The sequence below is a fragment of the Luteibacter sp. SVR4-7G genome (assembly GCF_056755555.1).
In genome coordinates this window covers 1-43,552 of sequence record NZ_JBPGXO010000039.1, presented here as the reverse complement: position 1 = coordinate 43,552, position 43,552 = coordinate 1, and the positions used below count along the sequence as shown (strand labels likewise).

Sequence of the window (43,552 nt, the reverse complement as noted above, 5' to 3'; positions counted from 1 at the left end):
CCAATATCAGCATGGCGCGCAGCAGGTATTCATCCAGCTCAATAAGGATGGCTCGCTCGCGAACTCTGTCATACGTCGCCAATGAGGAGACTCGACATGCGGCCGATGGGAAAACTCGTTCTTCATGGCTCGGCGATTGTCGCAGGCATCCTCGCCACCCCGGTCCTCGCCCAGTCGCTCCACTGTCCTGCCCCTGACGAGGCTGCGGGCGGTCCCGGAAACGCGCATACCCGCTACGTCGAGACGACGCTGCAGCCTCCGGTCATCAAGCGAGGGGATAAGCCCTTCACCCTGGCCGAGCGAATGCGCCACTACGACGTGCCTGGTCTCAGCATCGCCGTGATCCACAACGGCAGGATCGACTGGGCCCGCGGGTGGGGCGTTCGCGATACCGTGAGCTGCGCTCCCGTCACGCCGGATACCGCCTTCCAGGCGGCATCGATCAGTAAGGTTGTAACGGCCGTACTGGCTTTGCGGTTGGCCGAACAGGGAAAGATCTCGCTGGACCGGAATATCAACGACGCACTGCATTCCTGGAAACTGCCCGTGGACCCGAAGCTGGCGCCCCACGGCGTGACGCTTCGCCAGCTACTGAGCCATACCGCCGGGCTCGGCGTTCACGGCTTCAGCGGTTATGCGCCGGATGCGCCGCTACCGACGCCCGCCCAGATCCTGGACGGCGTACCGCCCGCCAATAACCCGCCCGTGCGCAGCGTGCTCCCGGCGGGTGCGCAGTTCGAATACTCCGGCGGCGGTTACGTGCTGACGCAACTGGCCCTCTCCGACGTGAGCGGAATGCCCTTCGGGGAACTCGCCCAGCGCGAAGTCCTGGGCCCCCTCCACATGACGCGAAGCGCCTTCGCGGCGCTCCCGCCGCCGGCGATCCGCGCCAACATGGCCTTCGGTCACGAGCAGGGCGTTCCGATCCCCGGGAACTATCTCGCACTACCGGAACTCGCTCCGGCGGGGTTATGGACAAGCGCCGGCGATCTCGCCCGGCTGCTGATGGACATCCAGGCCTCCGCAGCGGGCAGGCAAGGTCACAGCCTCACGCCGGCGATGACCCGGACGATGCTGACCCCGGTCAAGGACAACTGGGGACTTGGAGTCGCCCTATACACGGATGGCCCTGCGCGATTCGGCCACGATGGCGTGAACAGGGGATTCCAGTCTTTGATGATTGCCTACGCCGGCAAAGGCGAAGGCATCGTGGCCCTGACGAATGGAGGCCAGGGACGGCGGCTCATGGACGAGGTCGTACGCGCCGTCGCAACGGACTACGGCTGGCCGGAGATCGCGGCACCGGCGACCGAGGAGAAAACGCTGTCGCTTGCGGAGCTTTCCAGGGCGAACGGGCGCTTCGTGGGTGGTGGGCTTGATGTGGTCTTCGAAGCGCGTGCGGACGGGTTGTATGCGAACGCCGGTGCTCCAGTTGCCGAACGCCTGATTGCGCTCTCGCCCAAGCGTTTCCGTTCGGAATCGTTGGGTGTCACGGCCGAGTTCGCGACCGATTTCTCGAGCCTTACGTTCATCGAAGGTGGTCCGCCGATGAAGCTGGTGCGCGTGGAGGTAGCGCCGCCTGCGACAGCCGAACCGGCAAAACCACGATGATTCTGAAAAACGCGCTCAACTAGAGACAACAGCGAGGCGGTTTTGGTAGCGTGTATTCGTTGCCTGCGTTTTCCGGTGCAGAACCTCACGCAGGCAACCATCGCTTCACGCGGTGAAGGCGCGGGCCGAGAGTGCTAGGAACACCCTCGACCCGCTAACGACAACCAACCACCAACGTTGATTGACGCTATGCACATCATAAGGCACTCGCTCGCCCGCCGGTTCCCCACCGGCGACACCCTTGCCGGTTACCGGGCCGCCTGGCCCCCTTCCAGACCCGACTGAAGGACGGCGACGCCGTTCTCCCCCAGTTTTTTCTCAGCCGTGCAACCCGGCGCGTTGTCGCTTGCCCGGCCGAGCGGAACTGATGGCGTCGCCGCCTGCTTCTTCATCGAAACGCCCGGCGCCCCGGTCACGGGCAGCTGGCAGACCCGCGAGTCCGTCGTTTCACCGTTCCACCCGCGGTGCGTCGCCTTCGTGGCGACGTGCCGCACCTTACGGCCGCGGGAACCATCAGGAGAAAACCATGAGCGCTTTGATCGACCGTCACTTTCATATCGATCCGGATGCTAGTGCGCACGATCTTTTGAACGCGGCCAGCGAGTGGCTGCAATACACGCGAAGGCTAAACCGGTTGCTGATCGACTTGGTTCGAGAGGCTGGCGGTGTTGAAGGCAAGAGGATGACTTATGCGCTGGAAACCGTCGATGCGCTCATGAGCATCGGGATGCGTTGTGCTGCAGAGGCGCATGGGCGGATGGTGTGGGAACAATCGCGTCTGATGCCAGATAGTCAGAACGGGCTTTAGTTGTGAATCTCCTTTAGATCTTTGCCGAAAATGCATAGAGCTAGGCAGGTCGCGTAAGGCTTCTCCTACATCCCGCGACCTGCTCACAACGTAATCTTTTTGTGGCGTGCATGGAGCGATCCATGCGTCTTGGCAGGCACACTAGGAAGCGATATGGACATTCGATTCATTCAGGGATGGGCGGAAAATCGGCCTGCCCGAGCGTTGGGTCTGGTCGGCGTCGCATGACGATGGCCGCACTGGCAATTTTATTCGCTGGCGCGATGGTGTCGCCGGTGGCGAGTGGCCAAGACGCCTAGCCGTCAAGGCAGCAGCGCACCGTGCGATCGGTGGTTGTGCCTGCGGCCGCGCCAGGCGGCGCCGCCGCCATTGTCGACGTGACCGGCACATGGCACGGCAATCTGCATACGATGGGTGATTCAACCGCGCCCGATTGGGCCAAAAGCGAAGCTTGGCTGCTACTGAGGTATTGCATGAAGGATCTGGGTTGGTCAGCGATTCGAAATGAACGTCGATACCTGGGGTTTCGCATAGGTATAGCAGGCGTAGCGGTCGGCGGAGTGGCGTTCCTCATTGCACTGTGTGGAATCATGTGGCTTGGATGTTCGATTTTCGTACTAGGTTTCGCACTTGCACTTACGGGTTTCTTGATACACATGTCGTACGTCGGGCGCTGATGAGACGGCGGTCTCGAAACGGACCGCGGCGTTAGATCATGTATCGGTTGCTGTTACGCTCATGCGCGGCGACCACGTTACGGAAAAAAGTCCCGGGCGAACGGGGCGTCATCCGGCGACATCTCTCTATCGATGAGCGATCTGGGACTCATGGGACGCAATGGAATACGTCATGGACATGAACAACCTTATAGCTAACTTTAGAAGAATGCCTTGGCCTCTCAGGGTTTTGACACTATTTTCGTTGATGTCAGTACTGTTTGTAGCGGCGACGGTCGTTCCAGGCGGTGCCGTTGTCGGTCAGAAGAAGGTTGGATCAGAAGATTGGTGGATTAACGGCAGCGGACTCGTACTCGCCGTAGCTGTAGGCCTTTTTTTCAGCGCGGGGATCTTGCTACTTAAAGCCCGGCGGCTTGGACGACTAGCCTACATATCAGGCATTGCGGGGTTCTACGTTGCAGGTCATCTTATCGAGCAGATCAACGGCGTGAGTTACTCTCGCGACTACTATTTCTATGATCTTCTCTTTGCGGCCTTGCAAATTGCAGCCGTGAGCGCGTATTTCTTCCTAAGTCGACGGGTGAAGGACTTCCTGGCTGCTTAACAGTGCTATGTAAGCTGAACCGTCCAGTCCGACAATGGGTCCCTTGGTCCAGAGCGACGTCGACGGTGCGGCAATGGCGGGTGACTTTTTTTCTAGGTACTGTTTGGCCGCCTCCATCAGGGCCGTTCGATACTTTATACCCACAGCGCCCTCACTCTTAACCGCACCTGTCTCCCACAGCACCGCATCTATAGTAAGTAGATTGGAAAAACTCGGGTTCCGACATGAAGTGCATCACTCGACCAACCGAGACCTCAATTGGGAAGATGTTGAAACAGGCGATGGTCCGATCGCGATTGCTCACCACATCTCATACCTCCCAATGGAAGAAGATCCGGACGAGGTTACCCCGAAATAGCTCACCGTTGGCGATGTAGCTACCATCCCCGTGAATCGTCTTAATGCAGATGGCCGGCATGTTATGGCTGACTCAACCAAGGCCGATTTCAATCTCCTTGGTTGCGACGAGATTCGCCACTTCTGCGTGGAGATCGACCGCGAGGCCCGAAGCAGAAATTGAAATGATAAGCGAATAGCGAGCCTTGTCTTCCATACGACGCTGACCACTATGGGACTTCCACCAACCGCCGACGGGATAGACCGCGATCGCATCGTGACCGGCCAGGTCGATCGCATGGCCGCGCCAGAGGTCGCAATGAAGAGATCCTGCCTGTATAGCCTTGGATCCGAGCAGCCAGAAGTCCGATTCACCTTCGCTCGGGGATTCATCGCGCTCTTGGGCCGCATTGACGCGTGCCCGAAAAGCGGCGTCCGTTTCGGTACGCTTCTTCATAGCGAATCGCAGGCCGAACGAGCGATAGGTGCTGGGGCGTGTCGCGGCCTTCCCAGTGAGGTTGGGTTCAATAAAGTAGGAGAGCGTCACCTTCATGGTGACTACCTCATTCTCCAGTTGCTCTAAGGTTTGCCTTGGCCAAGGTAAGTCGTAGAAGTGCATTTCGTTGTATACGGCGGAGCGACCATCCGCGCCAATGGCGAATGGTTGAATCTCTGCCTGAGCGATCATGCTCATGTCGTTGCGAGCTGACCACATCGCCCGCTCAATATCGGGGACGCCATAGCCGACTTCACGCAGAATTTTCTGCTTTTGATTCTTAGTTCCCGTTTTCCAATGCGCGCCCTTGCCGATCAATTGTTTGCGAATGGGTTGTGGCCATGCCGCGGCATCTACGGTTAATGCCCGCACAGTTTCCGGCCATAGATCGGGGTGCGCCGCATGCAGGCGACCGATGAAGTGTCCTGCCATACCAGCTGCGGCGCTTGTCGCCCAGAACGGAACGAGGGGCTCGTTAGTCACATCCGAGCCTGGTGCGAGCAGCGAAACAGCCGGGTGCCATGCGCAGAAGCCGGCGTTGTCCGACACCATGTTGCCGGCTTCGAATAAGACTTCCGGCTTAATCGGGGTCAAGTCGTCGGGTAGTGCTTGAGAGCCCCGACTATAGGGGCTGCGATGATTAGCCGGCACCACCGGCTGGTAGGCCGGAGGCGGGGTGGGCGTTTGTTCTTTGCGCGTGAAGCCACCAATGGTCAGAGCATTCCAGCTCTGCGATGGATCCTCGATGGGCTGTGCTGCCATGACGTCAACCAACATGCCGCCACCGACATTTCCCGTAGCAACGAGGAGCAGACGTTTTGGCGATTGCGTCGCCGGGACGTCCTCAATCACGTCACCGGGCATGGAGCCTGCCGCAATCTGATCGAGTGCGCCGCTCCAACTGGATGGCCGGGCAGGCGAAAAGTCGCTGGCGGATGTGGCGAGGCAAAAGGATCGCTTGACGCCCGGTTGCTCGGCCTCCACAAGTGCCACTGCGCCTTGGGTCACGACGCCGTAGCTCGGCGGTTTTGTTGCCGGAAATCCATGAGGCGGGAGCAGCTTCATGGATTCCACCCCATGGCTGAGGATTACAGGTCCTGTCGTGTTCATGTGAGGCTCGAGGTCGCCGTAGAGGGCCAACCCCGCAACCGCTGTTCCGTGGCCACCGCCGGGATGATGGTCATCGGTTCCCCAGGCGACGTCATAGGCCCACGCGCCTCGGAGACCCGGTTGTATGAGAGGGTGAGCGCCTGCTACACCTGTGTCTAGCGCGCATACAACGGGAGCATCGTGAGGCGGCGTCACCACACGCTGAACCAGCTCCGTCATCCAGTCGGTCGGTTCCGTGCCACCGGTTGAATGATCCAGGAAGGGTTCGATACTGCCCGTTGCAGGACGAACCTCGGTGACGGCTCCGGGCAAACGCTCTGCAAACGCGGCAACGTCTCCTGCCGAGGCGTGAATAAAGACCACGGTGGTCTCAGGGAAGACGAGTTGATCGGAGTGAACATCCAAGTTGGCGTCTCGCGCGAGTGTCGCGATGCGCGCCGCGCGATCGGAGCCACTGGGAAGCCAGAGTTCCCACCAGGCGATGGTAGTATCACTGAGATTGAGGGGGCCGACAAACAAAGAGGCGACAGGAGCGGTGGTAATCGTTTCGATGACCTCGAAACGCTCAAGATCGGTCCTGGCAGCCTCTCCGGGGTCATTGCCGTAGGCGACGATGCGCTGCTGAAGAAATTCGCGTGCATCGTCGGGCACGAATAGGACAGCGTTTTCTGAGCCGTCGTCTCGGCGATCCGTACGAAGCACAGAAATCTGTTGGGTGGGGAAGTCCAGGTTCGCCGGGATCTTGACCGCTTTCGACCGAGATCCTGCCGCAGGCGGTAGGGTTGCAAGTTCGACCATCGTGCCTGGTTTTAACCCATCCACATGAAGGCGATGGTCATCCGTGTGTGCGGGGATGTCGCCAAGCGCACGGGTCAGCTGATCAAGTAGCGCGTTGGCGTGAGCGGCGTAATCGTCGCGAAGCGGTCTGCGCCGCATCTGTCGCTTAGGGAACTCGTATTGCGCCCCCTCCCGAAACGCGTTGATGGAAAGGTGCTGGCGATCTCGCGCCCCAAACTCTTCGGGTTCCGTCATGCCAGCCTAATTCCGAACGGCCATGTCCCCTTCACGACGATACCTCCTAGCTGTGTGTATGACGGCGGAACCTATTCTTCAACGTTTGGCGATTTTCAAGCGCTTGCCTGAGGGCGGTGGCCGAGATCTTGGGCGCTCCTTCGAGGATGGCGTCCTTGACCACCGCGTCAGCAGCGCGAACAAGCTCGCCCTGGCTCAGTCCACCGAGGGCGGGCGTGATCGAAGACCAGGAGCGTGTAGTTGGCTTCAACTTGCCTAGCCGACGTTCAATGATCGCAAGTGCCGCAACGCGGTCGGGGAGTTCGTACCCGATCACTTCGTCAAATCTGCGTGCGAGGGCCTCATCCAATATCTCCACGTGGTTCGTGGCCGCAAGAACGAGGCTGTCCGTACTGTTCGGCTCTTCCATGAAGGCGAGAACAGAGTTAAGGACGCGCCGGATCTCGCCAACATCATTCGGGTCACCGCGGCGCGCGCCGATTGCGTCGAATTCGTCAAAGAGATAGACACCGCGCGTCTGCGCTACCTGATCAAAGATCAACCGAAGTTTTCCGGCGGTTTCACCCAGGAACCGACTGAACAGCGATTCGAGTCGAACCGTGAACAACGGTAGGTTCAACTCGCCCGCTAGTGCGGCGGCAGTCATGGTTTTACCGGTGCCTGGGGGACCTACCAGAAGCATATGCGTGGTCGGCTTCTGCCCATGGTCCCGAAGCGTTGCGCGCTGCTTTTGCTGATTGACCGCGCTGGCCAATCGGTCCCGTACCTCATCAGAAAGCACCATGCTCGAAAGGGTAACCTTGGGGTACGCGCTTTCGATCAGTCCCTGCAACTCGCCTCGCGGGCGAGCTAGCGGAATCGGCGTTTGGCCGCCGACCGGACGGCCGGTCCGACGCTGGTCTCGTGCCCTTTGCACCAAACGTTTGAGTTTCTCAGCCTCGTCCACACGCCCCTGGCGTGCCTCTTGGGCGGCCGCTTGGAGGACGATAGATAGGAACTGCTCTTCGTCGCCCTCAATGTGGGAATTCAGGAGCGCAAACAGATGCTTACTAGACATGGCGCCTCCTTCGTTTCTGCGGGTGTGCAAACACCATTTATTGAGGGTGGGGCGAAGCACTCAAAACATTAACCGAACGTCATGATCCTCGCTAGGTCATTTTAACCGGAATGAGGACGGCGGGCAGCGTAGGGGCTGGCCGCGCAGTTTCCCTGGCCTATCATCGTTGGTATGTCCGATAGACCCGCCTTGGCGACCAAGCTATGGCGCTATGGCCGCATGCCTGAGGCTCGCGAAAGTTCCGAGCCACTAGATCGCCCCTCTAAAGGATCGCCACTGCTCGCCGATATCCCGAAGTTACCAACAGGAGGAATCCGCAAATGGTTCACGTGCTGTGTCTGCCGAATCAGACATGGCTCGCTCGTGTGACTCCCGGACAGCTGCGATCGAGTAAATTGATAGGCATCTTCTCGTTGAGTTGGAGTCAGCTACATAGCCATATTCGGCAGGTCGACGGCCTATTACCCTATGAAAGGTCACTTTCTCGTGCGTGATCTGCAAGTCTGGTTCGATGTGTCTGCCGCAGCCGCTACGGTGATTTTTGTTTACCTTGAATTGTGGCCTGGCTGCATGAGCCCTGATGCGTTTGCGAGACGCCTGCGTTGGATGACGATGTGCCGGGGTATCTCCCGCATGACGCTGTTGGCTATCGGTTTCGCAATCCTTATTTTAATGGTGGTGATCGCGAAGATTCAGTGGCCGTATCCCGTTCGCCGGTGGATCCCGGCGGTGGAAAGCGGACTCACTTTTACGTTCCTCGCAGGCAGTATTTTAGCGCGGCTTACTGCGCCTCGGCTCGAACGCAGCGGACGGGTGATCACCCTACAGCGCGACGCCGAGCGGCTCCTTAGTATCCACATGCGACCGGCGGGCATACGTAAAGTGTTTAACCAAACCTATTTGTCCAAGCCGAATCACATCTACCTGGTCACGAGCTTCCTAAGCGAATACCGGGACACTCTACGTGCGCTTGGGTGGCACGACGTTGAGGTTCTATCTCCTGATGTCTCCGCGAAGATGGTTGGCCGCGAGAAATTCGTCCCCCACGTCGCGACGCAGCTTCCGGGCTGGCGGATTGCATTCGTCGGTGCTCGCCGCATGCGACTTATCCGTCGCATGGCCTACCTGACGGCGCAACGCAAGAAAACGTCCGACGGCTGCGAGCGAGGGGTGATCTTGAGCCTGACCTGACTCCTTCATGTGTACAGAACCACCGCCTTCATCTCGGACTTTGACGGAGCCGATCCTTGCTAACAAAAGCCTGTCCGGATGTGATTCAGAGCACTTACTTCGCATTAGATCCTGAAGATTCCAATCGCCCAACAACGGGATCCGTCGACAAACGTTGCATCCTCCCGATTGCGCCCACCCTCATAACTCCCTAAATTGGTGCAAATGCATGCACCGAACCAAGCCGAACTCCTGACGCTCCTGGGCACGGGCGTGGCCCTCCTCGACCGGGATGGTCGCGTGTCATGGCTCAACCCGGCACTTGCCGAAATGCTTGGCGTGGGCCAGCGCACGGCTACGGGCCAAGCACTGACAGGCTTGATGCGGAATGCGGCGCTGGGCGCGCAACTGGAACGGACCCTCGCGGAGCGCGGCGCCTTCAACCTGCGAACGGCCAGCCTCGGCCTTGGACGCGGCCGCGAACTGGTCGCCGATGTCTCGATGCAGCCGATCGACCACGACCGGATCCTGGTCGAAGTCCATCCTCTGGCGCCCGAGCTGTCTTCCGCCGACACGCCGCTATCCGCCACCCTCCGCGGCTTCGCCCACGAGGTAAAGAACCCGCTAGCAGGCCTCCGCGGCGCAGCCCAACTCCTCGAACGCAGGATCGCCGACGAAGACCTCCGCCAGCTGGCCTCCATGGTCATCGCCGAAGCCGACCGCCTGGCCGCGCTTGCCGACGGCCTGTTGCGTCACGGAGGCGCGGCCCGGATTGCGCCGGTCAACGTGCACGAACTCCTCGAGCGTCTGGAGGCCCTGGTCAAGGCGGAGCCGGGCGCTCCCGTTACTCGGCATGATTACGATCCCAGCCTGCCCGACATCCAGGCCGACGCCGATCGCCTCCTCCAGGTCCTGTTGAACCTGACCCGCAATGCGAGCCAGGCGAAGGCGCGCACGATCATCCTGCGCACGCGTGTCGAGCACGGCGTCCGCCTCGGCGATCGCGTCGTCCGCGCGGCCCTGCGCGTGGACGTCGTGGACGACGGACCGGGGGTGCCGGCCGAACTCCGCGATACGCTCTTCCAGCCGCTGGTTTCCGGCCACTCCGAAGGCACCGGTTTGGGTCTGGCTCTCTCCCGCGAGATCGCGATGGAACACGGCGGCGACCTCCGTTACACCAGCTACCCGGGCGAGACCACGTTCTCGCTCTACCTGCCCATGGAGCGCCCATGACCGAGATCTGGGTTGCCGACGACGATCGCGGCGTGCGCTTCGTGCTCGCCGAAGCCCTGCGCGATGCGGGGCACAACGTGCGCGAATTCAGCGCGGGCGACGCGGTGCGCGCAGCGCTGGCGGAGAGTCGGCCGGACCTGCTCGTGACCGACGTGCGCATGCCCGGCGAGGATGGCCTGCACCTGCTGGAATACCTCACCCGCCGCAATATCGGGCCGGTGATCGTGATGAGCGCCTATACGGACGTCGCGACCACGGCCGCGGCGTATCGTGCCGGCGCGGCCGATTACATCGCCAAGCCCTTCGATCTCGACCTCGCCGTACAGGCGGTGGAGCGTGCGCTTGCCGCCGCGCGCGAAGAAGTGGTCGTGCCGGTCATGCGTGCGGAGACCCATGCCCTGCTTGGCGAGAGCGCGGCGATGCGCGAAGTATTCCGCCTCATCGGGCGCGTCGCGTCCACCGAACTTCCCGTGTTGATCGTCGGCGAGACGGGCACCGGCAAGGAACTCGTGGCGCGCGCTTTGCACGACGAGAGCGCACGCGGCGGAAACCCCTACGTGGTGCTCAATACCGCCGCCATTCCCGCGGACATGCTGGAAAGCGAGTTGTTCGGCCATGAGGCCGGAGCGTTCGCGGATGCGCCGCGCCGCCACACAGGGCGCTATGAGCAGGCCGAGGGCGGAACGCTCTTCCTCGACGAGGTCGGCGACATGCCGATGGCCTTGCAGGCGCATCTGCTGCGCGTGCTGGCGGGCGGCGAATACTATCGCGTTGGCGGCCGCGAAGCCTTGCGCGGCAATGTGCGGATCGTCGCCGCCACGCATCAGGATCTCGATGCGCGCGTGGCGGCCGGGCAGTTCCGCGCCGACCTGAAGCACCGCCTCGACGTGGTGCGCATCGAGCTTCCGCCCCTGCGCGACCGCCGCGACGACATCCCCCTGCTGGCGAAGCACTTCCTCACCCAGGCAGCGGCCGAACTGAACTTGCCGTCGAAGCGCTTCTCGCGTGGCGCGATGAGGCTCCTCGAACAGAGGGAGTATCCCGGCAATGTCCGTGAACTGGAAAATCTCTGCCGGCGGCTGGCCGTCATCGCGCCCGGCGTGGAGATCCAGGCGAAGGATCTCGGCGGCCTCTCGACAGGACAGCCGCGCGGCTCCGACTGGACAGAAGCCTTGCGCCTGTGGGCGCAGGACGCGTTGGCTCACGGCGAACCGGACATCCACACCCGTGCGCGCGAGGCGCTGGACAAGACCTTGCTGCAAGTCGCATTGATCGCCAATGATGGCCACCGGCAAAACGCCGCCGCCGCCCTGGGCGTCGGCCGCAATACCCTTACCCGCAAACTCGGCGCGTCGCGCAAGCGGCGGCCTTCGAATGGATAACCTCATGTCACTGGAGATTCGTCGCGCGGCCGAGCAGGATGCCGATGCCATTGCCCGCTGGAACATCGCCATGGCCTGGGAAACGGAGGGTAAGACGCTCGATCCCGAGATCATCGGGCGCGGCGTGCGGGCGGTCTTCGACGAACCACGCCGTGGGTTCTATCTGGTGGCGGAGCTCGACGGCATCGCCGTGGGCTGCCTGCTGGTCACCTACGAATGGAGCGACTGGCGGTGCGGCGACTTCTGGTGGGTGCAGAGCGTGTATGTCGCCCCGGAGGCGCGACGCGCCGGTGTGTTCCGCGGCATGTACGCACATGTAAAGGCGATGGCGGCAGGCGCCGGCGCCGTGGGGCTGCGGCTTTACGTGGAGCTGGAGAACGAACGCGCGCAGGCGACCTACGCCGGCCTAGGCATGGAACGCTGCCACTACTTCATGTACGAAGCACCGTTGTAGGAGCGCGCCTTGCGCGCGACATGTTTTGGGGCCATGAGCAACAGGGCCTGCTGCTCCTCGCGAAAAGATGTCGCGCGCAGGCGCGCTCCTACGGTGGGGGCCTTAGTCTGGGGCGACGGTGGGGTCGCCCATGTCGATCACCGAAATGCGCTGCTCGAAGCCGCGGGCGGTCATCGGTTTGCCGAAGAGGAAGCCCTGCATCTGCGAGCAGCCGGTGGAGCCCAGGAAGGTGGCTTGTTCCACGCTTTCGACGCCTTCGGCCAGCACCTGCTTGTTCATGCCCTTGCCCATCGTGATGATGGCGCTGACGATGGCGGCACTGTCGTTGTCCCAGGCCACGTCGCGGATGAAGGCGCGGTCGATCTTCAGCACGTCGATGGGGAAGTGCTTCAAGTAGGAGAGGCTGCAATAGCCGGTGCCGAAGTCGTCGAGGCTCAGCGCCACCCCCAGCGACTTGATCTTGCGCAGGAGCTCGGCCATGTGGTCGCCGCCTTCCATCACGGTGCGCTCGGTGAGTTCCAGCTCGAGCAGCGTCGGGTGCAGGCCGGTTTCCGCCAGGATGGCGCGAAGCGACTCGTAGAAGCGCGTGTGCTGGAACTGCAGCGCCGAGACGTTCACCGAGACGGATAAGGGCCGGTACAACCGCGTCCACGCTTCGGCCTGACGGCAAGCCTCGCGCAGCGCCCATTCGCCGATGGGCACAATGAGGCCGCAATCCTCGGCCACGGGGACGAACTGCTCGGGTGAGTAAACGTCCTCGCCGTCGACCTGCCAGCGCAGCAAGGCCTCGGCGCCGACGATGCTTCCCAGTTCCACGTCCACCTTGGGCTGGTAGTGCAGGCTCAGTTCGTTGCGGGCGAGGGCCTTGCGCAGTTCCACCTCGATGCGCACGCGCGCGGTGTTGCGCTCGTTCATGTTCGGATTGAAGAAGCGGTAACCGTTGCGGCCCTGCATCTTCGCTTCGTACATGGCAGCGTCCGCGTTGCGCAGCAGCGACTCGGCGTCCTCGGCATCGTCGGGATACACGCTGATGCCGATGCTGAAACTGATGGTGAGCGCCGTGGCGTCCGGGCCAAGACCCACGGCCTGGCTGCACGCGGCAAGCACCTTTTCGCCCACGGCTCGCGCGTCGGCCGGGCCTTCGATGTGCGGAAGCAGAACGACGAACTCGTCGCCGCCGAGGCGGCTCACCGTGTCGTCGGCGCGCACCGCGCCGCGAATGCGGCGGGCCACTTCGTGGAGCAAGGCGTCGCCAGCGGCATGGCCGAGCGAATCGTTGATCTGCTTGAAGTGGTCGACGTCGACGAAGAGCAGGGCCACGCGCTGGTTGCGCCGGGCGGCGGCGGTTACCGCGAACTCCATGCGCGAAGTGAGCAGGGCGCGGTTCGGCAGGCCGGTGAGGGTGTCGTGGTGGGCGAGGTGCGCCATCTTCAGCGCCAGTGCCCGCGTTTCGCTCACGTCGTGGAACACCACGACGCCACCGACGACGTTGCCCGCGTAGTCGTGGATGGGGGCGGCGGAATCTTCGATGGGGCTGTCGAAGCCGTTGCGATGGATCAGGATGGCGTCGGTGGTGAGGCCGACGATGCTGTTCTTGTTCACCGCCATGATCAGCGGGTTCGGAATCGGCTGGCGCGTCAGTGGGTCGCGCAGCTGGAAGATCTCGTCCATCGGGCGGCCGACGGCTTCATGGTGCGACCAGCCGGTCATGGCCTCGGCGATGGGATTGAGCGAGGTGACGTTGAGCTGCGTGTCGGTGGTGATCACCGCGTCGCCGATGGACTTCAAGGTGACTTCGGCCAGTTCGCGCTCGCGGAACAGCGCATCCTCGAAGGCCTTGCGTTCGCTGATGTCCTGCATCTGCGAGATGAAGTACAGCGGCTCGCCGTGTTCGTCGCGCACCAGCGACACGCTGAGCTGCACGTGTACCAGGTGGCCGTCGCGATGCAGGTAGCGCTTCTCCATCTGGTAGGAAAGCTGCTCGCCGGACAACAGGTCCGCCACGAAGCCGAGGTCGGCGGCGAGGTCGTCGGGATGCGTGATCTCCTGGAACGAGGAGGCCATCAATGCCTCCTCGTCGTAGCCCAGCATCGCGCACAGCGCCTTGTTCACCTGCAGCCAACGGCCGTCGGGCAGCACGAGCGCCATGCCGATGGCGGCGTAGCGGAAGGCTTGCGAGAAACGCCGCTCGCTTTCCTTCAACCGCGCTTCGAGCACGCGGCGGCTCGAGATGTCGGCAAGCAGGATGACGAGGCCGCGTACGTTGCCGTCGTCGTCGAGGTCGGGCGAGAAGGTGGCCTGGGCATAGTGGTCGCCGATGCCGTTGCGGATGCTGCGATCCGCCACCATCGCCGTGCCGCCGAGTGCCGCGCGGATGTCCGGCTCGATGCGCGCGTAGAGCATCGGGTCGATCACCTCCGCCATGCGCCGGCCGACCACGTCCGTGTCGCGTACGTTCATCCAGGCGAGGTAGGCCGGACTGGCGTAGCGGTAGCGCATGGCCGTGTCGAGGTACGCGATCATCGCCGGCGCCCGCTCCAGGAGGTAGGCGGACCAGTCGGAGGAGGAGTCGTTCGCGGGAGGAGTGAAGGAGCGCATGCGGCCGCCGGAGTGACGTCGGCTCACTCTAATCGCTCATGCTTCCCGCGTATATCGAACGATTCGTGAAAAACGCCTCAATGCACGACGGGGGCAGGGGCCGACAGCGCGCCCTCGGCGTCGAGCAACACGCGGCCAAGGGCGTGGATTTCCGCGGCCGCACCGTAACGCTCCACCAGTGCGTCGAGGAGCGGAGCCAGGGCATCGGGAGCCAGCGGATAACCGTGGGCCAGGACGCGGGCCTTGCCCGGGGCAGGCTGCGCCACGGTGATCGCGACCATCCCGAGGCCGGCGGCCTCGTGCGCGTACAGCGCAGGGGGCGGCAGGGCCGGATCGGCCGGCGCCAACGGCTCGAGCAGGTAGCCGGCGGTCGCGGCCGGTTTGCCTTCGAGGTGCAGCGGCACGTGGTGGGCAGCCAGCAGGGCGGCGTACTGGCGCAGTTCGAACAGCGTGCCGGCAAACTCGTGGGCGTCGTCGCTGCCCTTGCTTCCCGCCCGGGCAAACCACGCCGCCGGACCCGGAATGCCGACGCGGCCTTCGGCGTAATGCAGCGGCAGGCCGCGCGAACCGAGGGCCGTCTCTTCTTTATAAGGAGTGAGCAGGGCGGCCTCGAGCACGGTCCACAGCGGTGCCAGGTTCACGTGCTCGTACTGGACGCAGGTGAGGGCGATGAGGTCGTCGCGGCTGAGGTAGCGGGCGTGCTCCAGCCGCATGCCCAGGGTACGCATGAGGAAATCCGCGGTGGCCGCGCCGGCTTCGCCGCGCCCCACCAGCTCCGTTTCGATGTGGGTGGCCATGGCTTCGGCCTGGTCGGCCGGTACCAGGAGCATCCACGGCATCAGGCGCATGGGGCCGCCCACGTAGGCCGGATCCGGCACCAGGGGCTGGGCCGGCATGTGGCCTTCATGCGTGCCGAAGGCCACCACGCCGCTGGCGCCGGTCACCCGCGGGATGCGCCGGGCCAGTTCTTCCAGGGTGGCGAATACGGGGAAGCCGGGGCGCAACAGCTCCACGCCGTCGAACATCGCCCCGGCCACGGCCAGGCGCGCGGTCTCGATGCCGGGAAGCAGGGCGCGCAGGTCGTCGGCCATGAGGGCGGCGAGTGTCTGGGCCTCGTCGCGGCTGAGCTCCAGCCGCCCGGGCGATCCGCCCCCGGCCAGTTCCAGCGCCAGGACGGCGGGGCAGGCGATCAGCGACTCGTTCACGGCAGGTTTTTCCGAACGGCAAAGGAACGTAATTCTATCATCCGGCCGGATCGGGCTTTCGCCGGGCGGGGATGCGGGTTAGCCTTGCCGATACGCGTTCGTCGGCGATCGTCGGCGTCCGCGATCCCTTCTTCGCAATGCGGCTGCCCGCGGGCATCCCTCGGCCTGGACAGTTTCTCAAGCATGGAAAAGACGCAAAAGCGTGTGGGTGTGGTCGGCGGCGTCCGCATTCCCTTCTGCCGCAATAACACCGCCTACGCCGATGTCGGCAACTTCGGCATGTCGGTCAAGGTCCTCGGATCGCTGGTGGAGAAGTTCGGCCTGCATGGCGCGGAGCTGGGCGAGGTCGCCATGGGCGCCGTCATCAAGCATTCCTCGGACTGGAACCTCGCCCGCGAGGCCGTGCTGTCGTCTGGGCTGGCACCAAGCACGCCGGGCATTACCACGGCGCGGGCCTGCGGCACCTCGCTGGACAACGCCATCATCATCGCCAACAAGATCGCCACGGGGCAGATCGAGGCCGGCATCGCCGGAGGTTCGGACACCACCAGCGACGTTCCCATCGTGTACGGCCAGAAGCTGCGCAAGCGCCTGCTGGCGATCAACCGCGCGAAGACGATGAAGGAGAAGCTGCAGGTCGCCACACGCGGCTTCTCGCTCAAGGAACTGAAGCCGTCGTTCCCGGGCGTGGCCGAGCCGCGCACGGGCAAGTCGATGGGCGATCACTGCGAGTTGATGGCGAAGGAATGGAAGATCGGCCGCCTGGAGCAGGACCAGCTGGCCCTCGCCAGCCATCTCAAGCTGGCGGCAGCGTACGACGCCGGGTTTTTCAACGACCTGGTGGTGCCATTCCGCGGCCTGAAGCGCGACGGTTTCCTGCGTCCCGATACCACGCTGGAAAAGCTGGCCGCGCTGAAGCCGGCGTTCGACAAGACCTCCGGCCAGGGCACGCTCACCGCGGGCAATTCCACGGGCCTTTCCGACGGCGCCGCCGCCGTGCTGCTGGGCAGCGAGGAGTGGGCGGCCGCGCGTGGGCTTTCGATCCAGGCTTACCTCACCCACGCGCAGGTAGCGGCGGTGGACTTCGTCCACGGGGAAGGCCTGTTGATGGCGCCGACCATCGCCGTGCCGCGCATGTTGAAGCAGGCCGGGCTCACCTTGCAGGACTTCGACTATTACGAGATCCACGAAGCCTTCGCCGCCCAGGTGCTCTGCACGCTGCGCGCGTGGGAAAGCGAAGACTATTGCCGCAACCGCCTCGGCCTCGACGCCCCGCTGGGTTCGATCGACCCGGCGAAGCTCAACGTCAACGGCTCCAGCCTCGCCGCGGGCCATCCGTTCGCGGCCACCGGCGCGCGCATCGTCGCCACGCTGGCGAAGATGCTGGAGCAGAAGGGTTCCGGGCGCGGCCTGATTTCCATCTGCACGGCGGGCGGCATGGGCGTCACGGCGATCCTCGAGCGCCCCTGATCCGATGCTTGCCCTGCGCACCAGCACCTCGCTCAGCGCCCTGGCGCTCCTGGTCGGGATCGCCGGTACCAGTTGGCTGACCGCGCTCACCTATGAGCGCGCCCCGAAGACGCGCGGACTGGCCGAGGTGACCTTGCCGACGGCCGCACCGGCGCTGGTCTCGAAGACGGTATCGACGGTGGCGCCGGCGCCGAAGACGGGATCGCGCGTGGCGCTGCCACCGGCATCAAAGACGGACTCGGGCGTCGCGCTGTCATCGGCGTCAAAGACGGACTCGGGCGTGGCCCTGCCGCTGCCTTCGCCGTCTACGGGCGGTGCCCACCGCCATGGCGGCTCCTACAACCGTGCTTCGGCCGGCGCTATGTCGGCGCATGCCGGGCAAAGGCTGCCGGTGCTCCCGGCGAAGCCGCTTACGGCCACGGCGGAGCTGGTGCCTGTCTACATGCCCTCGCCGCGATATCCCATGTCCGCACTGCGGGCAAAGCGCGAGGGCAGGGTGGTGCTGAGCGTGACGGTGACGCCGGAAGGCGACGTCACCGGCGTCGCCATCGGCCGATCCAGTGGCGACGAATCGCTGGACCGGGCGGCGGAGGAAGCCGTCCGCGAATGGCGCTTCGCAGCCGCCGACGACCGCCCCGAACGCTACACGGCCGACCTCCCGGTAAACTTCCAGCTGACCCCGACGCTGTAGGAGCGCGCCTTGCGCGCGACATCTTTTCGCGAGGAGCAGCAGGCCCTGTTGCTCACGGCCCCAAAACATGTCGCGCGCAGGGCGCGCTCCTACAAGATGCCGGCGGCCGAGCTGCCGAAGGCGGTCATCATGCGGGTGTAGATCAGCTTCAGCGACACGTCGACTTCGGGGAAGTCGCCCACCGGCTCATAGCACTCGAAGAACCTCGGGTCCGACCAGCGCATCGGTATGCAGCCGGGCTTGAGCTCGTAGCTGGTGGCGTACCGGAATGGCCAGAGGTCGAAGAAGGGCAGGCGTTCCGACACGTCGCCGATGAATTCGTTGACCGACGACAGCACCGGGATGGTCTTCTGCCGTGGCGCGATCGTCCAAGCGTTGCCTGGTTCGGTGTCCTGCATGATCGAATCGCGCAGCCGGTCCGCGAAGCGCTTGTCGTAGACGATCACGCCGGCTTCGGTGTTGTAGTGGTCCGAGCGCGGATCGAAGTTATGCGTTCCGACCATCGCGAAGGTGTCGTCCACCACGATGGATTTCGCGTGCAGACCGAAGCGCACGCCGGCGGTCAGCAGCGGGGCGGGCCGGTTGCGGGGGCCGCGACTGCTCCGGCTGCCGATGCCCAGGAAGCTCGAGGACTCGGAAGGCGGCCCGCCATTCTCGATCCCGGCGCCGCGGGCGCCACGCCGTCCGCGCGCGCTTCCGCTGCCGCGCAACGGCTCGGCTACCGGCGGTGTCTCGATGGCCGCGGAGCGCCCTTCGAGCAACTCCGGGTCGCCATTGGCCGGATGCGGCTTCAGTTCGTAGATCTCGAAGCCGTAATCGGTGAGGTAGCGCTTGCGATGCTTGTACGAGAGCGCATACACCGCGAACGCATCGGTGGAGGCCAGCGAGTTCGTGGAAACCACGACCCGTGGCGGATCCGGGCGCAGGCGCAGCGCGCTGAAGAGCTTCTGCGCGGGCTTGCTCATCACGAGGTAAGGCGTCTGCAAGACGATCTCGCTCTTCGCGCCGCGGAGCAGGCCCATGATGTGGCGGGTGAGCGCGCGTACCTCACGGCGTTTTGGCTCGTCGGTCTTGCCGGGTAGGTCGGAAAGGTATTCCACGCGGTTCATGCGCAGGCTGTTGCGTACGAGGTGCTCCTCGATCCAGCCCGCGTCGGTCGCGTTCGCGATCGTCTCGGCGACCCGCTCGGGTTGCTCGTAGTGTGGCGGGTTCCAATGCCGGGGATCGTCCGTATCGGCCAGCAACTCGCGATTCACGTCGCGCAGGTGGGTAAGCGGCGCTGCCCGCTTGTGCCCCCAGAACTGCTCGAAGCTGGCGCCCATCGCTTTCGCGGCCGGACCGCCCACCATGACGTCGCGGTCCACGTAGTCGAAGCTGGCGTCCCAGTCGAAGTAACGGTCTTCGTAGTTGCGTCCCCCGGTGATGCCGATGAGGTCGTCCACCACCAGGAGCTTGTTGTGCATGCGCTGGTTGAACTTGTAGAAGCAGCACAGGACGCCCGCGGCGAACTCCAGCGGCGGCGTGCGCGCGCTGTGGAAGGTCGGGTTGTACAGCCGGATTTCCATGCGGTCGCTGGCCCGTGCCAGCGCGGCCAGCAGGCCGGGATCGCGGAAGGAGAACAGCTGGTCCGCCAGGATGCGTACCTGCACCCCGCGCCGTGCGGCCTGCACCAGTTCGTCGAGCACCAGCTTGCCCGCGTCGTCCTGCTCCCAGATATAGGTCTGCACGTCGATGCTCTTGCGGGCGGCGCGGATGAGGTTGATGCGTGCCGCCATCGCGCTCTCGCCATCCTCCAGCAGGGTCGCCACGTGGACCGGCTTCGCCGCGGTGGACGCCGCGTCGGCCTCGAGGGCGGCGTCGAGCAACGGCGAGGGGGTGGCGCAGTGGCTGGCGTCGGCGGGGTCGCAGGTTTCCTGCCGGTCCACGGTCAGGGTGACCACCGCCTCGGCCTTCTGGATGCGCGCGCGTGAGAGCGAACAGCCGCCGGTGGCGAGGGTGGCGGCGAGGAGCAGGAGCGTGAGGAAGCGGTGCATGGCGGCGATCATAGGCGACGAGTCGCAACGCTACGTGAGTCCGCTCGACCGGACCCTCGCCTCAGGGGCCGGTCAGGACGATCGCCATGCCGAGGTTCACCCGGTCGGACAGGGCACCGCGACGGCCGCGCATCTCGAAGTCCGTGCGGTCGATGGCGCCCTTCAGCTGCAGCACGCAGCCCGCCAGGGCGTGCGTGGGGCAATGGTTCGGCAGCAGGTGGAAAGTCACCGGCTGGGTCACCCCGCGCATGGTCAGCCGCCCCTCCACGTCGCCCCCGTCGCTCAGCAGCTGCAGCGAGAGGGGCGAGGACTCGAAGTGGATCTGCGGGTGCCGGCCGGCGTCGAAGAACTCGGGCGCAAGCACCCAGCGGCGCAGGCGCGCGGAGTCCATGCGGACGCTCTCGGTATCGATGTCGGCACTGACTACGGCGGAGTGATTCGCCGGGTCGATCGTGAGTTGGCCGCGAATCCCTTCGAAGCTGCCGGTGACCGTGCTGACCCAGAGCAGGCGTACGCTGAACTCGGCGTGCGAACGCATCGGATCGATGCGAAGGTCGGCGGCGGATAAAGGCGCCGCCGCGAGGAGCGCGACGATCGCCGACAGCAGGTGGCGCATTAGAGCGGACTCAGTTCGGGGGAGACCAGAAAACCTTCAGTTTGCCGGTTCCGGGCGCCAGCGCACCGTCGAACTGAATGCGGGCGATGCCCGCAGGCGGCATGCCGCGGTAGTCCTCGGAGCGACCCTCGACGAGGAAGGCTACCAGTTGTTCGATACCAGGATTGTGACCGACGAGGACGACGCGTTCCGCGTCCGAATGCCTGTCGAGGATGTCGTAGAGTTCGCCGACGGTGGCGTCGTAGATGCTGTCCTCGTAGGTCGGTTCCACCTGGCCCAGGGCGAGCGCCGCGGTTTCCTTCGTCCGATCGGAAGGCGAGCAGAGGACCAGGTCGTAGGTGATGTGGTGTTCCGACAGCCAGGCGCCGGCGGCGCGGGCTTCCTTCCTGCCGTGCTCGGTCAGTTTTCGCTCCCGGTCGTCCTTGCCGTCCTTGCCGTGCGGGGTCGCCTCGGCGTGGCGTAACAGGATGAGTTCGTGCATGGGTACCGTCCCTCCGCAAGGCCACCTTAGGTGGCGTGATCGATGACGGGTCCCTAGGTGCTGCGCTTGATCCAGCGCAACAGCTTCGCCCAGTCGTCCTGGTGCCCGCGTACGTTTTCCGAGTGGTAATCGAAGATGCCCTTACCGAGTGCCGTGAGCAAGACGTACGCTTGCGAGTCCCGAAGTTCCGCGACGACGGGAAAAGGTGCGCGTTCGCCGAGCTCGGCCAGGGCGGCCTGGCTGGCGTTGGTCCAGGGCTTGAGACGGTTTCCGACCAGGCCCACCGGCAGCTTGCCGCGTTTCACGCGGCTGAAGCCCTTGAGTACCTTCAGGAAATCCAGCGTGGCGTCCAGGTCGAAATGCGAAGGCAGGACCGGCACGACGATCACGTCGGCGCGTTCGAGGTAGGGCTCGAGGTCTTTCTCGTCCACGCCCGCGGGCGTGTCCACGATCACCCGTTCCACGTCGCCGGGAAGTCGGTCGAAGGCGCGGCGGCTGCCTTCGATGGCGGTGATGGACGGGGCGTTCTCAGGGCGCCGCCCGACCCAGCGCAGGCTGGAATGCTGGCGGTCCGCATCGATCACGGCCGTCCGTTTTCCGGCCTGGGCCCAATGGGTTGCGAGCTGGGTCACCAGCGTGGTCTTTCCGCAACCGCCCTTGCTGCTTGCCACGAGCGTCGTAAGCATTCGCGCGCACCTGCCTTGGGATGGCCCTAGCGTACACGCTCAGAAAAGTTTGGTGCGCACTTTAGGCATCACCACGAGCACCAGGGTGGCGATCGGGCCGAAAAAGAGCGAGATGATCCACCAGGCAAGGCCGCTGCGGTTCTTGCCCTGGGCCAGGCCGGCGTTGATGAGCGAGAGCGTGCCCCAGCCGGCGAAGAAGCCGGCGTGCTCGTTGGAGAAAAGGGCGAATGGGTCCACGACGAGCTCCTGTTCTTGCGCAGGATTGATTGGCCAGGCGCTGTAGCGTGCCGGCGCGCGGGCCCCATGGTAGCGGGTTCGATGGCGGACGTCGCCCCGGGCGGCCACGGTTTAAAATGCGCGCGCGGTGCGCGTAGCTTCCGTTCATCGTCGAACCGTATGCTTGTCGTTTTATTTCACGGAGATGGCCCATGCGCGGACGTTGCATCGCAGTCCTGGCCCTCGTAAGCCTGCTGTCCCTGCCCGCCCTGGCCGAAGGTCCCTGGCCGGGCGCCGCCAAGGGCCCTGCCAAGGGGCCGGTGGCGCAGAAGGACCAGACCAAGGCGTTGTTGCAGTTCCAGAAGGACCTCGCCAGCGTCCTCGCGCTGCGTACGGAGGCCGAGCCGCTCCTGGGCGCCGCGCTCCTGGCGCGGCCGCTGGCCAATCTCCCGGAAGTGCTGACCTACCACTCCCTGCTCGAGCGCGCGTCGCGCAACGCCGACGCAGGCCCGCAGGTGACCTGGGCCCGCCTGGCCGATTGCGATGCGAAGGGTGGCACCTGTCCGAACGCGGACGCGCTGGGCCAGCTGCAAAAGCAGGCACCGGACAACGCGGCGGTATGGCTGCTGAAGCTGGGCATGGACGAGCATGCGAACGCGAGCGACGCCGTGCGCGCCGACCTCGGCCGCGCCGCGAACGCGAAGCTCTACGACGACTACATGGGCGCGAGCCTCAAGGCGCTGGCCAATTCGGTCAGCCAGCTGCCGCCCCCGGCGGACACCTTCAACGCGTTGCAGGGCTCCGGCGCCGCCGGCGTGCAGATGGTGATCGTGTTCGGACTCGCCAGCGCGCAGCCGGTCCCCGGCTTCCAGGCCACGGCAAAATATTGCGAAGACAACAAGTCCGACGCCGCCGTGGTCGCCGACTGCCTGAAGCTGGCGAAGGTACTGGAGTGGGGCAGCAGCCCGCTGGGCCGTTCGCTCGGCCTGCACCTGCGCGAGACGCTGTCTCCCAGCGAGGCCGACCAGCAGGACGCGAAGCACGCCCGGCTCAACCTGGTCTGGCAGATGCAGCGCTTCGCCCAGCTCAACGTCCAGGCCCAGGGCGACAAGGCCACCGCCCAGAAACTGCTGTCGCTGGCCCGCAGCGGCGGCACCGAGATGAGCGTGGTCCTGGCCGCGCTGCGCGCCTACGGCATCCCGCCCGAAGCCCCGGCCGGCTGGGAGCCGGCCAAGCTAGAGAAATAAGAGGCGCCTGTAGGAGCGCGCTCGCGCGCGACATCTTTTGAGGCCGAGAGCAACAGGCCCTGCCGCTCTTCGCGAAAACATGTTGCGCGCAAGCGCGCTCCTACAATGGTTTCCGGTCGCCCAATGGTTTCCCGTCGCCCAATGGTTTCCGGTCGCCCAATGGTTTCCAGGCGCCCAATGCTTTTCAGTCGCCCAGTTGCTCGCGCATGAACTCGGGCTGCGCCAGCGCGCCCTTGTGCACGTCGGCGTTGTAGTACTTCGTGGCGAAGTTCTTGCTGATCGCGCCGCGCTCGCGGAAGCCCGAGAGATCCCCGTCCTTGCGCGCCATGGTGCAGCTCCACCAGCCGGTGGGATAGCACGGCTGCGGGAACGGCAGGGTGCGCACGGCCTTGAAGCCGGAGGTGCGCATGGCCGCGCGCATGGCCTTGATCAGCTCGATGTGCGCCAGCGGCGATTCCGACTGCTGCACGAGGATGCCGCCATGGCGCAGGGCCTTGTAGCAGCTGGTGTAGAAGGCGGCGTTGAACAGGCCTTCCGCCGGGCCGACCGGGTCGGTGGAATCGACGATGATGAGGTCGATCGACTCCGGCTCGGCTTCCGCCATGTACTTGATGCCGTCGATGAAGAGCAGTTCGGCGCGCGGGTCGCCGTTGGCGTCGCACAGTTCCGGGAAGTACTGTTCGGCGAGGCGGGTGACGCGCTCGTCGATCTCCACCTGGGTGGCCTTCTCCACTTCCTCGTGCTTCAGCACCTCGCGCAGCGTGCCGCAGTCGCCACCGCCGATGATCACCACGCGCTTGGCGCGGGCGTGGGTGAACAGCGCCGGGTGGGTCATCATCTCGTGGTAGAGGAAGTTGTCGCGCCCCGTGAGCATCACGCAGCCGTCGATCACCATGAGGTTGCCCCAGTCGGTGGTCTGGTAGATCTCGATGGTCTGGAACGGGGTCTTCTCGGCGTGCAACAGGCGCTCGACGCGGAAACCGATGGAGGAACCCGACGCCTGGTGGGCTTCGGTGAACCAGCTGAGCTGCTGCTGCGACATGACGCTTTCCTGGAAACGGGTAGGGGGCGAAACGGTGGATTGTACCGTCCCGGGCCGGAAAGCGGCCAAGTCCTTGGCGGGGCTGGAAAGCGATACCCGGATGTCATGAGGCGCCGCTACAATAGGCGGTCTGCCGCCCGCCCATCAGGGCGCGCAGACCCCGTCTGGTCGGCCCCGCGGCGTGCGAGGCTCCCGGCCGCCAGGCCCGCTTCAGGTCAAGGTTCGCCGCTGCGACTGTTCCGCGCCCCCTTCCGGGGACTCGACACAATCAATGGAGATCGTCACGCCCATGACGAACTGGACCACCGATCGCGCGAAGCTGACCTACGCGATTCCCCACTGGAGCAACGGCTACGTCGACGTGGCCGGCAACGGCCACCTGCTGATGCGCCCCCGCGGCGACGAAGGCCCCGCCCTCGACCTGCCGGCCATCGTGGACCAGGCCACCGCCGAAGGCCTGCGCCTGCCCCTGCTCATCCGTTTTCCCGACATCCTGGCCGACCGCCTCGCCCACCTGCAGCAGGCCTTCGGCAAGGCCATCGAGGACGTGGGCTACGCCGGCTCCTACACCGCCATCTACCCGATCAAGGTGAACCAGCAGCGCGGAGTCGTCAGCGAACTGGTCGCCGCGGGCGAGGAAGGCTTCGGCCTCGAAGCCGGCTCCAAGCCCGAGCTGATGGCGGTGCTGGCCTACGCCCGTCCCGGCAGCATGGTGGTCTGCAACGGCTACAAGGACCGCGAATACGTCCGGCTGGCGCTCATCGGCCTCAAGCTGGGCCTGCGCGTGCACATCGTCATCGAGAAGCTGTCCGAACTCGACCATGTCTTCGCCGAGGCAAAGGCGCTGGACGTGGAGCCCCTGCTCGGCGTCCGCGTGCGCCTGGCCTCGATCGGCGCCGGCAAGTGGCAGAACACCGGCGGCGACAAGGGCAAGTTCGGCCTCAGCCCCGGCCAGGTGCTGGAGCTGATCGAACGCCTCGATGCCGCCGGCCTCAAGCACACGCTGAGACTGCAGCACTTCCACATGGGCTCGCAGATCTCGAACGTGCGCGACATTGCGGCCGGCATGCGCGAGGCCGTGCGTTACTTCGTGGAACTGCACCGGCTCGGCGTGCCCATCGACGTGGTCGACGTGGGCGGCGGCCTGGGCGTGGACTATGAAGGCACGCGTTCGCGCAGCTACAACTCGATCAACTACAGCGTGGGCCAGTACGCCGCGAGCATCGTGCAGCCGCTGGCCGAGGCCGTCGCCGAGCACGGCATGAAGGCGCCAGCGATCTTCACCGAATCCGGCCGCGCGATGACCGCGCACCATGCGGTGATGGTGGTGAACGTGAGCGAGGTGGAGCCGGTGCCGGAGGGCGCGATTCCCGCCGAGCGCGAGGGCGAACCCGCGGTGCTGCGGCACCTGCGCGATACCCACGCCGAGCTCGGCCATCGCCCGGCACTGGAGCTCTTCCACGAAGCGCAGCACCATTTCGCCGAAGGACAGGCGCTGTATGCGCTGGGCCAGCTCGACCTGCGCGACCGCGCACGCCTCGACGACCTGTTCTACGCCATCGCCAATGCGGTGCGACCGCGCCTGCTGCCGGCCGAACGCGCGCACCGCCAGGCCCTGGACGACCTCGACGAGAAGCTGGTCGACAAGTACTTCGTGAATTTCTCGGTGTTCGAATCCGTGCCGGACGTCTGGGCGATCGACCAGATCTTCCCCATCGTGCCGATCTCGCGCCTCGACGAGGAACCCTTGCGCCGCGGCGTGCTGGCCGACCTCACCTGCGACTCGGATGGCCGCATCGATCATTATGTGGACGCCGAAGGCGTGGACGTGAGCCTGCCGCTGCACGAACTCAAGGAAGGCGAATCCTATCGGCTCGGCATCTTCATGGTCGGTGCGTACCAGGAGACCCTTGGCGACATCCACAATCTTTTCGGCGATACCGACGCGGTGAACGTGCGCGCCACAGAGGACGGCTACGAGTTCGCCCACATCCGCCGCGGCGATACCACCGACCTGATGCTCGACTACGTCGGTTACGACCTGAAGGCCCTGCGCCAGTCGTATAGCGACCGTCTCGCTGCCGCCGGCATCGCCGGTGCCGAGGCGGAGACGCTCGCGGCGTCGCTCGACAAGGGTCTTACCGGCTACACCTACCTCGCGGAAACCACGAAATGAGTCTCAAGGCAGCCTTCATCGGACTCGGTGCCATGGGCGCGCCCATGGCCGGACACCTCAAGGCCAAGGGCCTGCTCGCGGCCGTCGGCAATCGCAGCCAGGCGAAGGCCGACGCCATCGCCGCGGAGTTGGGCGTCGAGGCACCCGGCTATGCGGCCATCGCGGCATCCTGCGACGTCATCGCGCTGTGCGTGAGCGCGGACGCCGACGTGATCGGCGTGGTCGAGGCACTCCTGCCGTCGATCAGGAAGGGCACGATCGTCGTCGACCATTCCACCGTCGCGCCGGCCACGGCGAAGAAGGCGGCGCAGCTGCTCGCCGATGTGGGGGCCGACTTCCTGGACGCGCCGGTCTCGGGCGGCGTCGAAGGCGCGAAGAACGGCAAGCTGTCGGTGATGGTGGGCGGCGACGCCGCCGTGGTCGAACGCGCGCGGCCGGTGCTCGAAGCGTACGCCGCCCGCGTCACGCACATGGGGACCGTGGGCAGCGGCCAGGCCACGAAGGCGGTGAACCAGGTGCTGGTCGCCGGCATCGCGCAGGCGGTGACGGAAGGGCTGGCGCTCGGGGAAGCGCTCGGCCTGGAAGCGGAACGCCTGTTGCCCACGCTGGCCGCCGGTGCGGCGGGCAACTGGTTCCTCGACAAGCGCGGCGCGACGATGCTGCGCAACGAGTTCTCGGTGGGCTTCAAGCTGGCCCTGCTGCACAAGGACCTCGGCATCGTTCGCGGCATCGCCAACGATGCCGGAACCGACCGCACGATCATTGAGCGATCGCTGGCCGATTTCGGCGAACTGATGGCACGCGGTTACGGCGACGACGACATCTCGGCCCTGATCCGCCTGAAACGCCGCCAGTAGGAGCGCGCCTGCGCGCGACATCTTTTGAGGCCTTGAGCAACAGGCCCTGCTGCTCCTCGCGAAAAGATGTCGCGCGCAGGCGCGCTCCTACACGCGCATCGGCTCAGCCGCCTTCTTTCAGCGCGATCGCGCTGATCCCCGCCGACTGCAGACGCTGCTTCGTGCTCTCCAGTTCGGTGGCCGACTTGAACGGCCCGAGGCGCACGCGGTTATACGTCTGGGCGCCGACCTTCACCGACTGCACGTTCGCGACGAAGCCCTGCAGGGCCAGCTTGGCCTTCAGCGATTCCGCGTCGGCGGCACTCGGGAACGCGCCCACCTGCAACAGGTAACCCGAACCGCCGGAAGCCGCGGGCGCGGGCTGCGCGGGTACGGCGGTCACGGTCTGCGTGCTGGCCTTCGGCAGGTTGGCCGCCGCGGCGGTGGCCTGCTGGGCCTGTTGCTGCGCGGCGGCCGCCTGCTGCGCTGCCTGCTGCTGGGCCGCCTGCTGTTGCTGCTGCTTCTGCTGCGCTTCGGCGCTCGCCTGGGCGCGGATCTCCGCGTCCGGGATGCGGACTTCCTTCTCCGAGAGCACGGAGTAGAAGTCGTACGACGGCTTCTTCGGCTTCTCGGCCTCGGTCTGGTCCACCACGCCCGGATCGCTGCCCTTCTGCGCGGTGGCCTGCGGGTTCGGTTCGGGGCCGTCGTGCTGGCGCATCATCGGCATCCAGGTGCCGCGCATCGCGAAGGCCATGAGGAGGGCGCCGGCGAGGATGCCGATCAGCGCCCAGCTCCAGCCCGGCATGCCACTCGAGCCGTTGCGGACGGCCTGACGGCCTTTGCCCTTCTTGCGTGTTGCCATTACATGCTCTCCGGGGCGGAAATGCCCAGCAGATCAAGACCGTTCTTCAACACCTGCTGCGTCGCGGCCACGAGGGCCAGGCGCGCATCGCGCAGGTCGGCGTCGTCGACGATCCACTTGTGCTCGTGATAGTAGCTGTGAAGCGCGCCCGCGAGTTCGCGCAGGTATTGCGCGATCAGGTGCGGTTCCAGATTGGCCGCGGCCGATTCCACCATCTCGGGGTAGCGCGACAGTTCCACCATGAGCACGGACTCGTGCTCGGTATCCAGGCGATCGAGTTTCGCGAGGCCGTTGCCGCGGTCGGTGGAGAGGCCGCGATCGGCCAGCTCGCGGAACACGCGGCAGGCGCGCGCATGCGCGTACTGGATGTAATAGACAGGGTTGTCGTTGCTCTGCGAGCGGGCCAGGTCGATGTCGAACACCAGCTGCGAGTCGGCCTTGCGCGCGATGAGGAAGTAGCGCGTGGCATCGCGACCGGCTTCGTCGATGAGGTCGCGCAGGGTGACGTAGGAACCTGCGCGCTTGGAGATCTTCACCTCTTCGCCGCCGCGCATCACCGTCACCATCTGGTGCAGCACGTATTCCGGCCAGTTCGGTGGGATGCCGGCATCGAGCGCCTGCAGCCCGGCCTTCACGCGCGCGAGCGAGCCATGGTGGTCGGAACCCAGCTCGGTGATGGCGCGCTCGTAACCGCGCTGCCACTTGGTGCGGTGGTAGGCCACGTCGGGCAGGAAGTAAGTGTAGGTGCCGTCGGACTTGCGCATGACGCGGTCCTTGTCGTCACCGAAATCGGTGGAGCGCAGCCACAGCGCGCCGCCTTCCTCGTAGGTGTGGCCGTGGGCGACGAGTTCGCGCACGGTCTCTTCCACCTTGCCCTCGGTGTAGAGCGAGGACTCGAGGTAATACACGTCGAAGGCCACGCCGAAGGCCTTGAGGTCCAGGTCCTGCTCGCGGCGCAGGTAGGCCACGGCGAAACGGCGCACATCGTCGAGGTTGTCGGCGTCGCCGCTGGCGACCACGGTTTCGCCATCGGCTTCCACCGATTCCTTCGCCAGGAAGGCGCGGGCGACATCGGCGATGTAATCGCCCCGGTAACCCGACTCAGGCCAGCCGGCCTCGTCGGGCGCGATGCCCTTGGCACGCGCCTGGGTGGACAAGGCCAGGTTGGCGATCTGGACCCCGGCGTCGTTGTAGTAGAACTCCCGGGAAACCTTCCAGCCGGCCGCCTCGAGCAGCCGGCTGAGGCTGTCGCCGATGGCAGCCGCGCGGCCGTGGCCTACGTGAAGGGGCCCGGTCGGGTTGGCCGAGACGAACTCCACGCCCGCCGTGCGGCCGCCGCCGTCGCGGTTGTGGCCATAGCGGTCGCCCTCACCGAGCGCACGCTCGATTTCGGCATGGAAGGCGGCCGGGGCCAGGAAGAAATTGATGAACCCGGGCCCGGCGATCTCCACCTTGCCGACCAGCGGCGAGGCCGGCAGGGCCTCGACCAGGTCCGTGGCGATGTCGCGCGGCTTCCGGCCGGCAGCCTTGGCCATCATCATCGCGGCATTGGTTGCGAAGTCGCCGTGCTCGCGGCTGCGGGTCCGCTCGATCACGAAGACCGGCGCCACGAAATCGGACGGCAGCCTGCCGGACTCGCGCAGGGCGCCAATGGCCTGCAGTACCAGTTGTTTCAGCTCTTGTTTCACGGGATGCGCGACGCGGCGATGGAACCGGCAATCCTATCAGATGGGGCTGGAAGGGCATCCCTCGCCCGCGGTCCACAGGCTGTGGATAACTCTGTGGGCAAGAACGGCCCGCAGGAGGGCTGGCCAGGCGATGTCCGGACTGACATCCCCGCGTAACGAGTCATGGCCAGTGCAATCAAGGGGTTACCAGCGTGACCTGCGCGTCAGCAGGAACTGTGACGCCCAAGTTCCAAATTCGTCCGATGTGCATAAGTCCGCGGGTGCGGCCCGGACGCGGCGGGTCATCGACATTGCGGCAGCGCGTCATCCGGCTGTCATGGCCGCTTGTCATGATTCCTCCCGTGCCCGGTGTCTCCCCGGCCAACGGCACGGCGGGTTGCCTGCCCCCTCCCTCGAAAGGTGACCCATGACGGCGCGAGCGGCACTCGCGCCGTCTTCTTTTTTATCCCTGGCGATGAAGCAGGCCCCGCTCGGCCAGGGAAACCGGCTCGCCGTGCCCGATGACGAAGTGGTCGAGCACGCGGATATCCATCAGCGCCAGGGCGTCGACCAGGGTGCGCGTGATGTCCAGATCGGCGCGGCTGGGCTCGGCCACCCCGGAAGGATGATTGTGGGCCAGGATCACCGCGCTGGCGTGGTGGCGCAGGCAGGCCCGGATCACCTCGCGGGGGTAGACGCTGGCCCCGTCGATCGTTCCCCGGAACAGTTCCTCATAGGCGAGCACGCGGTGGTGGGTGTCCAGGAAGAGGCAGGCGAAGACCTCGTGGCGCAGATGCACCATGCGGGCGCGCAGGTACTGGGCGCTGTCGCGGGGGCCTTCGATGCGCGGGAGGTCGACCAGGCCCTCGCCCAGGGCCCGGCGCGCCAGCTCCATCGCGACGATGAGGCGGGCGCGCTTGACCGGCCCGAAGCCGCTGACGGGCGGAAGGTCGCCGGCTTCGGACAGCAGGCGTCCGAGGCTGCCCGCACGCGAAAGCAGCGCGCGGCCGGTGGTGACCGCGTCGCGCCCGGCGCTGCCGCTGCCGAGGAGTACGGCCAGCAATTCGGCGTCGGACAAAGCGGAGGCGCCATGCGCATAGAGCCGCTCGCGCGGCCGCTCGTGGGTGGCCCAGCTGCGGATGGGCTGGGAAAGGTATGCCGGCGCCGCGCCCGGGGCTTCGTGAACGGCGGAGAGATCGTCGGACCCGGACTTCATCGTCGCTGCCTTTATGTCGATGCGAGCTACAAATTAGGGTTGTCACGGGGCGCCTGACGATAGAACGATTCTGAAAAACGGCCGGGAAGTGTCCCGGTGGAATCCGTTAAGCTAACCAGCCTCCCGAAGAGCGCCGTTCCACCATGAGTCTTCGCCAGCGTCGCATCCTCATAGGCGTTACCGGAGGTATCGCCGCGTACAAGATCTGCGAGCTCGTGCGCCGCCTGCGCGACCTCGAGGCCGAGGTGCGCGTGGTCATGACCGAAGGGGCCACCCACTTCGTCACCCCCACCACCTTCCAGGCGCTGTCCGGGCAGCCGGTGCGGGTAAGCCTCTGGGACGAGCAGGGCGAGGCCGCCATGGGCCATATCGAACTCGCGCGCTGGGCCGAGCGCGTGCTCGTCGCCCCCGCAAGCGCCGACACCATCGCCAGGCTGGCCCACGGTTTCGCGGACGACCTCCTGTCGACCGTCGTGCTCGCCACCGCGGCGCCGGTCTACGTCGCCCCGGCCATGAACCAGCAGATGTGGGCCAACCTCGCCGTGCAGGCGAATGTCGGCACCCTGCGCGTCCGCGGCGTCGGTGTGCTCGGGCCCGCCGACGGCGACCAGGCCTGCGGCGACATCGGCTCGGGCCGGATGCTCGAGCCCCACGAACTGCGCGACATCCTCGTCGCATCCTTCGGGGACCAGGCCCTGCGTGGCCGCCGCGTGGTGGTAAGTGCCGGCCCGACCTACGAAGACATCGACCCCGTACGCTTCATTGGCAATCGGAGTTCCGGCCGCATGGGTTTCGCCGTGGCTGCCGCGGCGCGCGATGCCGGGGCCGACGTGACCCTGGTCGCCGGTCCCGTCACGCTGCCCACGCCGCCGGGCGTGCGCCGCGTGGATGTACGCAGCGCGCGGCAGATGCACGACGCGGTGCTCGACGCGGCGCGTGAGGCCGACATCTACATCGGCGCGGCGGCGGTCGGCGATTACCGCCCCGCCGAGGTATCGGAGCACAAGCTCAAGAAGACCTCGGGTACACCCCTCCGCCTCGAACTCACCGAGAACCCCGACATCATCGCGGCGCTGGCGGCCGGCGCGGATCGTCCGTACCTGGTCGGCTTCGCCGCGGAAACGCGCGAGCTCGCCAGCTACGCGGGCGAGAAGCTGCGCCGGAAGGGCATCGACATGATCGCGGCCAACGAAGTCGGCGGCGGCAAGGGGTTCGAAGTGGCGGACAATGCGTTGCACCTCTACTGGCCGGGTGGCGACGAAACGCTGCCCGAGATGCCGAAGACGGAACTGGCCCGCCAGCTCGTCGCGCGCATCGCCGAACGATTCCTCTCCGGTTCCAGGACCGCTCCTTGATCGACATCGAACTGAAGATCCTCGACCCCCGGCTGGGCGACAGCATTCCGCTGCCCGAGCCGGCCACGGCCGGCAGTGCCGGCATGGACCTCCGCGCCGCGGTCGATGCGCCGGTCACCCTGGCTCCGGGCGAAAGCCTGCTGGTGCCGAGCGGCATGGCGATCCACATCGGCGACCCGGCATGGTGCGCCCTGATCGTTCCGCGCTCCGGCCTCGGCCACAAGCAGGGCCTGGTGATGGGCAACCTGGTAGGCGTGATCGACGCCGATTACCAGGGGCCACTGATGATTTCCTGCTGGAATCGCGGAAACGCGAACGTGACCATCGCGCCGGGCGACCGGATTGCGCAATTATTGCTGGTACCGGTAGGCCGGGCGCGCTTGCGCGTTGTGGACGGGTTCACGCCTTCGCAGCGGGGCGAGGGGGGATTCGGCTCCACCGGTGTAGGCTGATTCTCCGAGGACACAAGGAACAGCATGGCTCGGAATGGGGGAGAGGGAAGGCGCTTGTCCGGGATCGATCTGCGGCGGTTGTTGCCCCTGGCGGGCGCGACCTTGCTGGTCGTCGCGGGAGCGTTCTGCGCGTGGCAGGCCTGGCTGATCGCCGACGAGAGCGGTGCGGCCGAGCGGACGCGCGCGGCGCAGCGGCAGGCAGCGAGGGACCTGGGCGAGCTCGTCGCGGCCCGGCGCGAGGCATTGCATCGCGCGCTGGCCAACGCCGGCGTGGCGGCCACGATCGACGACCGCGAGGCGACTGCCATCCAGCTCCGCGGGTCGCTGCCTGCGGTGCGCACCGTGGAGGTCTATAGCGGTGGCCTCGACGAGGTGGTACGGGCGAACTACCGCGAGTTCGGCTACGCGAAGGCGGCGCAATTGATGGCCGCGCTCGGCAGCGACGGGTCGCCGCCCGCGTCCACCTCGGTGGACCATGGCGAGCGCCGGTTGACGATGATCGAGCCGGTCGCGAACGCTGGCGGCGTCCGCGCGTGGATCTGGCTGGAGTATTCCTTCGACGACATGGCGCATCGTTTCGATGCAGTCTCCCCGGGCGGCGGCCGCATCGAACTGCGCCAGGGCGACGGGCGCGACAGCCTCGCCCTGCTCTCGCACGGTTCGCGTTCCGCCGACCTGGAGCCGGAAGGCTTGCAGGTGCCCGGGACGGCGCTCTATGTCTTCGCGGCGATGCCGCGGGCTTTCATCGTCATTCCTCACTCGGAGGCATTGGCCATCCTGCTGGCCCTGGTGGGTTTCGCGGGTGGCGGCTTCCTCCTGTGGTCGATGCGTCGGGAGCCGCGGATGGCGCTGCCCGAGCCCGAGCCGGAAGAAGACGTGCTGGTCGCGGACGTCGTGCGCAAGCCGCGGCTTCCTTCCGCACCGTCCACCGCGGCGCCGGTAGCGGCGCTGCCGCGCGAGCCCGAAGCCATCGATCCGTCGATCTTCCGCGCTTACGACATCCGTGGCGTCGCGGGTTCGGCGTTGACCGCGAGCGTGGCGCATCGCGTGGGCCAGGCGATCGGCGCGCGCATGCTCGAGCGCGACCTTCGCGAGATCGTGGTCGGCCGCGATGGCCGCCTTTCGGGCCCGGAACTCGCCGGCGCCCTGTCGGACGGCTTGCGCGCCGCCGGCATCGACGTGATCGATCTCGGCATGGTGCCGACGCCGCTGGTCTACTTCGCGGCCTACCATTTCGGCACCGGCTGCGGCGTTTCGGTCACCGGTAGCCACAATCCGCCCGACCACAACGGCTTCAAGATCGTCATCGGCGGCGAGACCCTCGCCGAGGACGCCATCGCCGACCTGCACCGGCGCATCGCCGAGGGACGCCTGCCTGCGGATGGCGGCGGGACGTGGCGCGAACAGTCCGTCATCGATGCCTACGTGGCACGGATCGCGGGCGACGTGGCGGCGGAACGGCGGTTGAAGGTGGTCGTGGACGCGGGCAACGGTGTGGCCGGTGCAGTCGCACCGCGCGTTCTCGAGGAGATCGGTTGCGAGGTGATCCCGTTGTACTGCGACGTGGATGGCCGCTTCCCCAACCATCATCCGGACCCGTCGGATCCGCACAACCTGGCCGACCTCATCGCCGCCGTGCACACCATCGGCGCCGACCTTGGCGTGGCCTTCGACGGCGACGGCGACCGCCTTGGCGTGGTCACGCAAGCCGGCGAGATCATCTACCCGGACCGCTTGCTGATGTTGTTCGCGCAGGATGTGCTGGCGCGCAATCCGGGTGCGACGGTGATTTACGACGTGAAGTGCACCGGCCACCTGCGTCCCGTCATCCAGGAAGCCGCGGGCGTACCGCTGATGTGGCGCACCGGACACTCGCTGATCAAGGCGAAGATGCGCGAGACGGGCGCGGCGCTGGCGGGTGAGATGAGCGGTCATTTCTTCTTCGCCGACAACAACCGCTGGTACGGCTTCGACGACGGCATCTACGCGGCGGCGCGCCTGCTCGAGATCGTGGCGGGCGACCTGGAAGAGCGAACGGCAGCCGAGCTGTTCGACAGCCTGCCGAAGAGCGTCTCCACGCCGGAGCTTCGCTTACCGATGGCGGAAGGCGCGCACTTCAGATTCATGGAAGCGTTCCGTGCCTCGGCCTCCTTCGAGGACGCGCGCGTCACCACCATCGACGGCATCCGCGTGGACTGGAGCGACGGCTGGGGCCTGGTGCGGGCGTCGAACACCACGCCCGCCCTGATCTTCCGTTTCGACGCGGACAACAACCGCGCGCTGGAGCGGATCAAGCAAAGCTTCCGCCAGCGGCTGTTGGCAGTGGACAAGGCGCTGGCGCTGCCGTTCTAGCTACCGCCAATCGCCCACCGGACCGACTCCCGGTAGGAGCGCGCCTGCGCGCGACAGCTTTTCGCCAAGAGCTCAGGCCCTGTTGCTCACGGCCTCAAAAGCGGTCGCGCGCAGGCGCGCTCCTACACGTGCTTGCTCAGCGGCCGGCGTTCGCCGCGTCGGCGGCCTTCAGTTCGCGGTAGTGGCGCAGCTGCGCTTCCGTATTCACCCGGGCGGCTTCCTTCGCGCCCTGCTGGCGCTGCAACGTGGCGCGCAGCGAGGCCACGGTGTTGCGCTGCTCGGTGATGCGGTCGGTAAGGTATTTCGGAACCGTCTGCTTGGCGCGCTCGAGGTCGCCTGCGCGGTTGAGCAGGTCGGCCAGGGCCTTTTCCTGTCCCTGGAGGTTGAGCCGCGTGGTCCGCGCCGCCTGCTCGAAGTTCTCCAGTTCGGCGTTCTTCGCCGCCGTGAAATCGGCTTCGGTCGGATAGGCGTTGAGCATCTGCGCGTCGTCGCGCATCTTCTGCTGTCGCGCCTGTTCCTCGGCCGCCTTCTGGTCGGCGATCTTCTTCGCCGCCGCCCGCTCTTCGGCCGTCAGCTGGCGGTCGACGTGGCGCACCACCATGCCTTGCGAATTAACCACGTCATAGCCGGCCTTCATCGCCTCGGATGTCAGGCTGTCGCTGAAGTACGACTGTCCCGACGCGTCCTTCCAGCGATAGCGGTAGGCGTTGTTGTTGCTCGGGTTCTTCTGGGCGAGCGCCGCCGTGCCGATGCACAGGACCGCCCCCGCCAGGATGTAACGCGCTGCTCGCATGCTTTCCCCCTCCGGTGGGCGGAGTATAGCCAGCGCGCGTGCAGGTGTTGTGCCCGGCCGCCAAGCGGGGCCGGGCTCGTGACGCAGTCGCCGTTTTCCCTCAGGCCTTTACGCCGTACTGCTCGCGGTAGGCGAGGAGGCGGCCATGTTCTGCGGCCAGCTCGGGCCGCTCTCCTGCGTAGGAAAGGACCTCGGCGAGGCTCGCGATGGCGATCACAGGAATGCCGAACTGCGCCGAGACCTCCTGTGCCGCGGACAGCTCGCCCTGGCCGCGCTCCTGGCGGTCGAGCGCGATCAGCACGCCGGCCGGTTCCGCGCCCTGGCTGCGGATGAGTTCCAGCGACTCGCGAACGGCCGTACCGGCGGTCATCACGTCGTCCACGATCAGCACGCGGCCACGCAGCGGCGCGCCGACCAGCGTGCCGCCTTCGCCGTGGTCCTTCGCTTCCTTGCGGTTATACGCCCAGGGCACGTCGCGTCCCTCGGTGTCGGCAAGGGCGATGGCCGTGGCCGCGGCGAGGGCGATGCCCTTGTAGGCCGGACCGAAGAGCATGTCGAACGGCACGCCGGAGCGGATCGCCGCGGCGGCGTAGGAACGGCCCAGGCGAGCCAGCGCCGCACCGGAGTCGATCCGGCCCATGTTGAAGAAGTAGGGGCTGCTGCGGCCGGACTTCAGCGTGAACTCGCCGAAGCGAAGGACGTCGCGGGCGAGGGTGAGTTCGATGAATTCGCGCTGGTAATCGTGCACGGGTTTCTCTCAAGCTGCGAAAGGGACGGTAGGGCCGCCATGGTACAACCCGTTATGATGCCTGGATCGCCCGACGTCTCCCCCCTAGGTCCCATGCGCATCATTTCCCTGAACGCCAACGGTATCCGCTCCGCCGCCAACAAGGGCGTGTTCGAGTGGCTACGCAAACAGGACGCAGACATCGTCTGCCTGCAGGAAACGAAAGCGCAGGAGACACAGCTGACCGATCCGATGTTCCGGCCGGACGGCCACCACTGCTTCTACCACGACGCCCGGAGCAAGAAAGGCTATAGCGGCGTGGCGATCTATTCCAAACGCGAACCGGACGAAGTGCGCGTGTCGCTGGGCCGCGAGGACTTCGACTGCGAGGGGCGCTACATCGAGGCACGCTACGGCAACCTCAGCGTCGTGTCGTTCTATATCCCCTCGGGCTCCTCCGGCGACGAACGCCAGCAGTACAAGTTCCGCATCATGGAATGGCTGACGCCGATCCTGCGCGAGTGGGCGGCCAGCGGGCGCGATTACGTGCTGTGCGGCGACTGGAACATCGTGCACACGAAGAACGACATCAAGAACTGGACGTCAAACCAGAAGAACTCCGGTTGCCTGCCCGAGGAGCGGGCATGGCTGGACCTCCTGTTCAAGGAGATCGGCTGGGTCGACAGCTTCCGCGCCATCAAGCCCGACGCGGTGGAATACACCTGGTGGTCGAACCGCGGCCAGGCCCGTGCGAACAACGTGGGATGGCGCATCGACTACCAGATCGTCACCCCTGGCCTGCGCGAGCGCCTGCGCGATTGCTCGATCTACCGGGACGAGCGGTTCTCCGACCATGCCCCCTATACCGTGGACTACGCCGAGTAAACGATGACCGGAGCTGCACGCTACAAGGGATTGCGCGGCGTGCTCGCCGCTTTCGCCCAGCCGGGCGCGGTGACGATGCTGTTCTTCGGCCTGGCCTCCGGACTGCCGTTCCTGCTGGTCGGGAACACGTTGTCGGCATGGCTGAAGGAATCCGGCGTGAACTACGGCGCGATCGGCCTCGCCAGCTATGTCACCTTCGCCTACAACTTCAAGTTCCTCTGGGCGCCGCTGGTCGACAAGTTCCGTGTGCCGCTGTTCGGCCGCCTCGGCCTGCGCCGCGGCTGGCTGATGCTCTCTCTGGTGGTGCTGGGCGCCGGCCTGCTGGGCATGGCGGCGATGCCGCCGGAGGTATCGCTGCCGCGCTTCATGGCCGTGACCTTCGTGGCCGCCCTGGCCGGTGCCACTATCGACATCGTGGTGGACGCCTACCGCGTGGAGATCGCTCCGCAGGAAGCCCAGGGCGCGCTCGCGGCCACCTATACGCTGGGCTATCGCCTGGGCCTGATCGCCGGTGGCGCCGGCATCCTCATCGTGGCGGACATCTTCGGCTGGCAGGGCGGCTACGTCGCCATCTGCGCCTTGCTGGCCATCCCCATCGTGACCGTGCTGGTGGCCCGCGAGCCGGAACACCGCGTGCGCGAGCGGCTGCCTCTGAGGCAGGCCGTGCGGGAAGGCTTCATCCGCCCGTTCCAGGACTTCCTGTCGCGTTACGGTCTCGGGCTGGCGCTGGGCCTGCTCCTGTTCGTCGCGCTGTTCCGCCTGCCCGACCAGATGCTGGGCGTCATGGCGTATCCGTTCTACCTCGACGCGGGTTTCAGCAAGACCCAGATCGCCGAGGTGTCGAAGGTCTACGGCGTCATCGTCGGCATCGTCGGCGCGCTGCTCGGCGGCTGGGCGGTGACCCGCTTCGAGATGCGCCGCCTGCTGGCCGTCGCGGCCCTCGGCGTGGCCTTGTCCAACATGCTCTACCTGATCATGGCGACGAACCCGGGACAGACCTGGGCCTTCGTCGCCACGCTCTCCGGCGACAACTTTGCCCAGGGCTTCGCCGGGCCAGTGCTGGTCGCCTTCATGTCCGGCCTGGTCAATCGCAGCTTCACCGCCACGCAGTACGCGCTGCTCAGCGCGCTGGCGAACCTGCCCGGCAAACTGCTCGGCGGCTTCTCCGGCTTCCTTGTCAAGGAAACGGGCTATCCTTCGCTGTTCGTGCTCAGCACGGTGTCCATCGTGCCGACCCTCGTCGTGCTGGCCTTGCTGTGGCGCCGCATGCCGCGACCCGTGGACTCGCTCACGGATTCAAAGGCGGAAGAGTCCTAGACCGTACGGACGATCTTCGCAGCCCGCGAAAACTGTGTAAGATCGCCGCCAACAGGGGGCATGCGCGAGGAGGTCACGCACGTGCCAGATATCGTGGTGAGACATATCGACGAGCAGATGGCCGAGCGGATCAAGACGCTCGCGCGCGAACGCCGCTGGTCGATCAATGAGGTGATCCTGCACGCGTTGCGTTACGGTCTCGGCCTGAGCCCGGGCGACGTGTTCAACGAGCTTTTGCTCGAGCCCGGCGACATCGCCCACCTCACCGGCGCATGGGACGCCGAAGAGCAGGCCGCCTTCCAGGAAGCGCTCTCCGCGCTGGCCCAGGCCTCGCCCTCGACACTGGCCGACGCCTCGCTACGCCCCACCAAGACCACCGACTCGTTCTGACACCTGTGTAGGAGCGCGCAACGCGCGCGACAGCTTTTCGCGAAAAGCTGCAGGCCCTGTTGCGCACGGCCCCAAAACATGTCGCGCGCGTTGCGCGCTCCTACACGAGGCGGCTCTTGGGCGCGGCGTATACCGCGCCCAGCAGCCTCGATCCGCGCGCCCCGGTCACGGCCGGCAGATTGCCCGGCTCGCCACGAAGCCTGCGATACGCCAGCCAGGCGAAGGCCATCGCTTCCATCATGTCCGGGTCGATGCCGAACGCCCCGCTGGCATGCAGCGGACGTCCATCGAGACGCGCCGCGATCGCGTTCATCAGCGCCCTGTTATGCACGCCGCCGCCGCATGCGACGACATCGACGGCATCCGCCGCATGCCGTTCGATCGCCTCGGCCACGGATACCGCGCTCAACGCGAGCAGGGTGGCCTGCACGTCTTCCGGCGCGAGTTCCGCCACGCGCGAATGGCCATCCAGCCAGGCGAGGTGGAAGTGCTCGCGCCCCGTGCTCTTGGGCGGCGGCAGCGCGAAGTAGGCGTCGTCGAGGAGTTCGCCGAGGAGCGCCGCGTCGACCTGGCCGGACGCGGCGAACAGTCCGCCGCGGTCGAACGGCTCGGCGCGATGGCGCATGCACCAGGCATCCATGAGGCCGTTGGCCGGTCCGGTATCGAAGCCCGTGACGTCCCCGCCGGCCGTAAGCCGGGTGACGTTGGCGATGCCGCCGAGGTTGAGGACCACGCGCGAACCCCGCTCGGGCCGGAGCACGGTAGCGTGGAACGCCGGTACCAGCGGCGCGCCCTGGCCGCCGGCAGCGACGTCGGCGCGCCGGAAGTCCGCGACGGTGTCGATGCCGGTCTGTTCGGCGATCACGGCCGGATCGCCGATCTGCAAGGTAAAGGGGAGATCGCCTGTTGGCCGGTGGCGGATCGTCTGGCCATGCGAGCCGAGCGCCATCACCTCGCCGGCAGCGACGCCTGCCTGGTCGAGCACCGCTTGCGCGGCCTCCGCGAAGGCAAGGCCGACGGCGACGTCCAACTGTCCGTACGCGTCCAGGTCGAGCCGGAGCTCGTCCTGCGCCACGGCGAGGATCCTGTCCCGAAGGGCTCGGTTCCAGGGATGGGTGAGGCCGGCTACGAGGGCGGGGCGCCCTTCGCTGAAGCGGACCAGCGCAGCGTCGATGCCGTCCGCGCTGGTACCCGAAATAAGGCCGAGGTAGAGGCCGTCCCTGGTGCTCATGACTCAGTCGTTGCCGGTGCCGCCGGTATCGTTCCGTGCAAGCTTCACCGTGCTGTCCACGCGATTGAGGCGGGCGAGCTGCGGGCCGACCACTTCCTTCTTGAACTTCGCCAGCTGCGCCGCCGGCAGGGGCTCCGGCTTCGGCAGCGTGACCGTCTGCGGATCGCGCTGCACGTTGTTGACGCGGAATTCGTAATGCAGGTGCGGACCGGTCGCGAGGCCGGTCATGCCGACGTAGCCGATGGTGCTGCCCTGGCTCACCCGCTGGCCGACACGCAGGTTCGCGAAGCGCGACATGTGTCCGTAAGCCGTGCTGATGGTCGCGTTGTGCTGGATGACCACGAAGTTGCCGTAGCCATTCATCCAGCCGCGGAACTTCACTACGCCGTCTCCCGCCGCGTGGATCGGCGTGCCGGTGGGTGCGGCATAGTCCACGCCCTTGTGCGCGCGCATCTTGCCGAGGATCGGATGCATGCGGCCGGCGCTGAACTGCGAGGAGATGCGGGTGAAGTCCACCGGGATGCGCAGGAACGAACCAGTGAGCGGACGGCCTTCCTCGCTGAAGTAGCTGACCTTGCCGTCGCTGTTCTTGAAGCGGTATGCGGTATAGCGCTTGCCCTGGTTCACGAATTCGGCGGCGACGATGTCGCCTTCGCGCAGGAACGCGCCGTCGCTGTAGACGTCGTCGTAGACGACGGTGAAGTTGTCGCCGACGCGCAGGTCCTGCACGAAGTCGATGTCGAACTTGAAGACCTCGGCGAGCTTCAACACCATCGCGTTGCTCATGCCCGCCTTCGAGGCCGCGCCGAACAGCGAGCTGTCGATCTCGCCGTGCGCGATGTGCTCGCGGCGCTGCACGTCGCGCTTCTGCACCGTGAGCTGCGGCGTGGCGCCGTCAAGGCGCAGCGTGGCGATGCTGGCTTCATCCTGGTCGAAACGCACGCCCTTCAGCACGTGGTTGTCGCCGACGAGGAACTGGAATTCCTGGCCGGGGTTGATGCGGTGGAACGCCTTCGTGCCACCGGCGCTGTCGATGACGTGCTGCAGATCGGTCATCGAAAAACCCTGGGCGAGGAAGATGTCGGCCAGAGTCTGGCCAGGCTGCACCTGGACCGTCTGCCAGTCCTCGACGGGCATGGGCGGCTTCATGCTGGCAGGATCGATCTTCGGCACGGCGAGCGGAACCACGGCGTGCACCGTCGGGGTGGCGGTGACGAGGGTCTGCTTCTTCATCGCACCTGCCCAGGCAGGAATGACGAGCGCGGAAAGAATGACGAGGAGGAAGGCGGTGCCGGCGAGGATCCAGCGCTCGCGGCTCCAGCTCAGGGGTTCGGAAGACGCGTTACGGCTGAAGGACCAGTGGGCGCGGGTATCGTAGAAGTGCGAATGACGACGCTGCGCCTTGCGCCGGATGGCTTGCTTGCGGGCGCTGTGCGCGCCTCTGTTCACATCATTCATTGTCTTGCTTGTACCCGCTCACCCCGTGTTGTCGCGTACCATAGCGGCCCTGTGCAAAGCCCGTCAACGCCTTTCCCATCAAGGCTTTGCATCGCATCTTGCGGTTAACGCACAATTAACCGGCACGGCCTCTTCACATACCTTTGTGAAGGTCGGATACCTACCCACAGAGAGAACGCATGAACGAACTGGAGCACGCCCTGGCCGCCATCGCCCGCGGGGCCGACGAGATCATCAAGAAGGAAGACCTCGAGGCGCGCCTCAAGCTCGGCCGGCCGTTGCGCATCAAGGCGGGCTTCGATCCGACCGCTCCGGACCTGCACCTGGGCCATACGGTATTGCTCAACAAGATGCGCCAGTTCCAGGACCTGGGGCACCAGGTCATCTTCCTGATCGGCGACTTCACCGGGATGATCGGCGACCCGACTGGGAAGAACGTGACGCGGAAGCCGCTCACCCGCGAGGACGTGCTGGCCAACGCGGAAACCTACGCCGAGCAGGTCTACAAGGTGCTCGACCGCGAGAAGACCGAACTGCGCTTCAACTCCGAGTGGTTCGGGAAGATGGGCGCGGCCGACATGATCCGCCTCGCCGCGCAGCACACCGTGGCGCGCATGCTCGAGCGCGACGACTTCGCCAAGCGCTACAAGGCGGAGCAGCCCATCGCCATTCACGAGTTCCTCTATCCGCTCGTGCAGGGCTACGACTCCGTGGCCCTCCAGGCCGACGTGGAGCTGGGCGGCACCGACCAGAAGTTCAACCTGCTGATGGGCCGCGCCCTGCAGGAGCACCACGGCCAGGCGCCGCAGATCGTGCTGACCATGCCGCTGCTGGAGGGCCTGGACGGCGTCAACAAGATGTCCAAGTCGCTGGGCAATTACATCGGCATCAACGAGCCGGCCATCGACATCGTCACCAAGACGATGAAGATCGGCGACGAGCTCATGTGGCGCTGGTTCGAGCTGCTGAGCTTCGAAGTATCCCTGGACGAGCTGGCCCGCATGAAGGCAGACATCGCTTCCGGGGCCCTCAATCCCCGCGATGCCAAGCTGCGCCTTGCCCGCGAGCTGGCGACCCGCTTCCACGATGCGGCCGCCGCGGAGCAGGCCATCGCCGGCTGGCATGCGGTGGTGCGCGGGGAGGGCGACACCTCCCTCCTGCCGCTGACCGACATCGCTGCGCCGGCGGAAGGGTTCCGCCTGGCGGCGCTGCTGACCGCGGCCGGCGTCACGCCCAGCAATTCCGAGGCGAACCGCAAGCTCAAGGAGCGCGCGGTGCGGATCGACGGCGAGGTGGTGGAGGACGCGGCGCGGATCTTCACGGCCGGTTTCGAGGGCGTACTTCAGGTGGGTAAGCGAAACTTCGCCCGCATCCGTCTGATTTAACGCGGGTTTCAAAAAAAGTTCACAAAAGCTCTTGCGGCGTTCTTAGGAATCCGTATTATTCGCCCTCCCGCAGCGGCCCACGTCGAACGACGAACGCTACGGCAGCTGTATCGCCACCGTCAGCCACCTCGAAAAGAAGCATGACGAGGGTGTTGACGGACCGGAAAAACGATATAGAATGGGCGGCTCACCTCG

The 43,552-nt window shown here is 65.9% G+C and carries 36 protein-coding genes; 19 read left to right on the top strand and 17 right to left on the bottom strand.

From position 1 onward, the window contains the following. Positions 1 to 96 precede the first annotated feature (96 nt). The 3 genes from ACR9ZH_RS14485 to ACR9ZH_RS14475 all read left to right on the top strand — a co-directional run bounded on the left by ACR9ZH_RS14485 (position 97) and on the right by ACR9ZH_RS14475 (position 3,700). Positions 97 to 1,611 carry a serine hydrolase domain-containing protein gene (locus tag ACR9ZH_RS14485; protein ID WP_481291464.1) on the top strand — a complete coding sequence of 505 codons (1,515 nt, stop codon included), beginning with the start codon at positions 97 to 99 and terminating at the stop codon, positions 1,609 to 1,611. A 526-nt stretch (positions 1,612 to 2,137) separates the two neighbouring features. After that, entirely contained in the window at positions 2,138 to 2,419 is a 282-nt protein-coding gene (locus tag ACR9ZH_RS14480) for a hypothetical protein (protein ID WP_481291463.1), read from the top strand. An 849-nt stretch (positions 2,420 to 3,268) separates the two neighbouring features. Next, the gene (locus tag ACR9ZH_RS14475) at positions 3,269 to 3,700 is read left to right on the top strand and encodes a hypothetical protein (RefSeq protein ID WP_481291462.1); all 432 of its coding nucleotides are present in this window, start codon (positions 3,269 to 3,271) and stop codon (positions 3,698 to 3,700) included. Positions 3,701 to 4,130: 430 nt separating this feature from the next. Here ACR9ZH_RS14475 and ACR9ZH_RS14470 read toward each other — a convergent pair whose 3' ends face one another. Together ACR9ZH_RS14470 and ACR9ZH_RS14465 are read right to left on the bottom strand one after the other, a co-directional pair. After that, entirely contained in the window at positions 4,131 to 6,674 is a 2,544-nt protein-coding gene (locus ACR9ZH_RS14470; protein WP_481291461.1) for a S8 family peptidase, read from the bottom strand. Positions 6,675 to 6,720: 46 nt separating this feature from the next. Continuing rightward, complete coding sequence (locus ACR9ZH_RS14465; RefSeq protein ID WP_481291460.1) at positions 6,721 to 7,731, bottom strand: AAA family ATPase; 1,011 nt, start codon at positions 7,729 to 7,731, stop codon at positions 6,721 to 6,723. A gap of 486 nt (positions 7,732 to 8,217) precedes the next feature. Between ACR9ZH_RS14465 and ACR9ZH_RS14460 the strand changes: the two genes are divergently transcribed. The 4 genes from ACR9ZH_RS14460 (at position 8,218) to ACR9ZH_RS14445 (ending at position 11,970) form a co-directional block, all read left to right on the top strand. Then, positions 8,218 to 8,922: a hypothetical protein gene (locus tag ACR9ZH_RS14460; protein ID WP_481291459.1), complete on the top strand. Its 705-nt coding sequence runs from the start codon at positions 8,218 to 8,220 to the stop codon at positions 8,920 to 8,922. 204 nt (positions 8,923 to 9,126) lie between these two features. Continuing rightward, positions 9,127 to 10,134 (top strand): nitrogen regulation protein NR(II), encoded by a 1,008-nt coding sequence (glnL, locus tag ACR9ZH_RS14455; protein WP_481291458.1) that lies wholly within the window; start codon positions 9,127 to 9,129, stop codon positions 10,132 to 10,134. Beyond that, the gene (ntrC, locus tag ACR9ZH_RS14450; protein WP_481291457.1) at positions 10,131 to 11,516 is read left to right on the top strand and encodes a nitrogen regulation protein NR(I); all 1,386 of its coding nucleotides are present in this window, start codon (positions 10,131 to 10,133) and stop codon (positions 11,514 to 11,516) included. The genes glnL and ntrC overlap by 4 nt, the downstream gene beginning before the upstream one ends. Positions 11,517 to 11,520: 4 nt before the next feature. Continuing rightward, on the top strand, positions 11,521 to 11,970 hold the full coding sequence (locus tag ACR9ZH_RS14445) for an N-acetyltransferase family protein (RefSeq protein WP_481291456.1): 450 nt from the start codon (positions 11,521 to 11,523) through the stop codon (positions 11,968 to 11,970). 102 nt (positions 11,971 to 12,072) lie between these two features. Here ACR9ZH_RS14445 and ACR9ZH_RS14440 read toward each other — a convergent pair whose 3' ends face one another. Both ACR9ZH_RS14440 and ACR9ZH_RS14435 read right to left on the bottom strand, forming a co-directional pair. Further along, positions 12,073 to 14,595, bottom strand: coding sequence for an EAL domain-containing protein (locus tag ACR9ZH_RS14440; protein ID WP_481291455.1), 2,523 nt, complete (start codon positions 14,593 to 14,595; stop codon positions 12,073 to 12,075). Between the two features lie 50 nt (positions 14,596 to 14,645). Continuing rightward, positions 14,646 to 15,773 carry a hypothetical protein gene (locus ACR9ZH_RS14435; protein WP_481291454.1) on the bottom strand — a complete coding sequence of 376 codons (1,128 nt, stop codon included), beginning with the start codon at positions 15,771 to 15,773 and terminating at the stop codon, positions 14,646 to 14,648. A gap of 183 nt (positions 15,774 to 15,956) precedes the next feature. Between ACR9ZH_RS14435 and ACR9ZH_RS14430 the strand changes: the two genes are divergently transcribed. Both ACR9ZH_RS14430 and ACR9ZH_RS14425 read left to right on the top strand, forming a co-directional pair. Continuing rightward, a complete protein-coding gene (locus tag ACR9ZH_RS14430) occupies positions 15,957 to 17,243 on the top strand; it encodes an acetyl-CoA C-acetyltransferase (RefSeq protein WP_481291453.1) in 1,287 nt (428 codons plus the stop codon). Between the two features lie 4 nt (positions 17,244 to 17,247). Then, positions 17,248 to 17,934 carry an energy transducer TonB gene (locus ACR9ZH_RS14425; RefSeq protein ID WP_481291452.1) on the top strand — a complete coding sequence of 229 codons (687 nt, stop codon included), beginning with the start codon at positions 17,248 to 17,250 and terminating at the stop codon, positions 17,932 to 17,934. A gap of 89 nt (positions 17,935 to 18,023) precedes the next feature. Here the strand turns inward: ACR9ZH_RS14425 and ACR9ZH_RS14420 are convergent, their stop codons facing one another. The 5 genes from ACR9ZH_RS14420 to ACR9ZH_RS14400 form a co-directional block, all read right to left on the bottom strand. Further along, positions 18,024 to 19,967: a phospholipase D-like domain-containing protein gene (locus ACR9ZH_RS14420; protein ID WP_481291451.1), complete on the bottom strand. Its 1,944-nt coding sequence runs from the start codon at positions 19,965 to 19,967 to the stop codon at positions 18,024 to 18,026. 61 nt (positions 19,968 to 20,028) lie between these two features. Further along, positions 20,029 to 20,583: a YceI family protein gene (locus tag ACR9ZH_RS14415; protein ID WP_481291450.1), complete on the bottom strand. Its 555-nt coding sequence runs from the start codon at positions 20,581 to 20,583 to the stop codon at positions 20,029 to 20,031. A gap of 10 nt (positions 20,584 to 20,593) precedes the next feature. Continuing rightward, complete coding sequence (locus ACR9ZH_RS14410; RefSeq protein WP_481291449.1) at positions 20,594 to 21,064, bottom strand: SixA phosphatase family protein; 471 nt, start codon at positions 21,062 to 21,064, stop codon at positions 20,594 to 20,596. 53 nt (positions 21,065 to 21,117) lie between these two features. After that, a complete protein-coding gene (locus tag ACR9ZH_RS14405; protein WP_481291448.1) occupies positions 21,118 to 21,750 on the bottom strand; it encodes a nucleotide-binding protein in 633 nt (210 codons plus the stop codon). Positions 21,751 to 21,789: 39 nt separating this feature from the next. Then, on the bottom strand, positions 21,790 to 21,987 hold the full coding sequence (locus ACR9ZH_RS14400) for an antitermination protein NusB (RefSeq protein ID WP_481291447.1): 198 nt from the start codon (positions 21,985 to 21,987) through the stop codon (positions 21,790 to 21,792). Between the two features lie 191 nt (positions 21,988 to 22,178). Between ACR9ZH_RS14400 and ACR9ZH_RS14395 the strand changes: the two genes are divergently transcribed. Next, positions 22,179 to 23,213, top strand: coding sequence for a hypothetical protein (locus ACR9ZH_RS14395; RefSeq protein ID WP_481291446.1), 1,035 nt, complete (start codon positions 22,179 to 22,181; stop codon positions 23,211 to 23,213). Positions 23,214 to 23,397: 184 nt separating this feature from the next. Here the strand turns inward: ACR9ZH_RS14395 and speE are convergent, their stop codons facing one another. Continuing rightward, positions 23,398 to 24,255 carry a polyamine aminopropyltransferase gene (gene speE, locus ACR9ZH_RS14390; protein ID WP_481291445.1) on the bottom strand — a complete coding sequence of 286 codons (858 nt, stop codon included), beginning with the start codon at positions 24,253 to 24,255 and terminating at the stop codon, positions 23,398 to 23,400. A gap of 289 nt (positions 24,256 to 24,544) precedes the next feature. On the opposite strand from speE, the gene speA reads away from it, so the two are divergent. Both speA and ACR9ZH_RS14380 read left to right on the top strand, forming a co-directional pair. Further along, positions 24,545 to 26,431: an arginine decarboxylase gene (gene speA / locus ACR9ZH_RS14385; protein WP_481291444.1), complete on the top strand. Its 1,887-nt coding sequence runs from the start codon at positions 24,545 to 24,547 to the stop codon at positions 26,429 to 26,431. Next, positions 26,428 to 27,288 (top strand): NAD(P)-dependent oxidoreductase, encoded by an 861-nt coding sequence (locus ACR9ZH_RS14380; protein WP_481291443.1) that lies wholly within the window; start codon positions 26,428 to 26,430, stop codon positions 27,286 to 27,288. The genes speA and ACR9ZH_RS14380 overlap by 4 nt, the downstream gene beginning before the upstream one ends. 103 nt (positions 27,289 to 27,391) lie before the next feature. Here the strand turns inward: ACR9ZH_RS14380 and ACR9ZH_RS14375 are convergent, their stop codons facing one another. The 3 genes from ACR9ZH_RS14375 to radC all read right to left on the bottom strand — a co-directional run bounded on the left by ACR9ZH_RS14375 (position 27,392) and on the right by radC (position 31,012). Beyond that, complete coding sequence (locus tag ACR9ZH_RS14375; protein WP_481291442.1) at positions 27,392 to 28,129, bottom strand: SPOR domain-containing protein; 738 nt, start codon at positions 28,127 to 28,129, stop codon at positions 27,392 to 27,394. After that, positions 28,129 to 29,817, bottom strand: coding sequence for an arginine--tRNA ligase (gene argS, locus ACR9ZH_RS14370; RefSeq protein ID WP_481291441.1), 1,689 nt, complete (start codon positions 29,815 to 29,817; stop codon positions 28,129 to 28,131). Before argS ends, ACR9ZH_RS14375 begins: the two co-directional genes overlap by 1 nt. A 442-nt stretch (positions 29,818 to 30,259) precedes the next feature. Then, positions 30,260 to 31,012 (bottom strand): RadC family protein, encoded by a 753-nt coding sequence (gene radC, locus ACR9ZH_RS14365; RefSeq protein ID WP_481291440.1) that lies wholly within the window; start codon positions 31,010 to 31,012, stop codon positions 30,260 to 30,262. Between the two features lie 143 nt (positions 31,013 to 31,155). Between radC and coaBC the strand changes: the two genes are divergently transcribed. Genes coaBC through ACR9ZH_RS14350 form a run of 3 tightly spaced genes read left to right on the top strand, consistent with a single transcriptional unit; the run spans position 31,156 to position 35,171 of the window. Continuing rightward, entirely contained in the window at positions 31,156 to 32,367 is a 1,212-nt protein-coding gene (coaBC, locus tag ACR9ZH_RS14360) for a bifunctional phosphopantothenoylcysteine decarboxylase/phosphopantothenate--cysteine ligase CoaBC (protein ID WP_481291439.1), read from the top strand. Beyond that, complete coding sequence (gene dut / locus ACR9ZH_RS14355) at positions 32,364 to 32,819, top strand: dUTP diphosphatase (RefSeq protein ID WP_481291438.1); 456 nt, start codon at positions 32,364 to 32,366, stop codon at positions 32,817 to 32,819. Before coaBC ends, dut begins: the two co-directional genes overlap by 4 nt. Before the next feature lie 24 nt (positions 32,820 to 32,843). Further along, positions 32,844 to 35,171 carry a phosphomannomutase/phosphoglucomutase gene (locus ACR9ZH_RS14350; RefSeq protein WP_481291437.1) on the top strand — a complete coding sequence of 776 codons (2,328 nt, stop codon included), beginning with the start codon at positions 32,844 to 32,846 and terminating at the stop codon, positions 35,169 to 35,171. A 136-nt stretch (positions 35,172 to 35,307) separates the two neighbouring features. Here ACR9ZH_RS14350 and ACR9ZH_RS14345 read toward each other — a convergent pair whose 3' ends face one another. After that, positions 35,308 to 35,964, bottom strand: coding sequence for a DUF4124 domain-containing protein (locus ACR9ZH_RS14345; RefSeq protein ID WP_481291436.1), 657 nt, complete (start codon positions 35,962 to 35,964; stop codon positions 35,308 to 35,310). Positions 35,965 to 36,064: 100 nt separating this feature from the next. Beyond that, the gene (gene pyrE, locus ACR9ZH_RS14340; RefSeq protein ID WP_481291435.1) at positions 36,065 to 36,712 is read right to left on the bottom strand and encodes an orotate phosphoribosyltransferase; all 648 of its coding nucleotides are present in this window, start codon (positions 36,710 to 36,712) and stop codon (positions 36,065 to 36,067) included. A gap of 93 nt (positions 36,713 to 36,805) precedes the next feature. Here pyrE and ACR9ZH_RS14335 point away from each other — a divergent pair, with 93 nt between their 5' ends. The 3 genes from ACR9ZH_RS14335 to ACR9ZH_RS14325 all read left to right on the top strand — a co-directional run bounded on the left by ACR9ZH_RS14335 (position 36,806) and on the right by ACR9ZH_RS14325 (position 39,283). Beyond that, entirely contained in the window at positions 36,806 to 37,576 is a 771-nt protein-coding gene (locus ACR9ZH_RS14335; RefSeq protein ID WP_481291434.1) for an exodeoxyribonuclease III, read from the top strand. A gap of 3 nt (positions 37,577 to 37,579) precedes the next feature. After that, positions 37,580 to 38,893 carry an AmpG family muropeptide MFS transporter gene (locus ACR9ZH_RS14330; RefSeq protein WP_481291433.1) on the top strand — a complete coding sequence of 438 codons (1,314 nt, stop codon included), beginning with the start codon at positions 37,580 to 37,582 and terminating at the stop codon, positions 38,891 to 38,893. 81 nt (positions 38,894 to 38,974) lie between these two features. Then, positions 38,975 to 39,283 (top strand): hypothetical protein, encoded by a 309-nt coding sequence (locus ACR9ZH_RS14325; RefSeq protein ID WP_481291432.1) that lies wholly within the window; start codon positions 38,975 to 38,977, stop codon positions 39,281 to 39,283. Positions 39,284 to 39,383: 100 nt separating this feature from the next. Here the strand turns inward: ACR9ZH_RS14325 and ACR9ZH_RS14320 are convergent, their stop codons facing one another. Together ACR9ZH_RS14320 and ACR9ZH_RS14315 are read right to left on the bottom strand one after the other, a co-directional pair. Further along, positions 39,384 to 40,514 (bottom strand): anhydro-N-acetylmuramic acid kinase, encoded by a 1,131-nt coding sequence (locus tag ACR9ZH_RS14320; RefSeq protein WP_481291431.1) that lies wholly within the window; start codon positions 40,512 to 40,514, stop codon positions 39,384 to 39,386. 3 nt (positions 40,515 to 40,517) lie between these two features. Continuing rightward, positions 40,518 to 41,972, bottom strand: coding sequence for an OapA family protein (locus ACR9ZH_RS14315; protein ID WP_481291430.1), 1,455 nt, complete (start codon positions 41,970 to 41,972; stop codon positions 40,518 to 40,520). Positions 41,973 to 42,151: 179 nt separating this feature from the next. On the opposite strand from ACR9ZH_RS14315, the gene tyrS reads away from it, so the two are divergent. Further along, the gene (tyrS, locus tag ACR9ZH_RS14310; protein WP_481291429.1) at positions 42,152 to 43,357 is read left to right on the top strand and encodes a tyrosine--tRNA ligase; all 1,206 of its coding nucleotides are present in this window, start codon (positions 42,152 to 42,154) and stop codon (positions 43,355 to 43,357) included. Positions 43,358 to 43,552 lie beyond the last annotated feature (195 nt).

What these genes read in the sequence shown, in the direction of transcription:
- ACR9ZH_RS14485 (WP_481291464.1), top strand. Translation starts at nt 97, where the DNA reads ATGCGGCCGATGGGAAAACTCGTTCTTCATGGCTCGGCGATTGTCGCA.
- ACR9ZH_RS14480 (WP_481291463.1), top strand. Translation starts at nt 2,138, where the DNA reads ATGAGCGCTTTGATCGACCGTCACTTTCATATCGATCCGGATGCTAGT.
- ACR9ZH_RS14475 (WP_481291462.1), top strand. Translation starts at nt 3,269, where the DNA reads ATGGACATGAACAACCTTATAGCTAACTTTAGAAGAATGCCTTGGCCT.
- ACR9ZH_RS14470 (WP_481291461.1), bottom strand. Translation starts at nt 6,674, where the DNA reads ATGACGGAACCCGAAGAGTTTGGGGCGCGAGATCGCCAGCACCTTTCC.
- ACR9ZH_RS14465 (WP_481291460.1), bottom strand. Translation starts at nt 7,731, where the DNA reads ATGTCTAGTAAGCATCTGTTTGCGCTCCTGAATTCCCACATTGAGGGC.
- glnL (WP_481291458.1), top strand. Translation starts at nt 9,127, where the DNA reads ATGCATGCACCGAACCAAGCCGAACTCCTGACGCTCCTGGGCACGGGC.
- ntrC (WP_481291457.1), top strand. Translation starts at nt 10,131, where the DNA reads ATGACCGAGATCTGGGTTGCCGACGACGATCGCGGCGTGCGCTTCGTG.
- ACR9ZH_RS14445 (WP_481291456.1), top strand. Translation starts at nt 11,521, where the DNA reads ATGTCACTGGAGATTCGTCGCGCGGCCGAGCAGGATGCCGATGCCATT.
- ACR9ZH_RS14430 (WP_481291453.1), top strand. Translation starts at nt 15,957, where the DNA reads ATGGAAAAGACGCAAAAGCGTGTGGGTGTGGTCGGCGGCGTCCGCATT.
- ACR9ZH_RS14425 (WP_481291452.1), top strand. Translation starts at nt 17,248, where the DNA reads ATGCTTGCCCTGCGCACCAGCACCTCGCTCAGCGCCCTGGCGCTCCTG.
- ACR9ZH_RS14420 (WP_481291451.1), bottom strand. Translation starts at nt 19,967, where the DNA reads ATGCACCGCTTCCTCACGCTCCTGCTCCTCGCCGCCACCCTCGCCACC.
- ACR9ZH_RS14415 (WP_481291450.1), bottom strand. Translation starts at nt 20,583, where the DNA reads ATGCGCCACCTGCTGTCGGCGATCGTCGCGCTCCTCGCGGCGGCGCCT.
- ACR9ZH_RS14410 (WP_481291449.1), bottom strand. Translation starts at nt 21,064, where the DNA reads ATGCACGAACTCATCCTGTTACGCCACGCCGAGGCGACCCCGCACGGC.
- ACR9ZH_RS14405 (WP_481291448.1), bottom strand. Translation starts at nt 21,750, where the DNA reads ATGCTTACGACGCTCGTGGCAAGCAGCAAGGGCGGTTGCGGAAAGACC.
- ACR9ZH_RS14395 (WP_481291446.1), top strand. Translation starts at nt 22,179, where the DNA reads ATGCGCGGACGTTGCATCGCAGTCCTGGCCCTCGTAAGCCTGCTGTCC.
- speE (WP_481291445.1), bottom strand. Translation starts at nt 24,255, where the DNA reads ATGTCGCAGCAGCAGCTCAGCTGGTTCACCGAAGCCCACCAGGCGTCG.
- speA (WP_481291444.1), top strand. Translation starts at nt 24,545, where the DNA reads ATGACGAACTGGACCACCGATCGCGCGAAGCTGACCTACGCGATTCCC.
- ACR9ZH_RS14380 (WP_481291443.1), top strand. Translation starts at nt 26,428, where the DNA reads ATGAGTCTCAAGGCAGCCTTCATCGGACTCGGTGCCATGGGCGCGCCC.
- ACR9ZH_RS14375 (WP_481291442.1), bottom strand. Translation starts at nt 28,129, where the DNA reads ATGGCAACACGCAAGAAGGGCAAAGGCCGTCAGGCCGTCCGCAACGGC.
- radC (WP_481291440.1), bottom strand. Translation starts at nt 31,012, where the DNA reads ATGAAGTCCGGGTCCGACGATCTCTCCGCCGTTCACGAAGCCCCGGGC.
- coaBC (WP_481291439.1), top strand. Translation starts at nt 31,156, where the DNA reads ATGAGTCTTCGCCAGCGTCGCATCCTCATAGGCGTTACCGGAGGTATC.
- ACR9ZH_RS14350 (WP_481291437.1), top strand. Translation starts at nt 32,844, where the DNA reads ATGGCTCGGAATGGGGGAGAGGGAAGGCGCTTGTCCGGGATCGATCTG.
- ACR9ZH_RS14345 (WP_481291436.1), bottom strand. Translation starts at nt 35,964, where the DNA reads ATGCGAGCAGCGCGTTACATCCTGGCGGGGGCGGTCCTGTGCATCGGC.
- ACR9ZH_RS14335 (WP_481291434.1), top strand. Translation starts at nt 36,806, where the DNA reads ATGCGCATCATTTCCCTGAACGCCAACGGTATCCGCTCCGCCGCCAAC.
- ACR9ZH_RS14330 (WP_481291433.1), top strand. Translation starts at nt 37,580, where the DNA reads ATGACCGGAGCTGCACGCTACAAGGGATTGCGCGGCGTGCTCGCCGCT.
- ACR9ZH_RS14320 (WP_481291431.1), bottom strand. Translation starts at nt 40,514, where the DNA reads ATGAGCACCAGGGACGGCCTCTACCTCGGCCTTATTTCGGGTACCAGC.
- ACR9ZH_RS14315 (WP_481291430.1), bottom strand. Translation starts at nt 41,972, where the DNA reads ATGAATGATGTGAACAGAGGCGCGCACAGCGCCCGCAAGCAAGCCATC.
- tyrS (WP_481291429.1), top strand. Translation starts at nt 42,152, where the DNA reads ATGAACGAACTGGAGCACGCCCTGGCCGCCATCGCCCGCGGGGCCGAC.